Consider the following 57,671-nt stretch of genomic DNA (forward strand, 5'->3'; position numbering starts at 1 on the left):
ACCACCCATTATAGCAAACTCACTGCCAAGAAAATCTGTTCCTTTTTTCCAGAGGCTACTTAACATATAACCTATATCATACGTTTAAAAATGTTTTGTTTATCTATAAATGTGTGTTTTAAGGCGCCAAGTATATGTAAGATTATAAAGAGTACCATAAAATATGCAAGCATCGAATGTAGCTCATTAGCCGTGTTAGCTAGGTCTTTGTTTTGATTAATCAACAAAGGGATATGAAAAAAATATTTGATCTGTTTGCCAGAAGCAGAAGACATGACATAGCCAGATAGTGGCATTAGCACCATCAAAGAATATAAACCAAAGTGTACTGCTTTACTTATATTGATTACAAACCGAGAAAAATTTGCTGGAAGTGGTGGAACATAAGTAAAGACGCGAAAAAATATGCGTACTATGATTAATCCAAGAATAGTGATACCGCAAGCCTTATGAATAGCGTATATGTTGAACTTAATTTCATTGCTAAGTGGCAGGCTTTTCATATAAAGTCCAGAACAAAGCATACCGATAATAAAAACAGCCATCAACCAATGGATAACCCTTAAACCTAGGCTATATTTATCGTCTTCCATTTTGATTACCCTAAAGTAGCATTTATATAATAGAAAAACTATTTTTCAATCAAAATTATTAAAGCAATTTAGATTTACCGACAATGTAGCTATACAAATTCGACCCAGCCGAGAGTCAAGTAGCAGGCACTGGCATCTAAGTCATAGAAACGGATCAAATGCAAAACTTACTTGACACCCTTCGCCAGCCCCCTTACCATGAAACTGAAGCTATTTATTTATCTTCTCTGTACAGATTAAATGACAAAAAAACTCAACGTATCTGGCGTCTCATGTTTAATTTTTTGCACTATGTGCACTCTATGTCTTTATCAAATTTCTAGGTTTTTACCTATACAAGCTGAAATACGCTTATAAAGCATTTAAAACATCAAAAAACGCCAACTTAAAAAATGGATAGTGAATAATTAGCTACCCTAGGGTTTCTTTTGCCTTTTTTTCTGTTTAGTAAATTTCTTAAACATTTATGACTAAAGGTTAGTTGCATTAAAAAGCAGCTAAATCGCGGTTATTAAGCGTTTAGAATAAAAAAACGCCATACTTGAAAGTATAATGTAAGTAATTAGCCAACCACGGGGCTTCTTTTGCCTTTTTTTCTGTTTAGTAAATTTCTTAAATATTTATGGCTAAACGACAATCGTCATCCCTGTAAAGGTCAAGTATCCCGCTACGTGTTAGCGGCTAAGAGATACCCGGCGGTATGACGGTTCTTGATGGCATGACGATAAGGTTCCAGTGTCAAGCGTTTGGCATGCAAATTTCCTTAAACGTTCGTAAGCTTAAAACTTTACTTTAGATCAAACTGCTGTATAGTGACTTTATAGCTTCAATTTTGTAATGAATATACCTAGTATAGAAAATTGTGATCTTCACAATAAAACCGTCTTACTCAGAGTTGACTTCAATGTTCCTATAAAAGATGGAGAAATTCGTGACGTCACTCGTATTTTGAGAGCATTGCCTACTATTCAGTATTTAGTGAATGCGAGTGCAAAGATTATTATTATATCACATTTCGGACGCCCAAAGGCCAGAGACAATAATCTGTCGCTAAAAAATGTAATTGACACTTTATCGCAGTTACTAAATAAAAAAGTGAAATTTATTGACGATTGCGTTGGTGAAAAAGTACAAAGAGCAGTAAGTGTTATGGATGCAGGAGATATAATATTACTAGAGAATCTAAGATTTTATGAAGGGGAAAAGGAGAATGATGCAAACTTTGCCAGACAATTAGCATCTCTAGTGGATATATATGTAAATGATGCATTTTCTTGCTCTCACAGAGCTCACGCTTCTATTTCACGCATTACAGAATTTTTACCTTCCTATGCAGGATTTTGCTTGCAAGATGAGCTAAAGTATCTTGAAAAAGCTGTATCGTTTAAAGCTAAACCTATTACTGCGATAGTTGGGGGAGCTAAAATATCAACTAAAATAAAAGTGCTTATGAAGCTAACAGAAAAGGTTAATTACCTAGTTCTAGGTGGTGCAATAGCCAATAATTTTTTGTCATTTAGCAAAGTAAATATAGGGAAATCTTTCTTTCAAAATGGTGTTGACGACCTTCTACATAATATTGTTGAAACAGCAAATAAAAACAATTGCAAAATAGTTGTGCCAGAAGACGTTCTGGTTGCAGTAAACTCTGATTACAGCACTAGTATTTCAAGAAGAACTGAGTCCATTTTGGACGGTGATATAATTTTGGATATCGGACCACAAACTTTGAGTACAATAAGCAGTATAATAGCAAGCAGTAAGACTCTGCTGTGGAATGGACCTATTGGTGTTTTTGAACATTCAGCTTTTGCAAGCGGTACAATAGGGGTAATGAAAATCGTAAGTGACTTAACGCACAAAGGAAAGTTAACCAGCATAATAGGGGGAGGCGATAGTCTATCTGCAATAAGCGCTGCAGGCCTTACCGATAAGGATTTTACATATGTTTCCACTGGTGGAGGAGCATTTTTAGATTGGTTAAGTGGCGATGAAATGCCGGGAGTTGCTGCTCTGCAAAAACGATTAGATTAAAACTTTTTTAAATTATTTCTTATAGGCTAGCTTTTTTGTGAACGTGATTATGTCGAAGACAGTTAAACTAATTTTGTGTTTAATAATACCAATAATAGGATTTATTTTTTATATTAAGGATCATTATTTTCACACCGGCTATGTAGAAGAAAATGTTGAAGTCAATTTTGAACCATTTTTCAGTTCACAACCAGCCACCGTTTCAGAATTAACTGACTTCGATAGAGGAGTGTTGAAAGTTTGTGGAGATTGGGGAGCACATCCAGATAAAGAAGATTTCAAAATTTTACTTAGTTGTCCGCAGCATCAAGAAGTAGTGAAAGGAATATATAAGTGATTACGCCAGATGCGGATTTGGAGTTACTTAAAGATGAACTGGCTAACATTTGGTTTACAAATAGTGGAAGTGAAAAAGAAACTATAGGGTTTGGACATATTTTTTGTGGTGAGCCAAACGATAAACTAGGTGGTATGCATTTTGTAGGTAGATATGTTGAAGCTCAAGAAGATAAATGGGCAGGTGCAATTTGGAATGATAAGTCCCTATGCAATAAATCAGATATTAAGCCGCCAGTTTATACATTTGGAATGAAATATTTAGGTAAGGATGGGGAAGTGAAAGTTAAATGCCCAAATGGATACGCATATAACCTTCATGCCGATAATTTCTGCAACTAAGGCGTTTAAGGAATTAGGAAAAGATGGAATGTGTCTATGTGAAATGGAAGATGACGATTATCAATCAGTGTTTGTAAGAAAGAATGATGCTATACTCACGTTCTATCCTGACTTAACACCAAAATGTGATGATAAGAGTACTTATTGTAGTTGCGGTAAATCTTAATTTCAAAACCAATAGGGTGAACAAATGATAAAAATGCTATAGGGTGTAGCAAATCCAAATAAGTTAAAATTTTGATTAAAGGGTTTTGTGAATAATAATGAAGAAGGGCATTATTCGTCTAATAAAAGCAATTCAATACTCTTGTGAAGGAATAAAATCAGCTTTTATATCAGAAATTGCGTTCAGACAGGAGTTACTGCTTTTTATAGTATGTGTCTCAATTTTGTTTGTTTTGGATGTAAGTAATCTAGAACGTGCAGTAATGATAAGCAGTCTATTCCTGGTGTTAATTGTGGAAATTGTTATAGCATTTCTCATAATAGTCCGAACAGGTCATAGGAAGGCAGAATCAACAGCACGACGAAAGGATTCGAATAGAGGAATGTTTTTCCTGGCTCTGTTTTTTATAGCAAACCAATGATGCTCAATTTTGTTGAAATCTGGAGAATAAGGCGGCAGATACAAAATTTCTGCACCAACCCCTTTAGCAAGCTCGATAATCTTATCAGACTTATGAAAAGTAGCATTGTCAAGAATGACAGTCTGTCCAGGTTCCAAGATCGGTGTCAAAAATTGCTCAAACCATCCATTAAAAACATCCATATTACAGTGGCCTTCAAAGGTTAACGGAACAACTATCTTTCTTCCACTTAAGGCTGCAACCATACTGATTCGTTGAGTTTTCTTTCCAGATTTTAAGGCATAAAACCGCTGTCCTTTCTGGCAATATCCGTAGGGGTAGTCTTCGGTGTTATCAATGCCAGACTCATCTATATACACTAAGTTTTTAGGTTCTTTTGTCGCTATAATTTTCAAAAATTCAGCACGTTTTTCTTCGTTTCTTTCCTTGTATCCATATGTCTTTTTTTGCGCGTAAATCCAATTTTTTTAAGGGCTCGATAGATCGTTTGGATACTAACGTTGTTCCAAAGTTTAGCCATTTCCGATAGAGTCTTTCCTCCGTGTTCTCTGGCAAATTTGGCAAAGGTATCCCAGTCGGTAATTTTGTGATTGTAACCCCCATTTCCAAGTTTTTTTGATTGAAAGTCTCCTGTTTCTTTTCTTCTTTGCTGCCACTCCCATAAAGTAGTTCTTCCAATCTTAAATCTTGCTGCCACTGTTTCTCTGCTTTCTCCTTCGTCTAGCGCTTCCATTGCTTTTTTTCTTAAATCATAACTATATGCTGCTGGCATTCAACCTCCTTATCATCATCTACCCTTATCCTATCACATCCGGACTTTTATGGAAAGAGCTATAGCATTGTCAAGAATGACAGTCTGTCCAGGTTCCAAGATCGGTGTCAAAAATTGCTCAAACCATCCATTAAAAACATCCATATTACAGTGGCCTTCAAAGGTTAACGGAACAACTATCTTTCTTCCACTTAAGGCTGCAACCATACTGATTCGTTGAGTTTTCTTTCCAGATTTTAAGGCATAAAACCGCTGTCCTTTCTGGCAATATCCGTAGGGGTAGTCTTCGGTGTTATCAATGCCAGACTCATCTATATACACTAAGTTTTTAGGTTCTTTTGTCGCTATAATTTTCAAAAATTCAGCACGTTTTTCTTCGTTTCTTTCCTTGTATCCATATGTCTTTTTTTGCGCGTAAATCCAATTTTTTTAAGGGCTCGATAGATCGTTTGGATACTAACGTTGTTCCAAAGTTTAGCCATTTCCGATAGAGTCTTTCCTCCGTGTTCTCTGGCAAATTTGGCAAAGGTATCCCAGTCGGTAATTTTGTGATTGTAACCCCCATTTCCAAGTTTTTTTGATTGAAAGTCTCCTGTTTCTTTTCTTCTTTGCTGCCACTCCCATAAAGTAGTTCTTCCAATCTTAAATCTTGCTGCCACTGTTTCTCTGCTTTCTCCTTCGTCTAGCGCTTCCATTGCTTTTTTTCTTAAATCATAACTATATGCTGCTGGCATTCAACCTCCTTATCATCATCTACCCTTATCCTATCACATCCGGACTTTTATGGAAAGAGCTATAACTTCCTGATAACATGGATGATAATATTGACAGGTTAATACGAATGTTATTAAGATATGTTGTCAAACTCACCAATTAAAGTTTTTATATCTTGCGGTAAATCAGAGACAAATTCCATGTATCCCTTACTTTTGGGGTGATATAAGCCCAGTGTATAAGCATGTAGTGCTTGTCTATTGAAATTACGAATAAAACTAGAGTTTTTAGCATATTTTGTGCTTTTACTACTATTTTTCCCATAAACTTGATCACCAACTATAGAATGTCCTATGTGGCTCATGTGGACTCGAATTTGGTGCGTTCTACCTGTTTCTAAAGTGCATTTAACGAGGCTTGCTTGTCCTATAACTTTCTCTACTGAGTAATGAGTGATTGCTAATTTGCCCGTTGTTTTTGTAACACACATCATTTCTTTATTACCACGCTTTGGAGCAATGTTAGTTTCTATAGTTCCCTGCTGGGAAGATAATGTTCCCCAAACTACTGCTAAGTATTCCCGCTTTATTTTGCGATTCGATAACAATTCAGACAAAAAACTATGGGCTGCTTCATTTTTTGCAATTACCATTAGCCCACTAGTATCTTTATCGAGTCTATGAACAATTCCTGGTCTTACATTAAGGTGAGCGATAACTGCGTTCAAAAGCGTATCATTGTTTGTCCCAGCACCTGGGTGCACTGTTAATCCACTTTGTTTACTCAGAACTATAATGTCTTCATCTTCATAGACGATATTAAGTTTTATGTCATAATTAGGCTCAATTGATGTGGATATGTCAGGTTGAACGAGATGCACCACATACTCTTCATCTGGTTTTACTATGTAGTCATTATTAATTATCGGTGTGCCAAGTAATTTCACCTGCTCATTTTGTATCAATCTTTGCGCTTTGCTGCGTGATATGTTGCATTTTTCAGCTATATAGGTGTCTAACCTTAATTTCTCTTTATCATTATTAACACTTAAGGTTATTATTGAGTGATCTATAGTGATTTACCCCGCGCCATTTCCCATGCTGCTTGAACATTTGGGTCTGTAAACATTGTTGCACTAGACTCAATTTGCAGATCACCTTGTTTTTTAATATGGCAAATTGTTTGAGAGCCATCTTTCCAGTGGATTGTAACTTTATTATCAAAATCTCGTAATGTTGCCTCAACCTTTTTTTCTTTATTATCTTTTTCTTCCAGCTTAATAGATTCTAATAAATAATATAGAAAGTCACTTGGTTTGCCGTTGATTTTTTCTTTCCATTCATCTGTTTTTTCTTGTTCAGATTTTTTTTGCTCTAACTTTTCCTTCTTTTGCTGCAGCTTATTTTGTTCTGCTTCCAGCTCTAACTTTCTAACTGTGTCACGTAGTTCTTTGACTTTATTTTCTAATACTAATAATTTATTAGTATTATTTCCATTGTTAGCTTCTAAATCAGGCGTACTTGGTTGAGCTTGCTTCTTTTTTATTTCTTCTAATTCATTCCTTACTACGTTTAATTGCTCCTTCAATTCCGTTTTTTCCTCTTCTGTATCCTCTTTTAACTTTTTTAGCATGCTAAGGAACTCGTTATTATTAGACTGCGTAGTTGATTGAAGCCAGCCTACAAAGCGGCTTGGTTCAAATCGTTCAATTTTATCTTCAGCAATTTTAATAGCATTCTCTAACCTAGAAAAAGTACCTTCAATATCTAGTGAATGTGCTTTTTTTGTCAATTCTTTAGTGTTGTTTAAAACTTCTGAAATTTCTGCATGTAGCCAATCTAAATCTTTTTTGATGTCTTCTCTGATTTTTTTTAGGTGATCAAGCGTTTCTTTAATGTTAATATTTGCAGGCTTTAAAAGACTATTATCAAGTAAATCGCAAGCTTTTTTAAGGTTACTGTCAAATGAGTTGCAAAGCGGACTAAGTAGTTTTTTCATTAGAGATATTAGTTCATTTTCCCTTTTACCAAGCTTATTTTCTACTACTGATACAACCATGCCCTTTCCAGACCAGTATGGAAATAGAAGACCTAAAGAACTGTGTTTTCTAATAGTATGATTTTCATGATCCACGCTATTACTTATTAGATTGCTAAGTGTTGATATGATGCATAAAAGAATAGCGACTAATAAAGCTATTAATATTATTGGAGCATTAATGGATTGTGATATTGCTGAAACTACTATAATAGTACCAAATACATATGATCCAGTAAACAAGAGAATCCTATTTCTATTTTCTGCTTCTATATCTTCTAGTATTTCTCTCTGCGTCTTAGAATTTGGTAAAACTATTGAAAGCTTTTTCCTCTTACGATCTAAATTTGTTACAATTTCAATTTTTTTAGCTTCTTGAGCAATCTGGCTGTACTGTTCATCAACTTGATAGTTTCCTATTTTTTTATCTATTTCATTCTCTTTTATTTTTTGTGTATTTATAAAGTTTATAACAGCAGTAAATAAGAGAACTATAAGAGGAATAAAGGCAAGAGGTGCTGGCGTGAACGCAAACCCAGCAATACTTACTGTAACAGGCTGAATAGAAAAGGCAGCAAATGCTATAAGAGTAGCAATGGTACTTGCTATCGATATAGTACCAGAATACTTTCTTATAGAGCTCAAAATTCTACTGGGCTGGTCAGAAAGTTTTCTAAATCCTAAAAAATCAAAATAGTCTTTGAAAGGATCTTTAGTGTCTGTAACCATAACATTTTTCTAGTTTAAACTTATTTAGGTATACATTAACCAAACCTTAAAATCAAGTTTCTTAATTTTTCAACATGTGCCAAGGCCTATTGGAGCGCACTGTATTAATCTTTACGTAACGATTTGTTAACCAAACAGAATGTGTGCCATACGTTTCTAGATCAGCATGTTTAATAATTTTAGCGTTGCAAGCTGAATAGTCGAATTCACTTAATTGAATTATCAGATCAACACTATTACAGTTTCTCAAGATATCTTCTTTTTTATAAGCAAGCAGTACTGATTTATTATTTCCTTTATTATATATACAGCCATACTTTAGTCTTTTATCTGGATTGCTATATTTTGTATGATTCAAAATTTGGTTCTGTCCGTTTTGCTTTGCCCACGTTTTGATAACAAAATTTCTGCTTTTTCTAGTGAGAGAATATAGTAAGTTATCACTCTCCTTTGCAGCAACATTATCAGCATTTATTAGGATGTCGGGGGTTTTATATGCAGCGCTAAAGCAAATACCTAGTACAATAAAAAAAAATCCCAAAAAACGCCAATTTCTTTCCCACAAGCACAGCCACAATAACCCAAATGTTATTATAATAATTGATGAGGCAGGAAAAGTACGAATGGGAATAACCAAATACTGAAGACTAGCGATAGCGTTTGTTATATACAAAATGCTGTCAATTGGGCGCTCTATAAATGGCGCTATAATCCATTCAATACCTAAAGGAATCAATAAGACATAAATTATTCCAAGTGGAATAATAATTAATGTAACTATTGGTATAGCAACTAAATTTGTGATAATGCCACTAATTGAAAAATAATTAAAATTATATATCGTATACGGAACAGTTGCTAAACTTGCTATTACTGAGCTGATCATTATCGACACAAAATATTTCATTATTTTTATTTTGAATAATTTATTAGCATTAATTTGATAACTGGCAACCAGTGCCAAAACAGCAGAAAATGACATCTGAAAGCCTGGCTTTAAAATTGCTTCAGGTTCTATGATAAGTATCACTGCAGCAGCAAACGCAATTGCTATTAACCCTCGATATTTTCTCTCTATCATTATTGCAACGAGTACTAAAATCACCATGATGTAGGCACGCTGAGCAGAAATTTGCATACCGGTAATCAACAAATAAAACGTGGTTGGCAAGATAGTAAGGAATGCAGATATTTTCTTGGTGTTATACTTAAGAGTCAAAGTTTCAGATATTGCGAATAAATTACGAAACACTACAAAAAACAGACCAGCAACGAATGATAAATGCAAACCAGATATGGCAAACAAATGTGCTATACCTGAATCTCGTATCGCGTCCATAGTTTTTTGATCTATGCCATCTTTTTTACCGATCAGTAATGCAGAGATTATATCCGCATGTGGTTTCTTGATATTTTGCTGCAGGTTTTCATAAATGTATTGACGGAAAGATTCTATATATTCTTGAAATTTCCTTGCTTCAGCCTTTTTGTGCAGGACTATTTTGCTTGTTGCAAAGCCTGTTGCACTTATTTTCTGGTAATATGCTATTCTTGCAAAATCGTATGCATACTCCGAGGGCGCAATCTTTAGAGGGAAGAGTTTTGCTGATAATTTTACTTGATCGCCTATTTTAATGCCTTTTTCCACTTTGGTTCTAACTGATATTCTGATGTTATCTAGAGCTCTATCCGGTGTCATTCCAGCGCGTGACGCTGGAATCCATATCTTTTTTTTCTGGATCCCAGTAGGCTTTGTTGCATCGCTCTTCGGATAGTAGGTAACGCACAATAAATTTATGAAGCTATCTCAAATTTAGCCATACCAATATCAGTGAACTTATTGAGCAAATAGCATTTAACAAGTAGTTCCTTCTCTCTATTTGTCTCAGATTTATTCCTAAAACTAAACCCGAATGTTTGTTTCAGTCGCGAGAAAAAACTTTCTATATAAGATCTTTTTCCGTAGTTTGTTTGCCTTTTCCACCTCTTCATTCCATCTTCGCTGCATGATTTTATTAGTCTAATTGCAGCATTTCTCTCAGCCATATAGTCTAACTTTGGATGCTCTGCTGCGTTGTTTTTCGGAGGAATTTTCGTTTTTATACCATATTGATTACACAGCTTATAGAGCTTTTCTCTGTCATATGCCCTATCTGCATATAGTACTTTTATGACATACTGAAAATCGACTTCTTTTAGCAAATCACAAGCTCCATAGTGATCAGCCGTTACTGTATTTTACAGCTATGGCTTTTTTGCTGTTTGTATTCAACATTACATGCAATTTTCTTGTCTGCTCATAGCTGCGATACTTTCTATCTTCGCTATTTTCTTTGCTATGACCAGGAGTGTTGTTGTATATACTAATTCCTGTACTGTCTATAGCAATTTCGATATCTTCCATATTATTTTCTGCAATCATTGATCTTAATATTGAGTTTCTTAAACCTTCTTGATGATTGTGAATAGCTGATAACTTGCAAATTTTTCCCAATTTGCTCAAGGTATCCTGCTATAAACCCAACTGTTTGCCTCAGGCCTATTCTAAATAAACAAGTTATTATGTGCACCAAAATTACAACTTTATCGCTATAAATATTGTTGCCACCTGGTATTTTTGGACCATTCTCGTACCACTTTTCTATGGCTTCGTTGATATAATGAAAAATATTTCCTCTTTTTTCTAGAAATTTGTTATATTCGCTATGGTTACTGACCCTCATTTTTTGTGGCATATTTTTTCTTTCAAGGTTAAATGGCTATTTTATAATGAATTTTGTCAGTAACCACCAGATTTTTTCAGTTGCTATGCAACAAAGCCATCCCAGTATCAAGTACTGGGATGACAAAAGGGGGCGCTGGGATGACAGGAGAGGATTTTGAGATAGTAGGGGATTTTTCAACAGAAAGCAGAAATTGTTTATATGAGCCCCTGTCGTTAATATCCTTCACTGTGGCAACGATATCTTTTACATATCTCTCTTTATCAAGAATTTGAGTATCAACTAAAGCTGTTCTTAATTTACTAGCTGTAAATCCTATGAGCACTGCAATTAAAGCGATACACAATATCGCGTACCTTTTATACAATATTGCAATCAAAATTAGTGTGGGTAAAAGCAAAAGAAAAATAGATATGCAGCTTGGTTCAAAACTTAGGGAAAAATAGATTAGAATTCCTACACACTGAAAAACAGGAAACCACAGTATCAAGTTATATTGTTCATTGCGCAGATTGTTACGTATATAACTAACTATTATGTCAAGAAAAGTTAATAAGTGTGTCGATATTTGCATGTGGTGAAATTTTATTTTTCTTTTTTCATTATTTGTATATATAATAACTAAATAAGCAACGACGCGGGATGGAGCAGCTCGGTAGCTCGTCAGGCTCATAACCTGAAGGTCGTAGGTTCAAATCCTACTCCCGCAACCATTTTTAAGGATATAGTTGTTCCACTTTCCAATCGCTTCCCTCAACAAGAGTGTATCTAAATCTAATATGCTTCCTATATTCACCTTCTTGCCAAAATTCAATTACTTTTGGGATTACGCAAAATCCCACCCAAAAATCAGGACGAGAAACTTGTGTATTATGAAATTCTTTTTCCTTCAATTTTATAGCTTGCTCAAAATCTTGCCAATCTTTCAGAATGCTCGATTGTTTTGAGCACCATGCGCTAATTTGACTACCCAGCGCTCGAGAAGAGAAGTATTTGTCAGTTCTTTCATCGTTTAGAAGTTTAACCTCTCCTTCAATTCGCACTTGCCTAGCAAATTCTATCCAATGAAACACTAACGCAGCTTTGGGGTTCTCAGTCAATTCTTTCCCTTTTTTACTGTTTACGTTAGTGAAAAACACAAAACCTTCTTTGCTATATTCCTTTAGTAATACCACTCTTGCAGATGGAATACAGTCTTTGCTACAAGTTGCTAGCGTCATTGCAGTTGGTTGTTCACACGGAGAATTAAGTACTGCTTTGTACCACTTTGAAAACAAATCAAATGGATCTTTTTCAAGTGAAAATATCATATCAAAAAATAAAATCTTAATTCTGGCACGCGTTGCAAAAATAAGTGCTACGGCCATTTTGTCGTATAAGTGTTATGATATTATTGCAAATCTTGCAAGGTTTTTGAACTTTACCATATACGTAAAAGTTATTTTGAAAGTATCCAGCAGATCCAGATGGCTGTGCATAATCTTTCAGTGTTGAACCGCCTGCAGCAATTGCATCACTCAGAGTATTTTTTATTTCAGCAGCAAGTTTTTCGCACTCTCTATAGGTCAAGTTTTTTGCTGACCTGAGTGGTGATATACAGGCTCTAAACAAGCTCTCAGAAGCATATATATTGCCTACGCCAACTATTGATTTATTGTCCATTAACGCTGATTTGATATTCACTTTTTTGTTTTTCAGCAACTCCTGTAAATAGTCTCCACTGAATTCATCCGTGAGGGGCTCTATTCCAAAATCGCTAAAAAAATCCGTTTCTTGTTCTTTATTTAAAACGATAACTAATCCAAATCTTCTTGGGTCATTAAAAATTATTGAAGTATTGTCAGAAAATAAAAATACCACGTGATCATGCTTATTCCGCATTTGATCGTGGTCAGCATATATAAGCTTTCCGCTCATGCCAAGATGTATGATTACAGCCACACTACCATCTGTATTCCAGATGGTATACTTACCTCTACGCTTGATGTTGCGTATGACTTTGCCCTTTAGCATATCATCAATATTTTTTGTTATTGGGGCACGTAAATTCCAATTATTCACTATAACATTACTGATTTGCTTGTTTTTAATTTTATCAAGCAAAAAATTAGAGATTACTTCCACTTCCGGTAGTTCTGGCATGATACCTCCTTCAAAACTTAAGTTTCTGATGGTAATTTTGTCGTTCTCAAATACATTCGAGTATTCTGCGGTGCTTTCTCCTAAAAATTCCTCACCACAAACGAGTTTTGAAAGGGTTCTCTGTCTACTCTGTTGCTGCTTTTTTCTTTTCAAAATATTTTGCTTTAAAGCTTTCGCTAATCTTTTTTTCTCCTCTTCTTTTTCCTTATTCTTTTTTGTGTTATTCATTATCATAATATATAAACTTGCCGTTGTAGCTCAGGTGGTAGAGTACGTCATTGGTAATGACGAGGTCCCAAGTTCGAGTCTTGGTAACGGCACACTGATTATACTTATAATATTGCATAACTTGTAAGCAAGGCTTAGAAGAAAGTTACAGAGGTAAGTTGTCATGCTTTTTCCATATCCTTTCTACCTTCTTGTTTTTGAGTAGCTCTAATGCTTTACAAAAGTGATACCTTGTTTTACTTGGCACTATAATGTCATCAATGTATCCATATGATGCAGCAAAAAATGGGTTAGCAAATTTTTCTTTATATTCTTTAATTAACGTTTGCTGATCTTTTTCGTGTCGAAATATAATCTCAACTGCACTTTCAGGGCCCATCACAGCTATTTCAGCAGTTGGCCAGGCATAATTTATATCACCTTTTAGATGTTTCGAATTCATAACAATGTATGCACCACCATACGCTTTTCTAGTGATAAGGCTAATTTTCGGCACGGTCGCTTCAGCGTAAGCGTAAAGCAGTTTCGCTCCGTGTTGTATTATATTATTGTATTCTTGATTTGTACCCGGCAAAAATCCTGGAACATCAATAAGTGTGATGATCGGAATGTTAAATGCGTCACAAAACCTTACAAACCTCGCAGCTTTTCTTGAAGAATCAATATCCAAACATCCTGCAAGGTGCATAGGTTGATTTGCAACAATACCGACAGTATTTCCTCCAATTCTACCAAAACCAGTTATGATATTACGAGCAAAATCGGGTTTCAGTTCAAAGAAATTCCTTTCATCACAAACTTTTTCAATGAGTTCATACATATCATAAGGAGTATTAGGATTGGTAGGAATTAGAGTGTTTAAGGATTCATCAATGTCGTCAACATCATTACAGATTGGTGCAGATTTTGGTGATTCTTGATTATTTGCTGGTAAGAAAGTAAAGAATTTACGCATTTTTAGCAGCATTTCAACATCATTATTGAATGCAAAATCCGCTACTCCTGTTTTGCTTGTATGAATTTTTGCTCCACCGAGGTCTTCGAAACTTACATCTTCGTAGGTAACCTTTTTTACTACATCTGGCCCGGTTATAAACATATATGAACTGTTTTTCACCATGAAAGTAAAGTCAGTTAATGCTGGGGAATAAACTGCACCTCCTGCACATGGGCCCATAATTAAAGAAATTTGTGGTATAACACCTGATGCATTTACGTTTCTTTGAAAAATTTCTCCATAACCAGCAAGGGAATTTACTCCTTCCTGAATTCTGGCTCCACCAGAGTCATTTAGTCCGATAATTGGAACCCTGGCATTAATTGCCATATCCATAATTTTGCATATTTTTTTTGCATGTGACGCACCAAGTGATCCACCAAAGACAGTAAAATCCTGAGAATAAACAAAAACTTTTCTGCCATAAATAGTACCATGACCAATCACTACCCCATCACCTAAAAAATTAGCATTTTGCATGCCAAAATCATTTGCATGATGTTTTACGAATTTATCGTATTCTGCAAAAGAACTTTCATCGAGCAATATACTGAGCCTTTCTCTAGCAGTTAATTTCCCTTTTTCATGTTGTTTGGTAATCCTGTCAGAACCGCCTCCTTTTTCAGCTTCTAGTGCTTTGGTTTTTAGATTTTCTAGTATTTTAAAGTCTTGCATACAATAAAGTAGTTTTCAAATTAGTTGTAGACTTTATTAAGTTTACAAACCCTACTAACTATACACATACACTATTGCTATATGCAACAATGTATGTATGATAATTGTTAATGCTCTGGTGATTCATGGTCACTACTTTGAAAATGTTGCGATGTGTCAACACTTTTCATATTAGAAAGAGGTGGACTAACTGCACTGCTTTTCGTTTGTGCAAAACTTTTAGCAGCTTCAACAACCTTGCTTATACGAGGTTCTTTTTCTAGCTCTTTTAGGTACTTTGAGAAGATTTCACAACTTTTGTCATCCATATGTACCATTATTTTACCAAAACTTTCAGCTTTTTCAGAAGATAAAATCATTTCGATCTTTTCATCGCCTACCCTAAAGGTCATTTTTACTTTGCCTTGCATATCATGATATTGCCAGCTTTTTATTCAGATTAGATTATCTCCTTCTCCTATTCGCAATGCACCATATTCTAAGTCCTTAAATTCCGGGGAGTTCATAAATTTTGCAGGAGTGATCACACTTTTTTCTGGACACTGTACATAATAAAATTTATTATCTCTTTCTACTACAATTTCTTTTTTTTGTCATTTTCAATACTATCACTTACAATTTGTTTTAGACGTGACAAATATTCGCCGCGTTCTTTCAGTATATCTTCTGGCAATAATCTCCGAACTTCTTGGCTCACATCAGTGCCTGTTGAAACTAGATTAAACATTTCTAACATAAGAGGCCGTAGTTTTTCTTTTCCAGTCTCAGTAACATTTTTATCTTGCTCCATGAGGTGGTATAAGATCAGTATCGAATAATCTATTATTGATGACTTTTTTCTCCTTGGAATACATCAACACTAAACATGACCTTGTGCTTTTTTGCATCGTCTATAGATTTTTGAAGTCTCTTTGCTATGTTTTCGATAGCTTCATCATTAGGTAAGTGTTCAGGCAATGGCGTCAACTTAAGGAAAAATATCAGCGATAGTGTATAAAATTTCTCTCTAAATTTTTTATCATTAAATTATCCAAAGAGTGCAAGGGACAGCACTTTTGTTTCTGTTTTATTTCAACAAAGAAGTCTAAAATGTGTCCTTTTTAGGTGAAATATGCAAAAAGGAAAAAACCTTATTCTACAAATTAAAAATATAATATACTCGAAAACTTTTCAGAAAATCCATTGTGTTGAGTTTTACACGAACAAGCTTTTTCGACAGTATTTTCTATGATTTTAAAGTTAGTTAAAAAAAGTTTGGGAATAGAATGTGAACTTATGGAGCCATTGACATGTACCCTCAAAGCAAGCTTTTTCTAAAGCAAGGTATAAGATTTGCCATACAGGCTCAAGAATTTAAGCATCCAAACAGCCTATCAGGATGAACCTGAGTTGGAGAGGCTATAGACTTATTGCAGCAGATGGTTCTGGTATGAGATTACCCAGCTCTGGGGAAATTGTATCCGAGTTTGAACCAAATGGAACAACAGGCACCATTGGCAATTTGTTTGTTGATTTGTGTACTTCATTGATTTGCAGTGCTCGTCTTGCAGCTTGGAATATAGGTGAACAAACGTTGGCGGCAGAGCAATTACCCGAAGTTATCACTCAAATGCGTTTATTAAATCAAGAGAAATTATTATTTATCTATGATCGTCTTCAGTAAAATTCATTCAGCAGCATTATGATTTGGAAGTAGATTTTATTTTTTGCTTGCAAAAAAGAAATTATAGTAAGCTATGGGAACGCTGGCGAATTAGATTTTGATTTTATATTAGAAAATGAAAAGCTAAAAAATAAAATGAAAGGACAGAAAGTAAGAGTTATAGTGCTGACATTAGCCAACTGAGAAACAGAGTTTTTGACCGAGACTTTGGAGCAAAGCTTATGTGTTAAGGTGGCACATAGAGGAGTGCTATAAACGACTCAAAGTAGGAGCAGAGTTAGAGAATTTTTCTGGAGAGGCTGTATTACAAGAATTTTGGGCAAACTTGGTCATGTGCAATATATTATCGCTTCATATATGTGATGCACAAGGGCCTTGGAACCCAGATCAAATTACTGAGTATCGTTTAAATTTTTCAGTTTTATTTAGTGTAATGAGACAGAAACTCTATCAGGTACTTATTGCGCCAAAAAACTTTCAAGCCCTTTTTAAGTATACGCGCTAAAGTTAAAATCCGACCGGGACAGCCGCAATAAAGTAGATAAGCCTAAACGCCATCATGTCTTTAGGAGAGTTTGCTAATGAAAGTTCTTAAGTTGACGCCATTGGCTAAACGGATACGGAATGACACCATCCTTTTTTCTGGATTCCAGACTGGAATGACACCTCTGGACACTTCCGTTGTAAAGGAACCAGTGTCAGCTACTCGGATGACACCTTTTTTCTACTTAGTTTGGGTTATGCAAGAAGTCTAATGAAGTGAAAATAAATTTATTTACCAAAATAGAGTTGCCTTGGTCTACAGATCTTAGTTTCTTTATCATTTATCATTTCATACCACTGAGTAACCCAACCAGTGGTTCTTGCAAGTGCAAAAATAGGCGTGAACATATTTGAGGGGATATCAATAGCATTCATTATTATACCTGAGTAAAAATCAACATTTGGATATAACTTACGCACGATAAAATATTCATCCTTTAAAGCTATTTCTTCAAGTTTTTTTGCAATTTTAAGCAGTTCATTATTTTGTTCTAGTTTACTTAGAACCTCATGGCAAGCGCCTTTCAATATACGCGCGCGCGGATCATAATTTTTATAAACACGATGTCCAAATCCCATCAATTTAAATGGATCTTTATCATCTTTAGCTTTTTCGATGAATTTATCTATATCTCCACTTTGCTCTATCTCTTTTAGCATATTTATAACTGCCTCATTAGCTCCACCATGTGCTGGTCCCCAAAGTGTAGCAACTCCTGCAGAGAGGCTTGCAAACAGATTAGAACCAGCCGATCCCACCAATCTGACAGCCGCCGTAGAAGCATTCTGTTCATGATCAGCATGGAGAGTAAATATTTTATCCAGAGCTTTTGCAAAAAGGGCGCTTTTATCATTATCAACAGCATCGCCAAATATCATCTTTAAGAAATTTTCACTGTAACTTAATTCATTGTTAGCATTTATGAATTCCTGATTGTTGATATGCCTATAAATCATTGCAATAATTGTGGAAACTTGCGCTATTGCAGAAATTCCAAAATCTAGGTCTTCACCATTGACATTGTTGCCATGCTTTTCATGATAAGATGCTGACAAACTTGCAAAACATGCAACTAAGATTGACATAGGGTGAGCAGTTTTTGGAAATGCTTTAATTACATTTGTAACTTGCTCTGATACTTTGGATGATTCTTGTATTTTGAGAAGAAATTTTTTGTGTTGCTCTGAACTGGGTAATTCACCATAGAGCAATAAATAAATCACAGCAGTAAAATTATTATTCTCTGCCAAATCAGCTATATTATGTCCCCTATATTTAAGAACTCCTTCATCTCCATCAATGAATGTAATTGTAGAAGAGCATGAAGCTGTAGAAACAAACCCTGGATCGTAAGTGAATAATCCTGTCATCTTATATAAATCCTTGATATTTAACACATCAGGACCTGTTGTTCCGCTTAATACAGGTAGCTCGATTTTTAATCCATTACTTAGTTCTAATAGCACTTTTTTATCCATCACTTAAGCTACTTAAATTTTATACAGAATATACAAACTGAGGAGTATATATTAATACAGTTAACTTTACATTAACCGTATTAAGCGGTCATCAATGCTTTTACTTTTGCATTTAAGCGACTTATTTTACGCGCAGCAGTATTCCTATGAATAACACCTTTATTCACACACTTGTGTAAATTAGATTCAGCATTCCGAAATGCCAGAACAACATTTTCTTTGTCGCCAGACTTGATTATATCAACCAATTTTCTAATAGAGGTGCGAGTTTTACTTTTCCGCATCTTATTTATTAAAGTGCGCTTTGCTATTACCTTTATCATTTTTTTAGCACTCTTATGATTTGCCATATATTAATACCTAAAATACTGTACTTTTCTTTTAATTATAAAGTTTTTTTGTTAATTTGCAATATCAGTTTTTCCTATGGTTAATCTACTGCTTCTCTCTTCAATAATTTTTTCTAAACTTTGCAAGAATTCATTTTTGTTTAACCCAGGATATATTGGGGGCAATATTTCTATTACTGCCTTTCCGGGATTCTTTCTCAGAGAAAGTATGCTTTTTGGCCAAAACAAACCAGTGTTTAAAGCAACCGGTAACACAGGAACAGATAATACGCTATATAAAGCAGCAATACCTGGTTGATATTTTATATTTTGGTTTATAGTTGTTCTTGTACCTTCAGGAAATATTATTATGCTTCTATTTTCTTTTATACGCATTTTTGCTAGTTTGATTATATGGCGTATAGAACTGATACCATCTGAACGGTTAATAAAAATCATTTTCAGCGCTATAAGATGCAAACCAATGAATGGAATCCATTTCAATTCACGTTTTAAAATAAAAACCGCTTTTCTAAATAGTAGTATAAAAATAAATGTTTCAAATGGAGATTGGTGTTTAGATGCAATGATAAAAGGTTGCTTAGGGATGTTTTCCATTCCCCTCACTTCATATTTAATGCCACATAATAAACGCAGCATGAATAATACAACTCTCACCGAACAGACGAGGAAAATGGTTATTACACACTCAGAAAAGAAAATTACAGGGAGAGTAATGAAAGTATAGAATACCTCCCATAATATAAGAAAGAAATTAAACAATAAACTTGAAATCACAAACTCACATAAATTTATTTAAATTTAACTTTATTACAAATTAAAAACAATAAATTTAATTATTGATCATCTGAGTAATAGGATGCGAATCAGCTAATTTGTCCTTTAACTTTTCGTTAGCAATATGAGTATATATTTGTGTTGTAGAAAGGTTAGTATGGCCAAGAACTTTCTGTATCAACACAATATTTGCTCCGCTATTTAGTAGATGGGTAGCAAAAGAATGCCTAATCACGTGTGGAGAGATCTTATTTTCATCAATATTGCATTTTCTTGCCAACTCCTTCATTAATTGACCGACCCTCTGCCTTGTAATTGGTTTATTAGGTTTATCACCTGGGAATAGCCAATCGGATTCCTTTTCTTTAGAGATCAGATTATCACGAACTGATAAATAATTTCTAAGGCTCTGCAATACTTGTTCATTAAAAAGAATTTGCCTCTCTCTACCACTTTTTCCTTTTATTATTATATAGCATTCTTTGTTATTACTGTTTATTAAATGTGACACTTCACATAATTTCATACTAATTAGTTCAGAAACACGCATTCCAGAAGAGTAAAGGATATCTAAAATCGCACATAGCCTTTTACTGCTTATCTCTTTATTCGATTCGCTTGCTGATTTTCTCACTGTGTCCATTAGCAAAAATATTTCTTCGACACTTAAATACTTAGGCAAAGGACGAGAAACTTTTGGATTCTTTAATTCAGCATCATTAGCCGGCGCTGGATTAAAATCTATTATTCCGTCATTAAATAGACACTTGTAAAAATTTTTCATAGCGGATATTTTTCTTGATATAGAGCTACTTTTATATTTTTTTTGTGTACATAAAGATTTCACATAATCTTTAATATTGGTTTTGTTTACACCAACCAAGGTAGTGCCGCTTTCCAATAAAAATTCTTCAAACTGGTGTAAATCCGAACGATAACTTTCCAGAGTATTTTGTGCAGCGGACCTCTCTGAAGCTAAAGCATCTATGTAATATGTTATGTAAAGATTTTCTTTTTTATTTTGCGACTGTTTATTTTTCATTATCAGTTCCTATATTTATTTCTTTGGCTATAATTTGATTAGAAGTGTTCCCTGTGTTTCTTATGAGAAAATATGAGACAAATAAAGCATTTATCAATAGAGTGAACATCACAAACTTTTGCTTTAACCTTTTTCTTAAATTTAATCTTACTCTTATCATAGTTAAATTATAACGTTAAATCTATAAAAAACACCTTATAAAGTGAGCTCTACTATAAATATAGAATACTTCTTAGCTGTATCTATCTATATTTATTATAACATAACATTGATTATAATTCTAACATGGACAGATAGAGATTCCAATTACGTTAGTGTTATGGGTGTTAATAAATTTTTAATATACACCTTTACAAAAGAAGAAATCAAATGGCATCTTTTTTTAATAAAGTGCTAATAAAAGGAACGGTCACATTTGACCCTATAGATTCATTATCTATCTTTTCTATAATTTTATCAATGCTATAGAAAGAACGTTCTATTCTTGCTAAAATATAATTAATCACTTTTAAATCAATTTTTAACTGTTTATCTGAAAATCGTTTTATTAGCATAATTCTTAATAATTCCTCGCTTGCAGGCAAAATTTTTACGCTGATAGTTGATAATATTCGAGAACTTAAATCTCTTAGTTTGAAGTTAAGCTTTTTTGGTGAAATTGAAGAAGTGATTAGCAGCCTCTTGTCGTTTTCTTTCATGTAATTGTAACAATGTAATAACATTGCTTCATCTTTAATGTTTTGTACGTCTTCTAAAATAAAAGCATCGCTATACCTAATCTCGCTTACGAAGTTATTCACATTGATAAAGATTGCATCGTTTATTGATTGCCAAATATGAGCAAGATGAGTTTTACCGGAGCTTTTAGGTCCAAAAAGAATCAGACATTTCCAAGATAAATCATTAACTACCGAATTATATACGTGCTTATTTTCATCTAAGATGATGTAATTTTGCCGGCTATAATCAGCTTGATTGTTGTTAAATAAATTTAATTGCACGTTGAACCTCTTACGTAACCTCTTTCTGGTAGTAATTTTTGCGCAGAAATTTACTTACGCTCCTCAAATGTGTCAGGTATTCTGGGCTCATTTCTCCTCTTACCATAAATTGATTATGCAAAAGGTCTGTTAGCCGTTTTTATAAAGCTCACTTTTAAAATATTTATTGATTGCATATTCTACTGATACATTGAACATTGCTATTATTGGAATAAAAAGTAATATACCTGTAAATCCAAAATATGAAGCGCATATAGTAATTCCCAGAATAATTACAGTTGGATGTATATGAACTTTTTTTCCTATTAATAAAGGAACTAATATATTTGAATCTATTAATTGTCCAACACCAAATAATAGCAAAACAGCAGCACTTTCAAACCATCCACTAAATTGAGTGATAGCGCTCAAAAACCCAATAATGGTATATAATAATGGCCCTACGTAAGGTATGAACGTTAACATTCCTGATAAAATTCCAATAACAATAGAGTGTTCCAATCCGATTATGCTCAGGCTCACAGAGTAAAAGACCATCATGACAATACATACATTTACCTGCCCCTTTAGATAATTAGATATAATGAAATCCACTTTGGAAAAATAATCTGCAATTTTTCCTCTGTAAGGAATAGGGATTAATTTACTAGCTTTTTCTATAATTAAAGGCCAATCACGTAATATATAGAAAAACACTACAGGAGTAATCACCATTAATGATACCGTGTTAAAGCTTGAACTTAACACTTGGATTATAAAGTTACTAGCAATATCAAGAGCATTCATGAAATAAGATACATAGTTGCTGTAATTTTCTGCTAGATTTTTAGATAAATGATCAAATAAGCTATCCTCGATTTTCATATTAAGAAATTCTAATACAGAGGGGATTACTTTAAGCTTTAATGAAGGCACTTTACTCACTAAGAAATTTAATATTGAAGTAATTTGAACATATATAATAGGTAAAACAAATGTTATGACTAGTATAAAAGCTATTAATAAAATAAGTATTATAAAAATTACAGAACATGAACGTGGTATTCTATACTTTTCAAACTTGACTACTAGCGGATTAAACAAATATGCAATAATAATAGATATTAAACATGGAAAAATCATAGGACGCATCAGGAATAACATCCCTATTATAAAAAGCAGTATGAAACAAATAGTTATATGACGTTTTTGCATGTGTTTAGCATAGCTAATTTACTGAAAAATATGCAATTTATTTTTCCTATGTTGAAAGTATTTTACGATTTGTAATACTATCGTTTTTTACTAAAATTTAGTTGTTTAATCCGCAGGCAAAGATAGATTTTGAGCTCTCTAAATATCTCTTTTGCTATTATAATTATGCTAGTTAATAGGGGAAGTAACTTTTATATGATGTCAGAAATTTTATTTTTCGGAAAGAATCTTGGATAGAGAGGAAAGCTTCTACAAAAAGAAATATGTGCGCTAAGAAATACAAAATAGCAGCATTAATAGTTGCAGCGGGAGTAGGCAGTAGATGCAATTCTACGATTCCTAAGCAATATATAAAACTGGCAGGTAAATCTGTTTTATTTCATACAATTAAAAGATTTCTGGCTAACCAATATATAGATTACATAAGAATAGCAATTAATAGAGACCATGAAAGTTTCTATGAGAAAGCTATATCACTAATTACAGACACTAAATTACTAAGCCCTGTATACGGAGGAGAAAACAGGCAAAGTTCAGTTAAACTAGGGCTTGAAAGCTTACAAAAAATTAACCCAGATTTTGTAGTTATACACGATGCTTGTAGGCCTTTTGTGTCAGATGTTCTGATAGATAACTTGGTTGAATCTATGATTAATGATCAATATACAGGAGTAGTTCCAGCAATAGAAGTTGAAGACACTATGTCATTGGTGAGTAATAGTTTTATTGAATCTACGATTTCAAGAGGAAAGCTCAGAGCCATACAAACCCCTCAAATTTTTAATTTCAAAGAATTATTATCATGCCATCAATCAGTCAAAGAATTTACTGACGATTCATCACTAATGGTAGAGCACAAAAAACATGTTGCGATTATTAAAGGTGAGAAAAGCAATTTTAAGTTAACCACAAAAGAGGATATCAATATGGCAAAGCTTCTTTTTGAAGAGCCAAAATTTCGTGTCGGAGCCGGTTATGATATACATAAGTTCATTAAAGTTCAAAATGGTGCTGAAAGCTTTATAAAAATTTGCGGTGTGAAAATTGAACACAACATGGCAATAGAAGCGCACTCTGATGGTGATGTTGCAATACATGCAATCGTTGATGCAATACTCGGAGCACTGGGATGTGGCGACATAGGAGAGCACTTTCCTCCTAGTTCCTCTGAATGGAAAGATTGCAATTCATCTCACTTTCTTGACTTTGCTGCTAAAAAAGCAAAAGAAAAAGGGTACAGCGTGTCTAATTTAGATATTACTATAGTTTGTGAAAAGCCTAAAATATCGCCTTACAAAGTAGAAATGAAGAAATTCATATCAAAAGCATTAGAAATTGATGATGAATTTGTAAATATCAAAGCAACCACTGCAGAGAAATTAGGTTATATTGGAAGAAATGAAGGAATAGCAGTGCATGCTTCTGTGTTATTGCATACAAACTTTTATTGGAAATAGAAACGAAAAAACTTACTTGACACCCTTCGCCAGCCCCCTTATCATGAAACTGAAGCTATTTATTTATCTTCTCTGTACAGATTAAATGACAAAAAAACTCAACGTATTTGGCGTCTCATGTTTAATTTTTTGCACTATGTGCACCTTATGTCTTTATCAAATTTCTAGCTATACAAGCTAAAATGCGCTTATAAAGCATTTAAAACATCAAAAAACGCCAACTTAAAAAATGGATAGTGAGTAATTAGCTACCCTAGGTTTTCTTTGCCTTTTTTTCTGTTTAGTAAATTTCTTAATGTTTATAATTTAGATTAGTTGCGGCTTAAAAGCAGATGAATCGCGGTTATTAAACGTTTAGAATAAAAAAACGCCATACTTGAAAGTATAATGTAAGTAACTAGCCAACCACGGGGCTTCTTTTGCCTTTTTTTTCGTTTGGTAAATTTCTTAAACATTTATGGCTAAACGACAACCGTCATCCCGCTACGTGTTAGCGGGATCTAGAGATACCGCGGCGGCATGACGTAGGACTGCTGTCATTCAAGTAGCTGACGCTGGAATCCAGCCTTGCTGTAATCTCATCAAGAACGTTGTGTTTTAACATAAGATCAGCCACTTTTATGCTTACCAACTTAATAAAATTCCTGGATCCAAGTAGTCAGGCTACTCGGATGACACCTTCATAAAGTGAAATGAGATCCCGCTAACAAGCAGCGGGATGACGAGAAAGGGGCTACTCGGATGACACCCTCATAAAGTAAAATGAGATCCCGCTAACAAGCAGCGGAATGACGGGAAAAGAGGTGCTGGGATGACACCTTCACAAAGTGAAATGAGATCCCGCTAACAAGCAGCGGGATGACGGGAAAAGAGGTGCTAGAATGACACCGTTTACTATGTAACATCTCATCATATCACAATGTTCGTACAGTTGTGGCGGTATGACGTAGAAAAACTGTTAACTTAAATCTATATTGACATGTCCCATTTTACGCTTATCCCTAACCTCTTTTTTCCCATATATGGTTAAACTAGCTTTTTCGTTGCTCAAATACTTATGAGAATCATATATATCATTACCTATTATATTTTTCGTCATACAAGGAAAGCGTAATACTACTTCCTGCATAGGTAACCCGCATATTATCCTAACTAGCTGTTCAAATTGACTAACGTTACATGCATCCAAGCTCCAGTGGCAAGAATTGTGAGGTCTGGGAGCTAGTTCATTAACTAACAATTCGTTATCCTTAGTAACAAAAAATTCAATAGCCAGAATTCCTATTACATCAAGCGCATTTGCTATTTTCTTTGCAGCTCGTTGTACCTCTTGAGTTAATTTACTATCTATTTTAGCTGGCACTGTTGAAGTATCAAGTATTCCATCAACGTGGTAATTTTCTGCTATAGGAAAAAAAGCTACTTTACCGTTTTTATCTCTTGCAACGACTATTGAAACCTCTTTCAGTAGATCAACACTTGCTTCAAGAATGTACTCTGTATTCCAATCAAAGGAAGCAAATTGCTTCACTTCAGAATCATTCTCAAGCACATATTGCCCTTTTCCATCATAACCCATTTCTGTTGTTTTCAGCCTTGTTGGATAGCCAAAAGCTCTACTGCTTTTCAGTAGCTCATTATAATTTTGTATACTCTTATAGTTAGCAGTTTTTATACCCAAGTTTTTAATAAAATCCTTTTCTCTCAGTCTGTTCTGCGAAATGTGTAACGCTTTTTTACCCGGATAAAAATTTACATCGATATCAATTGCACTACATGGAATATTTTCAGACTCAATAGTAACTAAATCCACACTCTGTGCAAAAGATTCAAGAGCTTTCTTATTAGAGAAATCTGCTATTGTGAAATCATCAGCAACAGAGCAAGCCGGATCGTCTTTAGCACTGGCAAAAACATGTGTTTTTTGTCCAAGTTTTGTTGCAGCGATAGCAGTCATTTTACCTAATTGTCCACCACCTATTATTCCTATTACTTTTTTGCTGAGCGCATCTGGTTCATTCATACTATAAATTGATACTTCCTAATTAAAGTATACTTGAAAAATCTATGAAAAAAGTATATAATTAAGATACTATTTTCTTATCATGAATATTTTATAATGATAGAATACACACTAACTACCAACTTTGTTGAAGTTACAGTTTTACCAATTTATATTGAAGAGAAATCCATTCCTTATGAAAATTGCTATGTATGGATGTATAACGTTAAGATAAAAAACAAAAGCCAATCAACTATTCAATTGTTAAGTCGTCATTGGCAAATAATAGATTATAAGGGAAAAGTAAATGAAATTGCCGGAGTTGGTGTTATCGGAGAACAACCTGTGATAAAATCTGGAGAGGTATTTAAATACACAAGTGGAACATACTTAAATGTACCGTCAGGAATAATGCAGGGTAAGTATGAATTTCTGAATGAAGAAAGCATAAAAGTTTTTGAAGTTATGATACCACCCTTTTCTTTGGATAGTCCATACATCAAAACTAGACCCCATTAACTGTCAAAATAGTTTATTTGTAACCAGACTGCATTCTGTGATTTTTAGCAAAGCACGATCTTTCATTTGAGCTTTCTTCAATTTAAAATAAATACAGAAACTAGCTATCTTCAAAAATATGGTTGAATAATTGTTAATAATAGTGTATAATTATTAATATTTTCAAGCATTTTTGCCATGGCTCTTTCAAAATTTCTCGATCCTCGCAATGATTTGTGTTTCAAAAAAATCTTTGGAACGGAAAAAAATAAGAATATCCTGATCCACTTTTTGAACGATATTTTAGGGTTTACTGAGATAAATGCAATACAAGAAGTTGAGTTTCTTAGCACTATTATGGATCCCGAAGTTGCCTCTGATAAACAAAGTATTGTTGATGTTCTCTGCAAGGATTCTCACGGAAATAGATATATAGCAGAAATGCAGCTCGCTAGAGACAAGGGCTTCGAAAAACGCGCTCAATTATATGCCGCTAAAGCCTACTCAAGACAATTAGATAAATCTGGCAACTACATTGATTTAAAGAAAGTCTTCTTTATTGCTATATCAAATTGTAACTTACTTCCTGAAGAAGTTGATTATATTTCTACTCACAATATACGTGATATAAAAACTAACGGCCATTACTTAAAAGATTTTCAATTTATCTTTATAGAATTGCCCAAATTTTCAAAAAGTAAAGTAGAGCAGCTAGAAAGTACAATAGAAAGGTGGTGTTTCTTTTTTAAATATGCAGAAGAAACAACAGAAGAGGACTTAAAAGAGATAGCAGAAAAAGCACCAATAATAAAGCTGGCGTATGATGAGTTAGACAAGTTTCGTTGGAACGAAAAAGATTTAGTAGCCTATGAAGAAAGGATAATGGATCTACGCAAAGAAGAAGCCATTCTTGAATACAGACTTGATCTTGCTACTGAAAAAGGCAAAAAAATTGGTAAAGAGGAAGGGAAAATTGAAGTCGCAAAAGCAATGCTGGCTAATAATGTTGATGTCAACACTATTGTCAAGTTTACTGGCCTTTCTATTAGTGAGATTGAAGAATTAAGTGGAAATCTGTGAACGGTTACGTTTATTTTTTATCCTTATCATCAAGTGTAAATAAGGTTATTGTAGAGATTAAGCCTATTATAACTATTATTAACGAAAATGGGGCAGCTTCTCTATAGCGCTCATCGCTTACAAGTTCATATATTCTAGTTGATATAGTTTCAAAATTAAATGGTCTTATAATAAGTGTTGCTGTGAGCTCTTTGATAGTATCCATAAATACGAGCAAAAATCCCGATAATATACTCTTCTTGATGAGAGGGATATGAACATTCAAACATGTGGAAATAGGTCCATGACCCATAGTATATGCAGTCCACTCAATTTCATTTGGTGTTTTTTTGAGCCCTGACTCTACCGCCTTGAAAGATATAGCAAAAAAACGAAATAAATATGAGTAAACTAATGCGCCAATAGTTCCTACCAAGCTAATTTCCACAATATATTGAGTAATGGAAGAGGATATTCTGCTTAAAAATATTATTATGCTAATTGCGATAATTGCATTTGGAATTGCGTAGCCTAAAGAAATGAGACGTGCTACATTATTGATTACCTTATTTTTACGCGCCGTATATCCAATAATTATTGCAATGCTAATTGAGATTAGTGCAGTGATGAATGATAAACTAACGCTATTTGCTATTATGTTATAGAATCTTGCTTCATATATGAAAAACCCCTTCTCTATGCTCCAATATATGAGCGGAATCATTGGCAAAATAAAACCTATTAATATCGGCAATACACACATAAGATAAGCAAAGATCAATGGTATAGTGCCACTTATACTCCGTTTGTTGTGATAATCTGAATTGGTATTGATTGAAGAGTAGGATATTCCTTTTTTTTGTAGTTTTTTTTCGATAGCTATTAGTGTTGCAACGAAAATCAACTCTGCAACTGCTAAAACAGTAGTTGAATATTTGTCATGCAGTAAAAACCAGGTGCGATATATTCCTGTCGTAAAAGTATCGATAGCAAGAAACTGTGGTGTGCCGAAATCTGTAATTACTTCCATTAGTACCAAAGACAACCCAGCTATAATCGATGGGCGTATGGAGGGTATGATGACAGAAAACAGGCTCTTCAATGAGGAGAACCCAAGTGTTGACGCAATAGTGACTGAGTTACTAACATTCTTTAGACTTGAGCGGACTAACATATAAACGTATGGATATAGGCTGAATCCCATTACTAATATTCCACCACCTAGGGATTTTATTTCAGGAAACCAATAGTCACCTTTGCTCCACTCTAAAATGTCTCTTAATGAGCTCTGCACCGGACCTGAAAACTCTAGCGTATTTACATAGACGAACGCTACTATATATCCAGGAATCGATATCGGAAAGAACAAAGCAATCTCAAAAATTTTACTTCCAGGAAATGAAAAAAATGTGGTGAGCCAAGCTGGAATTACTCCAAATATGAAAGATATTCCCCCCACTCCTATCATCAAAATTAACGTACTCAGTATATATTCAGGGAAAAGTGTGCTGATTACCCATCCGGAATTTGCTGTATCTGTAAATAGAATTGATATTAATGATAATATTGGACAGACGAATAATATACTTACTAGAAATAAGAATATATTTTTAAATACTCTTAAAAACATTAATTTGAATCTATATTTTATATTAAAATGTTATATGTAAAAACTGAAGATATCCAGTAATTAACAGCCGTACTATTGAATATCTTTATAATTTTGTATATCATGTTTTTAGTTGATAAGTGAATAATCATGAGCTTCGTCATTGCAACTTTCTATCACTTTGTAGAACTCTCTAATTATTATGACATGAAAGACGAAATAAAAGCTGCATGCAACAACGTTGAGTTAAAGGGCACTATACTCCTTGCAGAAGAGGGTGTTAATGCAACAATATCTGGTGAAAGAAACGCAATTGATAAAATATTCGATTTTCTACGTTCTGATTATAGGCTAAGGGACCTTACATGGAAAGAGAGTGCAGCAGAATATCAACCATTTAGCAAGATGAAGGTAAAATTAAAAAGAGAGATTGTGAATCTTGGTGTAAGCAATCTTGATATTTCCCTTAAGGGTAAATATGTTGATCCAGAGCATTGGGATGATTTTACTTCTCAACCTGACGTTTTAGTAATAGATACACGAAACGAGTATGAAGTGAAATTAGGCAAGTTTAAGAATGCAATTAATCCACACACACAATGTTTCCGTGAGTTTCCTCAGTGGACAGAGTCATTTTCTGAGAGTAAAAACCTGAAAGTGGCTATGTACTGCACTGGTGGGATTAGATGCGAAAAATCTACAGCATATATGAAAAGCCTTGGATTTAGTGATGTTTACCATCTTAAAGGCGGCATTCTTTCTTACCTTGAAAAAACTTATAATAAAAATGGTAATTGGAAAGGAGAATGTTTTGTTTTTGATGATAGAATTGCTGTTGATAACTCATTTACTCCAAGCAACACAATAAAATGCATATTCTGCTCAAATCAAGTTTCAACTGATAAACTGAAATCAGTTCCACGTGGCCAAGTGGTTTGTTCTGATTGTAAACTTCAGTGTTATAGCTATAATAAATAAAACATCATACTGCTGCAGTTGTATGCACGTTGTGATTTGAGAGCAACCTCTACCAGAAAGGGTGTCATGCCAGTGCCCAGACACTGGCATCCAGGTTCTTTTTTTCTAGATTCCAGCGTCACACGCTGGAATGACAAAAAAGCTGATTTTTAACGTAGATAATGGTTATGCAAGAAGTCTATTTCTTGCCCTTAATCAACTCTAAAGCCTTCTCCAAATCTATACTTTCAATATCTGCACTCTTGCCCAAAGCAACGTTTGTTTTACCGCATTTTATATAGAATCCGTACCTACCGTTGCAGATAAAAACTTCTTTTCCCTTTTCATTAACCCCGAGAGATTTTAACTCTTTGCGTGGACTGTTTGCAATAATTTGTACAACTTCGCTCAATTCTGTATTCAGCACCTCTTTGGAGCTTTTCTTAAGAGAAAAGTATTTACCATCATAGAAAATATAGTACCCAAATCGCCCAAGGCCTATTTTTACTTCCTTTCCGGTTTCAGGGTGTTCTCCGATTACTTTTGGCAAGGAAAGTAACTGAGTAGCGGTGCTCAGATCAATCTCATTAACATTTATATCTTTTGGTATGGAAACCGTTTTTTTCTTTTTTAACTCGTTATTAAACTCCAGATAAAGTCCAAAAGGACCCTTTTTGATCATCACTTCTTGGTTTGTTATATCATCTACACCTAAACTTTTTGGATATTCTGAATTGTCGTTACTGCCCGTAATTTCTTTTGTATGGTTGCATTCAGGATAGTTAGAACATCCAAGGAACACCCCGGCTTTTCCAAAGTTCAATTTCAATATGCCACCTAAGCAGTCAGGGCATTTCGTATTCACCTCTTTTCTTCCTTCTTCTGAACAAAACCAATCGATTACCAAATCGTGAATGCCGCTGAAAACTTCATCATGCGTCATTTGCTTGACAGAGTTTACATGACCAAAAAATGGCACCCAAAAGTGGCCTAATTCTTTTTTCCAATCTGCATGTCCATTTGAAATTAAATCAAGCTTTTCTTCCATTTGTGCTGTGAAATCATACTCTACACAACGCTGAAAAAAAGTTTCTAAAAATATAGTAACGATTTTACCACGACTGCTTGGAATAAACCTTTTGCTATCCAATGAAACGTACTCACGATCTTGTAATACCGAAATAATTGTTGCATAAGTTGATGGTCGACCTATACCGATTTCTTCCATTTTTTTTACGATACTTGCTTCACTATAACGAGGTGGCGGTTGAGTGAAATGTTGTTTTGGCTCAACTGAAATCAGCTTGCATGCTTCCCCTTCCTTCATGGCAGGTAGCAGGCCTTCATTTTCGGCTTCCATGTTATCTTGATAGACTCTATAAAAACCATCAAAGAATATACTTGATCCACTTGCTCGCAGAATTACTTTCTGGTCAGTAGAACTAATTTCGACTACCACTTGATCAAGGATCGCCGATTCCATTTGACTTGCAATGGTTCTTTTCCAGATTAAATCATACAATTTAAATTGCTCTGGCGTTAGATAATCCTTAATACTACCCGGCGTTCTACTTATATCAGTTGGACGAATTGCTTCATGTGCTTCTTGAGCATTTTTGACCTTTTTTACATATTTACGAGGAGACTGCGGTAAATATTTATCACCATATAATGACTTAATTGACCCTCTAATTGAGTTTATAGCCTCATCTGCAATATGAAACCCATCTGTACGCATGTAAGTTATCAACCCTACAGTTTCACCACCAATATCGATACCTTCATATAAATTTTGCGCTATGCGCATAACACTTTTCACATTAAAATACAGTTTATTCACTGCATCTTGCTGAAGACTTGAAGTAATAAACGGAGGAAGTGGGTTTCTCTTAACTTGCTTGCGTTCTACTGTGCTTACAGCATATTGCCTTGACTCAATCTCCCTGACTAAGTTCTTTGCTTCTTCTTCATTCTTAATATCAAATTTTTCTAGCTTTTTATTGTCATAGTGGCTTAGCATAGCAAAAAAAGCCTCATCTTTGCTATTTTGCATTTCTGCCTTTATGCTCCAATACTCCTGTGTTATAAATTTACTAATTTCATCTTCTCGTTCGCATATAATCTTTAATGCAACAGACTGCACGCGTCCTGCAGACTTGCTCCCCGACAATTTTGTCCACAGCAGTGGTGACAAACTAAACCCAACTAGATAATCCAAAGCTCTACGTGCTTGTTGTGCACGCACTAAATCCATATTTATTTCACGTGGATTTTTTATAGCCTCTTGAACTGCTCTTTTTGTTATCTCATTAAAGACTACTCTATGAATGTTGCTTTTATCATTGATTGCTTTCTTTTCTTTTAATGTCTCTATCACATGCCAAGCCATTGCTTCCCCTTCTCTGTCTGGGTCTGTTGCAAGATATATATCTGATGTTTTGCTTGCTGCTTTTACTAGCTCTTTTATATATTTTTCTGCTTTTTCAATGGTTTCATACTTTATAGCAAAATCATTATCCGGATCGACAGAGCCGTTTTTTGCTGGAAGATCCCTCACATGTCCAAAGGATGCAGCTACTTTGAACTCTTTACTCAAATATTTACCTATTGTCTTTGCTTTCGCAGGTGATTCAACTATTAATAATGCCATATTGTTAATTATTTTAGTACTTAAAGATAATATGTTGAGAAATATACAATGAAAAGTAAAAAAATATTTTAATGGTTCTTGTGAATTTTACGAACCGGGTTGTGGGACCTTTTCAGAAAACCCTTGGACGTTGCTATTTTTAAGTGACTTTGAAGGCTCATTACAATAGTATATGATCGCAGCAGCAACGAGAAGCTAGATTCCAGTGTCAGCTACTTGCATGACAAAAAAAGGAGCGCTGGGATGACATCCTCCCTTGTGGAAATTGCTCTCAAATCACAATGCCCGTAAAGCTGCGACCCTAGAGGTACTGTTTCTCACCCACTGCAAATATTGCACGGTACTATCCACTTGGTCGTCGTGGCGCGTTTCTGGGAACATTAAAATCTCATACTCAAAATCGTTCAGCCATACTGCTTGGTGCGGCAGAAAAACCTTGCCAGACTCTATAGTCGGAACAATTTGATAAAATCGAGTGAGTTTGTCATCATGTGGCACTATTTCAATAATCGGTAAATCACTGTTTGTCTTTAGCTCTTGTACTAATTGCTGACCACTTGTTTTGGCTTCGATCAAAATCGCGTGTGGTGACCATCTTGCAGCTAGTGATAAAACTTGTTCTTTAAGCTTTGGATACTCAAGCTTTGCGCGATATACATCAAGTAAATAGAATTTATTATCTATTTTTGCCCAGGTGATGCAGACACTAAAGTTGCTCATGTTACTTGTTGAAACCGCAGTATCCCAACTTTGTGTTATATGCGAGAGATTATCAGGAAATTTTTTATAGCGTTTCAACCACTCTGGTTTAATTATACCACTTGAAAGCGGCAGAGGGTTTTGTTGATATTGAGCAGCAAAAGCGTAACTCCCAAGTTCAGCTTTTATTATCTCAACTTCTTCTTTTCCTCCATCGAGGGGATATAACAACTGACCTTCTTCTCTTGAATATAATATCCTTACAGGTGACGCTGGTTTATTATATAATCGCCTGGTCGCACAGTGCTGAGCTACTCGGATGATAGGAACGGGAGGTATTGGCTTTTTGATTGAATAAATAACCTGCTTATTTTCAGAAATCATTGGCAAACAAATATGATGCCATATGTTTTTTGGCTTGGAGAGAAGGTGTCCAGTTAAGTCCTCCTGGTGTAGCCTGTGCATTACAAGAACGATGACTCCTTTTTTTCTATCGTTCAGCCTGGTTACTAAAGTCTGATCAAACCAGTTTGTGGCACGCTTTCTAAGCGTTTCACTCAAAGCTTGAGCAGAACTGAGCGGATCGTCCACAATGATAAAATCACCACCTTCACCAGTTAGTGTTCCACCAACTGATGTTGCGATTCTGTATCCTCTCTGCACTGTTTGAAATTTATATTTTGTATTCTGGTCTTTGGATAGTTCTATCTCTGGAAATAGCGCTCTATACCAACTAGACTGCATCACGCACCTGGTGTCGAGCGAGTGCTTTTCGCTGAGCCGCTGAGAATAACTTGCAACTATTATTCTCGCAGTTGGTTGGTTTCCCAGTATCCATGCGGGCCACGCAACGCTTATGCACATGGACTTCATCGAGCGCGGAGGCATATTGAATATTATTCGTTTCACTTCACCAGCGCTCGCCGCTTCCAGCCTATCTGCTATGACTTTTATATACTGATAATCGTTATACTCACACCCCGGCACTACCGTTTGAAAGCACAGTTCAATGAATTTTAGAAAGTTCATGATATAATGTTGAAACCAACGCGTGACGCTGGGATGACAAAAAAAGGAGCACTGAAGGCTATAGGTGAGACGTCGCGGTATCTCTAGATCCCGCTAACAAGCAGCGGGATGACGAATTACTTAACCATCATTACACCGTCATACCGCGATTCATTCGCGGTATCTCTTAACATAGATCCCCTACTATACCTTAACATAGATCCCGCTAACAAGCAGCGGGATGACGAATTACTTAACCATCATCTACACCGTCATACCGCGATTCATTCGCGGTATCTCTTAACATAGATCCCCTACTATACCTTAACATAGATCCCGCTAACAAGCAGCGGGATGACGAATTACTTAACCATCATCTACACCGTCATACCGCGATTCATTCGCGGTATCTCTTAACATAGATCCCCTACTATACCTTAACATAGATCCCGCTAACAAGCAGCGGGATGACGAGCTTATCTTCATGCCGCCACGAACCGTCATGCCGCCGCTAACCGTCATACCGCTGCGGTATCTCAGCCGCTAACAAGTAGCGGAATGACAACAATCCTACGTCATACCACCGCGGCGCTAACAAGAGATCCCGCTAACAAGCAGCGGGATACTTAGGGATGACGGTTGTTGTTTAGCTATAAATATTAAGAAATTTACCAAATGAAAAAAAAGGCAAAAGAAACCCTGGGGTTATTATCCGCTTTAAAATATTGGCGTTTTTTATGTTTTAAACGCTTGACAAGCAAGATTAAGCTGCTTTTAATTGCAACTAACTTACGCTGCAAATGTTTAAGAAATTTACTAAGCAGAAAAAAAGACAAAGAATCCCCGAGTTAGCTAGTCTTTTACTATCTCTGTCGAGTATTGGCATTTTTTGATGTCTTGTAACGCTTTATAAGCGCGTTCAGCTTATTTAGATAAAAATCTAGATGTAGATGAAGTTTTGTAAAGACATACAGTATCTATATACTGCAAAAAATTGAACATAAGACGCCGATACATTAAGTAATCCTTACCTTTTAATCTGCAGATTGGCGAAAGCAAATACAATAGCTTCAGTTTCATGATAAGGGGGCTGGCGGAGTTTGTCAAGCAACTTTCTATATAATATTTTCTAAAATAAATAGACTTCTCGCATCCAATTTCGGTAGCGCGCGACACACAACTGCAATGACAAGGTTTTGTAAGATAAACATCATATTCACACGAAGTACTTGACTTCACTTGTACTAAGAAGCATTTTATATATGTTGTGTGCCCGTAGCTCAGCTGGATAGAGCAACAGCCTTCTAAGCTGTGGGTCGTAGGTTCGAATCCCACCGGGCACACTCTTTTATCAATACTTTCTATAAATCTTCAAGTACTCTGGCACCACATTTTCAATTGCTAATGGTCGAACCTTCATTGTTTCAAGGTCAACTGACTTTTCGATTGAACTATTCATCATAACTTTCACCTGATCTTGAGTAAGCATAGGGTTCGTATCTCCGGTTATTGGTTTTAGCAGCATAGAAATAATTTTATTTTCTAAAAAGAAAGCTATTAACTTTGCCATTGGAAAAGATACATTGATCAACAAACACTTTCTGTTAGTAACATTCAGAATAAACTTCAATAAGCTTTTGAAAGAGTAAACCTTTGGTCCACCCATGTTATAAATTTTCTTGTCTTGCTTATTAAAACTGATAATACGATATACCACTTCAGCTAAGTCTGTTACACATATTGGCTGAAATTTAGTTGTTCCATTGCCAATTAGTGGTAAGAAAGGAAGAATAGTTGCTAATCTTGCAAATTTATTAAAGAAGTTGTCTTCTTTACCAAATACAAGGCTTGGCCTAATTATTATTGCTTTTTGAAATGCTGAAGTTACAGCTTTTTCACCTTCCAATTTACTTTTGGCATATTTTGACAACTTGCTATTTTCTATTCCCATAGCAGAAAAATGTATCATCATAGGTACATTTTTCATTTTTGCAGCTTTTGCTATCCTTTCAGCTATTTTAACGTGAACAGCGTAAAAATCGTGCTTTTTTGCTTCATATAATATTCCCACTAAGTTTATAGCTACATCACATTCTTCCATACCATCCAGAACTGATTTTTCATCAAAAAAATCGCCTTTAAATATTGATATTTGTCCTAAATTGCCACACAATTTTAAACAAGCAGCTTTTTCCTGATTACGAGTGAATATCTTTATTAAATATCCTTCTGCTGCCAAGCGTCTTACGATGTGTTTCCCTATAAACCCCGTTCCACCAAAAATAATTACACGTTTTATCACAATTAAAGTTCCTAATAATTTGTTACTGTAAATTAATACAATGATTTCGCTTAATATTTTATTACGAATTCCCGTACAATAAGATCCATTTTCATTCCTCGTGAGCCTTTAACTAGAATTGCGTCATTATTCTGAATAATGTTAGCTAAATCACTTTTCAATTGATTAGAATCATTAAAATGCGTGCCTCTTATATTATCTGGCAAAAACTCATGCAATTCTAACATAAATTTACCAACTGTATAAACTTTATCTACATTATTTTCTGTGATAACCTTAACCAGATCTGTATGAAATTTTATGCTTTCATCACCAAGTTCCAACATATCACCAAGCAAAGCTACTTTTCTCTGATTAGAATATGTACTCAAAGTTTTTATCGCAGTTTTCATCGAAGCAGGGCTGGCGTTATAGGAGTCATCAATTAAATGTATATATTTTCTATTGTATTTGACCTTATGAATATTGCCTCTACCTTTCGTTACACTAAAATTCTTAAGTGCAAGTGGTAATTTTGATAAATCAAGTCCGAGGCTCTGCACAACTGCTGCTGCAACAAGTAGCGAATAAGCAAAATGCTCGCCTTGCACACGTAAATTACAGTTTATAGTTTGATTATCACTCAGCCTGATTTTTAAATTTAGCCCGTCATCATTTCTTATTAGGTCCAACAAACAAACTTCAGCATTTTTATCTTTACCGAAGCTTATTACATTTCTATTGGCATGTGATGAGAGATAATCATAATATTTATTATCTCTGTTCAAAATCAAAGTACCGTTATTTTTCATACCATACAGAATCTCTAACTTCGCTTGTGCAACGTCAAATAGTGATGAAAAATTTTCAGTATGTGCAGGTTCGATGTTGGTAATAACTGCAATATTCGGATTACTAATCTTTGATAATTCTTTTATTTCACCAGCTTTATTCATTCCCATTTCAAGGATTAAGTACTGGCAGTTTTTTGGAGCTTTTAGAATTGTCAAAGGCAATCCTATATTATTATTTAAGTTACCTTCGTTTGCATGGGACACTCCATATTGCGATAAAACAGTGTGCAGCATATCCTTTGTAGTAGTTTTCCCGACACTGCCTGTAATTGCAATAACTTTAGCGTCAACAAGAACATTTCTAATATAGTATGATGCCATATCGTGCAAAGCTTTCAGGGTATCTTGTACAATAACGAGAGGAAAATTTTTATATTTACCCTCACTTACTATTGCAGCTACTGCCCCTTTTAAAAACGCTTCATGCAAAAAATTATGGCCATCAAAATTCTTTCCCTTGAGTGCAATAAATAAATCACCTTTTTTTATGCTTCTTGTATCCGTTGAAATATTTGAGCTATGTATCCAATTACAACCATTTACGTCTCTTCCGCCAGTTGCATCAATGATATTATTTGTGCTCCATTTAAACATAATTTAGAGAGTATTCTTTATAATAAATTGAACAATAAAAGTAGCGAAAATACTACATGTTTTAGACAATGTACAAATAATGGTTGCAATCCCTATAATTCTATCTTATAATGGATATAGAAGTTTAAATTTTTTCGTCTATAATTAAAATGTATTTAGTTGTAGAAAGTACCTTGGAGGTATGTATGTTCACAGGAAAAAATGAAAAATCTACTTCTATACTAGCTAAAGTTGGTAATGCAGCTTCGGGAGTAGGAAGTTTTCTGGATAGAGGTGTAAAAGTTCTAGTCAAGGGTGCAGTGTACCCTATATGGCCAAAGAATTGGTTTAAGTCCTGGGATGAAATGCGGCACGACATAAAAAATGGCGGACGTTCTATTATTGGCAACCCACTTGAAGAATATGATCCACCTATAGAAACCACACAAGCTAGTGAGGATCTTGGTGTCCAAATAATGGAGCAAAAGAAAGGAACAGGAAAGGTAACTTTTTTAGCATCAAGGACTCTGACAGGGGATATACCCTATTTGACGCCAGAACGATTAGGTGAAATAAAGCAAAACCTGCCAAATGTAACTATCTTTAAAGAAGAAAACAAAGTTGTAATTGAAGTTGATGTTAAAAAAATAATTGAAGACATCAAAAAGAACAATCCAGGAATTGATGAGAAAAGAATAAAAGAGCTTGCTCTTGAAAAAATTGCTGAAGGAGCTGAAGGAGTTGGTGGCAACCTTAAAAAGCTAGCAAAAATTACTGGCGGAGAATTTAAAGTTCACACAGACTTAAAATTGCTGTATGGTATTGCAGAAAAATTGTATAAGGAATATGATGATCAAAAGCAGTCATCAGACAAAGTTGTGAAGTCTGATGTTGGTCAGCCTTCAGAAACTATAGCTTCAGGTGAGAAAAAATGGGCGCAAGAAGCTATAAAAGCAGGTAAGTCGCAAAGTTGTGGAATGCAAAAATAAGTTATAGGGGAGTATTATGAGTGAAGCTAAAAAAATAGAGGAAAGACATCATAGTCTAACTGTTCCTGGGGATATGTATCACTTACAACCAGGAGTTATTACTGGAAAAAGGGTAAGTGGAATAGAACCCTTTTTGAAAGAACAGCAGGACATGGTAAAAGTAAGGGAACTTGTAAGCTCTTTAAATCTTGAAGATCCTTCTGGTGAAGCGATAAAACCACTATCTACACCTAATGTAGAGAAAAACGAAGAAAGAGGGAAAGGTCGCTCTTAAAATATGAGCAATGAAGTTTATGATAGCGATAACATCTTTGCTCAAATATTAAGAGGTGAGTTACCTTGTGAGAAGGTACATGAAAATGAAAATGTACTAGCTTTTCATGATAAGTACCCTGACGCACCAGTTCATATTTTAGTTATATCAAAAAATCAATATATTTCATATGATGATTTCATTCTAAAAGCTCCTGAAGAGGAAATAGCGGATTTCTTCAAAACTGTAAGAGAGATAGCACACAAATATAATCTAGAAAAAACAGGATATAGATTAGTCACTAACTACGGTGAAAATGGAGAGCAGGTTGTACCACACTTTCACGTGCATATTTTAGGTGGTAAAAAGTTAGGAAAGCATGTAAACTCATAGTGTTATATGTTTTGTTAAATGAGCGAATATTTAACCATAGTAATCTTTATCTGCGTATCAATTGTAGTATCTTTTGCTTTAGGTATATTGCCTATGTTTCTTGCAGTGAGTAAGCCAGATGGTGAAAAGCTTTCCACATATGAGTGTGGCTTCAATCCACTATCCAGTGCAAGAAAAAATTTTGACATTAAATTTTATCTAGTTTCAATATTATTTATAATATTTGACTTAGAAATTGCTTTTCTTTTTCCTTGGGCTGTTTCTTTATCTAAGATAAGCTATGGTGGATTTTGGTCTATGATGGTATTTCTTGCAATACTCACTATAGGTTTTATCTATGAATGGTGTAAAGGTGCATTAGAGTGGGAGTAGTTTATGACAAATCAAATTCTATCTAATGATGACTGGGGTCGTTATAAAAAAGAAGGGTTTCTTGTCACTAAATTTGGTGATTTAACAGATTATGTAATGAATTGGGCAAGGTCTGGTTCATTGTGGCCAATGACATTTGGTCTTGCATGTTGCGCAGTTGAGATGATGCATACTGCATCCAGCCGTTATGATCTTGATAGATATGGTATAATGTTTCGTGCAAGCCCACGTCAATCAGATGTGATGATTGTTGCTGGCACACTAACTAATAAAATGGCAGCAGCATTGCGCAAGGTTTATGATCAAATGGCAGACCCGAAGTATGTTATTTCCATGGGAAGTTGTGCAAATGGTGGTGGTTATTACCATTACTCTTATTCAGTAGTCCGAGGCTGTGATAGAATTGTGCCAGTTGACGTGTATGTCCCTGGATGCCCACCAACCGCTGAGGCGTTGCTATATGGAATGCTATGCCTACAAAACAAAATAAAACGGACTCGGAATGGATAAAACTGCAAAGTATATACAAAAAAAGACCAAATGCGAGTGCATTCAAAAAGATGATGGCATTATTGTAATATATTCAACTTTAGATGAAATTGAAAAGTACCTATTCTTTCTACGTGATGATGAAAAGTGTAGGTTTGAACTATTAGTTGATATTTTTGGGGTTGACTATCCAAATAGAGAGAAGCGTTTCGAGCTAATATACAATCTGCTCAGCATTGTGCATAATATTAGAGTACACATAAAGCTTCAGTTATGTGAAAGCGACATGCCTCCAAGTGTAGCGAAGATATTTAGTACGGCTTTGTGGTTTGAGCGTGAAGTGTTTGATATGTATGGAATAGAGTTTTCTGATCACCCTGATTTGCGTAGGATTCTAACAGACTATGGATTCAAAGGTCATCCAATGTTAAAAGATTTCCCTCTCACTGGTTATGAGGAAGTAAGATATGATATAGAGACAAAAAAGGTTGTGTATAATCCTATAGATTTACCGCAAGATTTTCGTATGTTTGATAGCTTATCGCCTTGGGAAGGTAAAACCATAAAAGTAAATACAAAGGAGTAGAAAATGACAGTACAAAGAAAAAAAATATCTTTAATCGGTGCAGGAAATATCGGTGGAACTCTCACCCATATGATTGCACTAAGGGAACTCGGTGATGTTGTTTTACTTGATATTAGTGATGGAATACCACAAGGTAAAGCACTCGACATAGCAGAATCATCCCCTATTGATGGATTTAATGTCAATATTACTGGCACAAATAGGTATGAAGATATAAAAAACTCCGATGCAATTATAATAACCGCTGGCATCGCTAGAAAACCTGGAATGAGCAGGGATGACCTCCTGCAAACCAATGCTAAAGTAATGAAGGAGGTTGGCGAAAATATTAAAAAATATTCTCCAAACGCGTTTGTAATAGTGGTTACCAACCCTTTGGATGCCATGGTTTCAGTGGTGCATAAATTTTCAAACCTTCCAACTAATATGATTGTTGGCATGGCAGGAGTGCTTGATTCTTCCCGTTTTCGTTACTTTCTTGCAAGTGAGTTAAATATCTCAGTTGAAGATATATCTGCTTTTGTGCTTGGAGGACATGGCGACACTATGGTATCACTAATCAATTGTGCTTCAGTTGCTGGAGTTCCACTTACTCAAATTATCGATATGGGTCTTATCACACAGAAAAAAGTCGATGAAATAGTTGAACGCACTCGCAATGGCGGTAAAGAAATAGTTGATCTGCTTAAGTCTGGATCTGCATACTACGCTCCTGCATCTTCAGCTATATGCATGTTAGAATCATATTTAAAAGATAAGAGGCGCATATTACCATGTGCTGCTTACCTTAATGGTGAATATGGTGTAGAAGAGTTGTTTATTGGTGTTCCTGTAATTATTGGAAAAAACGGAATTGAAAAGATCCTAGAAGTTAAAATGAATGATAGTGAACAAGAAATGTTTAATAAGTCTGTAAACTCGGTGAGAGAGCTGGTGAAATCTTTAGGTTCATAAGCAAATTAATGGTTTTATAGAGCTTCTTTATAGCTCAAACAGCCTAAAAAAGTTGCTTGTGGTTACCTTCGCTACTTGCTCTGGTGACTCATTCCACAACTCTGCCAAACAATCAACAACGTATTTCACCATTGCTGGTTCATTCTTTTTTCCCCTATAAGGCTCAGGTGATAGATATGGTGCATCAGTTTCGACTAAAACACGCTCGCGTGGTACATTTTGTGCAATTTCTCTGAGTAAGCTCGCATTTTTAAAAGTAATAATTCCAGAAAATGAAATATATAACCCCAAATCCATAGATTGATCAGCAAGTTCTTTAGAGGAAGCAAAGCAGTGCATTACTCCACTAAAAGCACCGGCTTTCATTTCTGACCTTAACATATCGATCATCTCATTATCAGCGCTTCTTGTGTGAATAACTAAAGGTAGTCCAGTTATTCTTGACGCTTCTATATGTAATGCAAAACTTTTTTTCTGATTGTCTTTGTTGTCAGATTTATAAAAATCTAACCCGGTTTCACCGATACTAATTACCTTTTGATTTTTGGTAAATTCAACTAATTCATCAACATGTATACACTCACCGTTTTCTATAGCAGCATCAAGCGGATGTATACCAACAGAGGAGTAGACCTGATCATAGGATGAAGAAATTTTTAATAACTTAGGAACATCGTCAATGCTTACGCATATGTTATGCAAAACCTTTACACCATTTTGCTCTGCCCTTGAAATTACTTTTGGTATTTCATCGTCAGAAAAATAAATCAAGTGGCAATGAGAATCTACTATCATGAGCTTATTGTTGAGGCTTTTATTATAGAAGAAAACTCTTCTATCACTGTTTTATAAACTTCTTTTTTAAATGATATAGCACTGGCTACTAAACTATCTATACCTTGCCAACGCCACTCTTTGAACTCTGGATGACCAGTATAATTAATATCAATGTCCTCATCCTCTCCGCAAAACTTCATTAAGAACCACCTTTGCTTTTGACCAGAATATTTTCCATTCCAGCATATTGGTATAACTTCTTCAGGCAAGTTGTAGTATATCCAATCCTTGCTTTTAGTTATAACCTTTACTTTATTAGTACCAACCTCCTCTAGCAACTCACGTAACGCTGCTTGTTCCAGTTCCTCACCATCATCAACACCTCCTTGTGGCATCTGCCAGTAAGAATCGCTATCAAAGCGTTTTCCAATAAAGGCATGTCCTTGTCTGTTAAATAGCATTATGCCAACACAAGGACGGTACTTATCTTTCTGCTCAACCACGAGTACGCTCTGTTTTTAAATGATTTGTTACAGAAGTTTTAATTAATTTTCCATTTTTTTCTTTCTTCATCTCTTCAACAATTTTCTTTGCAACTTCCTTTGCATTCAAGTTCGAGTTATCAATTTCAAGCGAACCCTCAGGTATAAATAGCCTTTTCCCTTCAATTTTCTTTATAGCAAAATCCGGATCAGTAATTTTATTTTCCTGATATCTCTCTTCTGATTGGACACGTCTTACTAGTTTTTCATTATTACAATGTAATACTACAGAAAAAATTTCCATGTCCATTTTTTTACTTAAATTTACCACTGAGTTATATAATCTTTGGTCATAGGGATCACCCTCTATCAATTCATTTGTAAATATATAATGTTTTGATTTTACGTAGTGTTTTTCCAGTATTGCTAATACATTTTCCCTAACTGCAAAAATTTTTTCCCATAGGTCATCTGGAACTTCAGCGTTTTGTAATTTAACAATATCAAATATAATATTATTGAATAGATTATTGCTTACTATTACTGCACCAATGATTTTACACAGTTCCTTTGCAGTAGTAAACTTACCACTGCCTGGAAAGCCGATTAAGTAGATGAGAGTCTTGCCCATAATGAATACTAGTAAAAAGCTATTTTCAATTATATAAAAAGTATATACATTGTACATGCTAAAAACATGATGATAAAATAGATGCAGGTAATACCTTTAACAAGTAGTTGCGTTGAAAATAGTTCATATTTAGAAATTTTGAGTATATAATTATAAATGAATCATATAACCTGTAAACAATGCTTAGCGATATGGAATCGATAAGAAGTACAATTGAAGAGATAATAGATCAAAATAAAGGTCATGATATAGTAACTTTTGATGTGCAGAATAAAACCGTTATTGCAAAATATATGATTATTGCATCTGGTGATTCAAGCCGTCACGTTAAAGCTTTAGCTGAGCACGTAATAAAAAGCCTCAAGCCACATGATAAAATAGATGTAGAAGGTATGGATGAAGGCAATTGGGTAGTTTTGAATTTTCAAGGCATAATGGTTCACATATTCAGGCCGGAAGTAAGGGAGTATTATAAAATAGAAGAGTTATGGAACTGATTGCCTGGATAGCTGGTGCACAACTGCACAAACGTTGTAATTTTGAAGGCAACTCCTGCACAGGTAGTGGTGTCATGAAAGTAGCTGACACTGGAATCCAGTTTTTCATGCAATTTCATCGAAAACGTTGTATAGTGTGCTTGTTTATAATTAAGTTCCAGTGTCTGGGCACTGGCTTCTCTATTAGGGTTACCTTCAGCATTAATGACAGGATAGACTGGGGTTTATAAAATGAAACACGCATCTGAATTTTTAAATTTCATCCAAGAAAGAGGGTACCTATACCAATGCACAAACATTGAAGGACTAGATCAATTATTATTGCAGAGCAATTATATAGTTGCATACATTGGGTTTGATTGCACAGCACCAAGTCTTCATGCTGGTCACCTAATTCAGATTATGATGCTCTGTCACCTACAAAAATTTGGTTATAAGCCGATAGTCTTACTTGGAGGTGGCACAACAAAAATTGGTGACCCATCCTTCAAAGATAAAGCAAGAAGCATCTTGCCTGTAGAGAACATCAATCAAAATACATCCAGTATAAGGAGAATATTAGAGAAAATGGTGTCTTTTAATGACAGCAAGACTGGTGCAATGATAGTAAATAACGCAGATTGGTTGGATAACATAAAATACATAGATTTTTTGCGTGATATAGGAGCTTATTTTTCTGTAAATCGTATGCTAAGTTTTGATAGTGTGAAAACCAGGCTGGATAGAGAGCAAACCTTAAGCTTTCTGGAATTTAATTACATGCTATTGCAAGCTTACGACTTTATTGAATTAAACAAAAAATATGATTGTCGTCTGCAGATTGGAGGGTCAGACCAGTGGGGAAATATAGTAAACGGAATTGAACTTGGAAAAAAGTTGAATTTACCTGAGCTATTTGGCCTTACCATGCCTCTTTTATTAAATGCACAAGGAAAAAAAATGGGCAAAACTGAAAGTGGAGCAGTGTGGCTTGATGATAATATGCTAAAGCCTTACGACTACTGGCAATATTTTCGCAACGTTGATGATCAAGATGTTGGACGTTTTTTAAGATTGCTCACTGATGTGCCAATTGATGAGATTAGAAAATTAGAGTCTTTAAAGGATCAAGAAATAAATGAAGCAAAAAAGGTCTTGGCAACAGAAGTGACAAAAATATGTCATGGTGACAAAGAAGCGGAACTTGCACAATTTGCTGCAATTTCTGCTTTTGAGAATGAAGATAGCTCACTACTTCCTGATTACATCATAAAAAAAGAACAAGTTGCAAGCGGCATATCCTTAGTAGACCTACTACATGACACCGGTTTTGAACCTTCAAAAGGCGCTGCAAAGCGTTTAATACAGGGCAACGGATGCAAGATTAATGATAATGTTGTAAACAATATTGATCATGTAATAAATTTCGAAAGCTTTAAAGATCAGCCATTTATAAAATTATCTGCAGGAAAGAAACGCCATATAAAAGTTGTGGTAGATTAGGTCTCGAAGTAAGAAAACAAATTTTATACAAGTGAGAAATTAGATATGGAGCAAATTTTCAAAATTCGAGAATTATGTATAAAACAACTGGAAAGATAGTAGAAAGCGAAATTCTATTATATATAGCTAAAGTGGCTTAGGTTTACCTACAATTTGAAAAACAACAAATTCGTCATTCCGCTACTCATTAGCGGAATCTATACCGCGAATGAATCCATAACTGTACGGACATTGCAATTTGGGCCTACCAGGAGGGCAATGCCTCTTATCCAAGTACCCTCTTCTTGTCATCCCAGTGCTTGACACTGGGATGGCTTTGTTGCATAGCAACTGAAAAAATCTGGTGGCTACTGACAAAATTCATTATAAAATAGCCATTTAACCTTGAAAGAAAAAATATGCCACAAAAAATGAGGGTCAGTAACCATAGCGAATATAACAAATTTCTAGAAAAAAGAGGAAATATTTTTCATTATATCAACGAAGCCATAGAAAAGTGGTACGAGAATGGTCCAAAAATACCAGGTGGCAACAATATTTATAGCGATAAAGTTGTAATTTTGGTGCACATAATAACTTGTTTATTTAGAATAGGCCTGAGGCAAACAGTTGGGTTTATAGCAGGATACCTTGAGCAAATTGGGAAAAATTTGCAAGTTATCAGCTATTCACAATCATCAAGAAGGTTTAAGAAACTCAATATTAAGATCAATGATTGCAGAAAATAATATGGAAGATATCGAAATTGCTATAGACAGTACAGGAATTAGTATATACAACAACACTCCTGGTCATAGCAAAGAAAATAGCGAAGATAGAAAGTATCGCAGCTATGAGCAGACAAGAAAATTGCATGTAATGTTGAATACAAACAGCAAAAAAGCCATAGCTGTAAAATACAGTAACGGCTGATCACTATGGAGCTTGTGATTTGCTAAAAGAAGTCGATTTTCAGTATGTCATAAAAGTACTATATGCAGATAGGGCATATGACAGAGAAAAGCTCTATAAGCTGTGTAATCAATATGGTATAAAAACGAAAATTCCTCCGAAAAACAACGCAGCAGAGCATCCAAAGTTAGACTATATGGCTGAGAGAAATTCTGCAGTCAAGCTCATAAAGTCATATGATGAAGATGGTATAAAGAAGTGGAAAAAAGAGATGAGTTATGGAAAAAGATCTTATATAGAAAGTTTTTTCTCGCGACTGAAACAAACATTCGGGTTTAGTTTTAGGAATAAATCTGAGACAAATAGAGAGAAGGAACTACTTGTTAAATGCTATTTGCTCAATAAGTTCACTGATATTGGTATGGCTAAATTTGAGATAGCTTCATAAATTTATTGTGCGTTACCTACTATCCGAAGAGCGATGCAACAAAGCCCACTGGGATCCAGGAATTTTATTAAGTTGGTAAGTATAAAAGTAGCCGTTTTATGTTAAAACACAACGTTCTTGATGAGATTACGGCAAGGCTGGATTCCAGTGTCAGCTACTTTCATGACACCATTTGCTGTGCAATTTACCTTCAAAAATGAATGTTCATACAGTTATGGAATGAATCGCGGTATGACGTAGGGAAACCTTTCTTGAGTTAGCTATAGCACTATAAAATTGTCCGCAGGGCCATATAAAAGTCGTGGTGAGTTAATAAATTTTTATGGAAGAAAGGATATATTAGAAAATTGAGGGTTTTAAAGGAGGTAAAAATGAGACTGTATTATAAAGATATCACAGGTCTTATCAAAGAACCCTACCGCTCCAGAGGAAGGGATTATTTTGACAAAAGAAAGGTACAGATTATATCTGTTAATGAATCTCAAGCTAAATCAAAGGTAGTTGGATCAAATGTATATCGAGTAACACTAAAGCACGATGGTCCTCTTTTGAGTGGAACATGTTCCTGTCCTGCATTTGTGTATTATGGTCCATGTAAGCATATGGCTGCAACAGGTTTTGCTTTGGTTGCACTTGATAGAAAGGAGTATCGATCGTCTGCGCGCCCAGATGAACAGACTCTCTTTGAAAGGTTTTACTAAGAAAAACAAAGCAAGAGCTAATTTCAATAATTACTCGTTCCAGTAAACATTATCCTGAGATTTTTGAAGAACTAGAGGATAAAGAATATGAGCAATTTATTCAAAGTGAACTTTCAAAATCCGAGAATTATGTATAAAACAACCGGAAAGATGGTGAGATCAGGTAATCTATGGCTGAGACGTCATACCGCCGCGGTATCTCTTAGCCGCTAACACGTAGCGGGATGACGAGATGCCACCACGAACCGTCATACCGCGCGATTCATCCGCGGTATCTCTTAGCATAGATCCCGCTAACAAGCAGCGGGATGACGGTTGTCGTTTAGCTATAAACATTAAGAAATTTACCAAATGAAAAAAAAGGCAAAAAAAGCCCCATGATTGGCTAATTACTTACATTATACTTTCAAGTATGGCGTTTTTTTATTCTAAACACTTAATAACCGCGATTCAGCTACTTTTAAACCGCAACTAATCTAAATTATAAACGTTAAGAAATTTACTAAACAGAAAAAAGGCAAAAGAAACCCTAGGGTAGCTAGTTATTCACTATCCATTTTTTAAGTTGGCGTTTTTTTATGTTTTAAACGCTTTATAAGCGCGTTTCAGCTTATGTAGGTAGAAATTTTATAAGACATAAGGTGCACATAGTGCAAAAAATTAAACATGATACGCCAGACACGTGAGTTTTTTTGTCATTTAATCTGTACAGAGAAGATAAATAAATAGCTTCAGTGTTTATGATAAGGGGGCTGGCGGAGTTTGTCAAGTGGTTTTTTAGCCACGTTTCCCTGTTATAATGTTCGTTTGCTTGACCTAAGATCCAGGAGTATTTAAACTGAACCCTATACAGTGCTAAAAATGATAGGAAATCTAAGCGGAATAGTTGATGAAGTGCGCAGTGATCACATAATCCTGAATGTGAATGATGTTGGCTATATGGTGTATCTTTCAGCCAAAACTTTAAATGCATGTTCCATCGGAAGTAGAGTTAAATTACTTATCGAAACCTATGCAAATAACAGAGAAAATGTCGCTCAGCTATATGGTTTTATAAGCAAAGAAGAACAGCAGTGCTTGAGGTTGCTTGTCAAAGTAAGCGGCGTTAGCTATAAAACTGCAATGTCAATTTTGAGTAAATTAACTCCAGAACAGCTATTTTTGGCAATTATGAATGAAGATAAAGTAGCACTCAAGATGAGTGGACTTGGCTTGAAACTCATAAATCGAATCATCACTGAATTGAGTGGCAAAGTAAGTAAACTAGAAATAAATAACAATAACTTTAATCCAATTAATGAAGATGCCCTTTCAGCATTGATCAATCTTGGATATGAAAAAATGAAAGCTTATGATACGATAAAGAAAATACAAGACGAATCGTCAAATCTGGACACTAAGGATATTATTCGCATAGCGCTTAAGGAGCTCTTAACATTATGAAATCAATATCGTGCGGTAAAGAATATACTGAAGATGTGCGCAATATCAACATCAGGCCTGAGCAACTTGATGATTTTGTCGGGCAAAAAGACTTAATACAAAATTTAAAAGTGTTTATAAACGCTGCACAGACGAGAACTGAAGCTTTAGATCACGTCTTATTGTACGGTCCTCCAGGGCTTGGCAAAACAACTTTAGCACAAATTGTTTCTAAAGAATTAAGAGTTAGCTTTCGCGCAACTTCTGGTCCTTTACTTAGTAAAGCTGGAGATTTGGCCGCAGTGCTTACCACTTTAAATGCAAAAGATGTTCTATTTATCGACGAAATCCATAGATTAAATCGCAGCATCGAAGAAGTTTTATATACTGCTATGGAAGATTTTTGCTTGGACATATTAGTAGGTGAAGGTCCATCTACTCGCACTTTAAGGATAGATCTACCACCATTTACGCTAATTGGAGCAACAACACGGCTTGGATTACTTTCTGCGCCACTCAGAGATCGTTTTGGCATTCCTTTGCATCTTGAGTTTTATTCCTTTGAGGAGCTGGTTAATATTATAAAAAGAGGCGCAAGAGTTCTTTCTGCTGAAATTGAAGAGGGTGCTGCGCGGGAAATTGCCTGCCGTGCGCGCGGCACTCCAAGAATTGCTTTGAGGTTACTCAGAAGAATAAGGGATTTTGTTGAAGTGAAAGATGATAAAAAAATTACTTATGAAGTCGCTGATTCTGTATTACTAAAATTGGGTGTAGATAAAATGGGACTCAATAAACTTGATATGAATTATCTAAGATTTTTATTCAACACTTCAGGCCCTGTTGGAATTGACACCATATCTATTGCGCTATCCGAAGATGTTGGCAATATTGAAGAAACAGTAGAACCTTATTTAATCAAAATTAGTTTTGTAAAGCGCACACCAAGAGGGCGCGTTCTAACCGATCAAGCAAAGGAGTATTTGAGCTTTCAACATTAAACATCATAATTTATATTGACTAATTGGCGTGGTATCTATATGCTAACATTTATATATTAAAAATAATGGAGGCATATATGTTAACTAGTAGCACTGAAACTGTATCTTTAATTGAAACTTCTTCTAATCTAAATATCAGTCCTTCTGATAATAATTCGATTTCGGATACTAAAAATGTACCTAAATCAACAATAGATGAGAATGTACCTAAATACGTCACTCTTAATAATGCAGAACAACACTTCTACTAATACCACTAATAAAAAGAAACCAAAACCTTATATTCATAAGGATAGTAATGGTATATGTACATATACTGCTCGGGATGAGAATAAATATGGTGGTAAGAACATTATAGGCAAAATTGCTGAACAAATTAAAGAAGAGATATCTAAAAATATAGAAAATAATGATATAGAATTTATAAAACTTAAAGAAAGCAAAAATGAAGATAATATTATTGAGCCTGCCGTAAGAATTGCGATAGGTAGTAATACAAAAGAAATAAGCATGAGTGACATTCTAAATAACGATTTGTGTAAACAATATGGCGTGAAAGCAATTACATTATTGCTACCTCAAAGTAAAGCAAGGGGGCTACGTTGCCGGGTTGATGAACATGGAACAAGAATTTATGAAGTAGCTAATGGGTCATATCAAATGACTTTAAAGTGGAATGCTCAAGGAAAAGAATGTAATATTAAAATTAATATTCATGATAATGGCTCCGTAGAACTTATTGAGGGTAATGGTGTTACTATGGAGCAATTAGCTGCACATAAAGAAGTAAAAGTAGGAAGGCAATATGAAGCAAAGCCTTTACATGAAGTGTTAGCATCACAATTGCCACAAACACAATTACAACAAAGCTCTGAAGAAGTAAAATTTTTGGAGCAGCATTCAACAAATGTAGAAGACTTGAGCGGCGCATCACAAAAGCATCAAGCTCCTGCTGCTTCAAAATAGGTAAAGTAGTGAAAATTCAGTATAAGTTGCTTGCATCTGCAAGTAACTTATACTTTTATGATGAGCAACACAATACTACCAAGAAATTTCTACGAGCGGCCAACTTTGGTTGTAGCCGGGGAGTTATAGCCTTTCTTATAATAGTCCGAATGCGATAAGATATGTGTTTATGGCTATAGCAGGCCAGTAGCATATTACCATACGCGTCAAGTTAAGAGATTGTGAGCAAATTTAGAGAGGTTAAAGTGGATACTCTAGCCCTTCTACGTTTGTCTTTTAATGAAAATCGCGACCAAGTTATAGTGAGTTTTTTAAGAAATGCTTTTAAACTATTAATTTTGGTTAATACTAAAAATAACTCTCTAACCCGCCTTTTTAGCTCAATAAATGCCTTTGTTAAGCTAAGTTCTGTATTCTTTTTCACTTCTGTGCAACCAACTATGCCGTGAAATATAAGAATTGCGCACAATTTAGCATATAGTTCACATAATACTCTGCATGGCTTTCCTTTTAGCTTATCAAGCCTGATATGGCTTTTATACAATTTAAATAATAACTCAATTTGCCACCTTACTCTGTAAATCGTTAATACTTGCTCAGCACTAATTTTATTTTCTGGAACATTAGTTATAAATATTGACCAGTTCAACAATTTTTGATTTCTTTTAGAGGATGTATATCCCTGCGATCTTGCTAATCTATTAGCTTTCCTTCTTCTGGCCATAGACTGTTCTTCAGTTAGTTTCTGACATATAATTCTTACTCTAATTTTTGCTTCTTTTCCTAACAATACCTCGTTTTCTAAAAATAACTTATCCTCTAAACATTCTAATAACTCCATTTTTTGATTTGTTTCTACATCATATATGTTGGTATCGGATTTATAACGACTTATGAAATAAGCTCCTATTTCATTGATTTGTTTAAAAGAACTTGGCACAAAATAACCGAGATCAGATATTAGCAAATCATTGCTTAATATATTACTTAAATGTTTCCTATATCCCTGGTCTGATCTTACCCCCTCCGTTAAATTAAGTTGGTCTATTATCTGATTCATGTAGTCGAAAACTAATTGTAACTTTATTCCAGACTTAGTATTGCTTTCATAGCCACTGTAGCTAGTACCATAACCTTTATACATCTCTTCCATACTGTTAGGTAGAGTAATATAGCTACTGTCCAATAATTTAACACTATTAAATTGCTGTAAGATTTTGCAATCAACTTGCAAGATATTTTTAAAGAGAATCACAGATTCATTATACATCCTTTTCATAAATTCCACTGCTTCTTCAGTAAATCTAAAATCCAAACCTTGTTTTGTTATATCTATCGAGTCCTCGTTTAGTAATTGACACATTGTTTCTACGCTACAATTATCAACTCCTATATTACCCAAGACCATGGCTTTTACGAATGATGAACCTTTTAGCTTTCTCTTTCTTTTTATAAACCTTGTTGTAATTGAGATTTTCTCTGCTTTTTCATTAAAAAATTCTTTGAGCTTTTTTGATAAGCAAGTTATTTTATTCATTGGTTCTCTCACTAAAAGTATATCTGGGAGAACTTATACCTTATTATTCTATCTCTTTCATACCTTTATTTCCTTAACTTGACGCGTATGGTAGCATATTACGGTCTGTTCGGATTATTGTAAAAAGAGCTATACTAGGAAAGATGCTGAAATTTTCTAACTTTAGTGGAATAATAACCGAAGTTGAAGCCTATATAGGAATGAGTGACCCAGCTTGTCATGCAGCTAAGGGTTATACTAACCGAACCTCAGTAATGTTTGGTATGCCGGGGTTTTCATATGTGTACTTTATATATGGAATGTATTACTGTTTAAATATTGTAACAGAAGCAGAAGGGTTCCCAGCAGCAGTGTTAATACGGGGATTAAAGCTCATTGAACCGCTTGAGGCAAATTTAGGTGGGCCAGGAATATTGTGTAAAAGATTAAATATTACAAAAGAACATAACAAACAGGACCTTACTATAAGCCACGAATTTTGTGTTTATGAATCTTACCTCAAACCAGATTATATTTGCACCCCGAGAATCGGAATTAGTAAAGGCCAAGAGAAATTTTGGCGGTTTAAGATTTTCTAAACTTAAGACCTTGCGTAGACTATTTGCCAATCGGATAATCACCAGTGAAACAAGCATCACAATATTGTGGTGTAGCATTGTTACGCTTTTCTGCTTTAACAGCCTGATATAGTCCATCAATACTCAAGAAGGCTAGGCTATCTACTCCTATAACTTCCTTAATTTCCTCTACAGATTTATTTGCAGCAATTAAATCTTTGCACTCTGGCGTATCTATTCCATAAAAACAAGAATGCTTAATTGGTGGGCTTGAAATTTTGAGGTGAATCTCTTTTACTCCTGCATCCTTTAACATAACTATTATATTTGTTAACGTACTACCACGCACTATACTATCATCTATTAAAATTATGTTTTTACCTTTCAAAATGTGCTTATTAGCATTGAATTTTAATTTTATTCTAACTTTACGTACTTCAGCGGTTGGTTGTATAAAAGTTCTTCCTATGTAATGATTACGAATTATTCCCAGTTCCATAGGTAACCCTGAATGCTTTGCATATCCAATAGCTGCAGGTATTCCAGAATCAGGTATTGGTACAACCATATCCATATTGTTTTTTGGTGGGCTCTCTTCTGCAAGTATTCTTCCTATTTCTTTTCTTATATCATATATGGACCTATTCTCCATTATGCTGTCTGGTCTTGAAAAATAAACGTATTCAAAAATACAAAAACTTGATTTTTGCTGTGGGAAAGGAAATGCTGAAGCTAGATTACCATTTCGATCAATGGTGACTAACTCACCTGGTTCTATTTCTCTAACAAACTCTGCATTTACTATATCAAGAGCACAAGTTTCAGATGCAAGAACATAAGAACCGTTTAACTTCCCTAAAACAAGAGGCCTGATTCCAGACGGATCACGTACTCCAATAACTACTTCTTGATTGATTGCCACAAAAGAATAAGCACCTTGTATTTGCTTTAATGCATATATAAAACTCTCTAAGAAGCTATCTTTTTCACCGCTTGCTGTCAGATGCACTACTACTTCTGTATCAATATCTGACTGAAAAACGCACTCTTGTTTAATTAATTGTTCGCGTATTGGAGAAATATTAATTAAATTACCATTATGTGCTATGGCAAAATCCCCAAATTTGCCACTTTTGCCAAGCATGGGCTGCACTCCAAACTTATTACCACTTGTTGAGTATCGAACGTGACCTATTGCACAATCTCCAGGTAAGGATTTCTTTATTTCATCTATATCATCAAATACGCTGCTCACTTGACCTTGAAAGTGATAAGAGTGCAGCTTATCGTTGTTACTGGTTACTACGCCAAAAGACTCTTGACCTCTATGCTGCAAAGCGTGGAGAGCAAGTATAGAGTTAAAAGCAGCACTTTGGTTGCAACTTATGCCAAATACCCCACATTCCTCACGCATTTCATCTAGCATAAAAACTATTAAGTAAAGTTTAATTTTACTTTAGCATAGGTAAAATACAAGCATTTTGTTGTTCATCTGCTTTTATTGCCAGCAATAATCCTATGCATATCAAGCTTGCAGCAGTTGTACTTCCTCCATAGGAAAGAAATGGCAGTGGATCGCCTATCACAGGCAAGAGGCCTATTGACATTCCAATGTTTACAAAAAAATGAGCGCTAAAAAAGGCGAAAATGCCGATAGATACCGACTTAGAAAAATAATTTTTCGACCTATAAGCGATAGAGAAAATTACTCCAAGTAATGAGGTATAAAGCAAAATTAAAGCCATGCTACCTAAAAAGCCCCATTCCTCACTCAGCACTGCAAAAGCAAAATCTGTACGTTTCTCCGGCAAAAATCCAAGTTGAGTTTGACTTCCGTTAACAAAGCCCTTACCAAGCAAACCTCCTGAACCAATAGCTATTTGAGATTGCTGCGCATTATAACCTATTCCAAGTGGATCCACTGATGAATCCAAAAATGACAATATCCTTTGCTTGTGATAAGGACGTAAAAAAGGCCAAATAGCCGGTACTGCAAAAATGCCAAGAGTTCCACATATTACTGAATGAGATCTTTTTATTATTGTTGTGAATATAATTGATATCCCTATAAATAACATTATCATAGCTGTGCCTAAATTAGGTTGCTTTAACACCAAGAACACGGGTAAGAAAATAATTATAAGTGCCTTAAGCAATCTTTTAAATTCCATCATTTTATACATACTCTGCTTATCAAAATAGCGAGCAAGCGCAAGTATTAAGCCTACTTTTGCAAATTCTGATGGTTGCAAACTAATTGATCCAATTCTTATCCACCTTGTTGCACCCATTATGTGTGAGCCAAAAAAATTTACTGCTAATAGTGAAATCGCTGCTGCTATATAAAAAAAGTAGGCGTACTTCAAATAAAAATCTAGCTCTATGAATGACATAGCTATAGCGAGTAGGAAAAAGAAGGAAAATATGACCAGTTGGTGAATCGCAAATGGCACCCACTTTCCTCCAGCAGAAGAGTATTGAACAACAATGCCAACGCAAAACAGCGCTATCACGTTAATGACTAATAACCAATGAATCTTCTTCAGCCTACCCACAATAAAGACCTTATAACCTTAAAGTATAGTAAAATATGAAACAAAGATAAAAATCAAAAAACCAACTTCTCAACTACTAACCGAATTGGAGTGCTATATATTCCAGTTACTACTGTTAAAGCTGCCATAAACAATAGACAGAAAAGCATAGGAAATGGCACATCATTAATTTTGCCTAGTGTCATTCTAGTGCGTGACGTTGCATCATTTTCAAAATACATTTTCTCTACCATCTTCCACATGTATATTAGTGCAAGAAAAGAACCGGCAGCAAAAGCTATCAGGGAAATCCACGCGCGAGATTCGATAATTGCTTTCATTATATACCACTTGCTTACAAAGCCATTTGTTAAAGGCACACCGATTAATGCTAAACTGAGTAGAGTGAACGCAAGTGCTGTATAAGGCATTGATTTCTTGAGTCCCGATAAATTCTCTATTTTTGTTGTATCAAATTTGTAAGAAATACATCCTGCAGCCATAAATAAAGATGTTTTTATTATGCTGTGGTTTACTATGTGAAGAATTGCTGCAAATACACCTGTTTTTGAGTTAAAACTCAGTGCTAAAATTATATAACCAATTTGGCTAATACTAGAGTGAGCAAGCAGTCTTTTTATGTCTTTTGCGGTTATTGCAAATATCGACCCAAATACAATAGCGCAAAGTGCGAGGATAATTATCACATTGTCCAGTAGCGGCTTAAACAAGAAAAAATTTTGATGAAAAACAGTATAAAAGATTCTGATGAAAACATATATCATCACTTTTGTCACTGTGCCTGAAAAGAATATGCTAATGAAACTTGGCGCCTCACTATATGCATTAACCAGCCACCTGCTTAATGGAAACAGTGCCATTTTGATTGAGAGACCAACAAAAATGAACAACGTGCCAAGTTTTATGATGTTGTTATCGTATAATGGAACTATTCTTTCAGCCATGTCAGACATATTGAGCGTTCCAGTCATTGAATACAAGAGCCCGATGCCAAATAAATAAAATGTTGCACCTATTGTTCCACTAATTAGATATTCAAATGCTGCAACCAAGGCTTTTTTATCCCTTCCCATTGAAACTAATACA

General features: G+C 34.9%; 52 protein-coding genes, 3 tRNA genes and 7 pseudogenes (2 of these 62 cut by a window edge). 28 read left to right on the top strand and 34 right to left on the bottom strand.

Features of this window, described 5'->3' with window-relative positions:
* Together ACQH2Q_RS05895 and ACQH2Q_RS05900 are read right to left on the bottom strand one after the other, a co-directional pair.
* Positions 1 to 66, bottom strand: partial view of an NAD(P)H-dependent flavin oxidoreductase gene (locus tag ACQH2Q_RS05895; protein ID WP_264339563.1) — the 5' end (the start) only. Its footprint begins 963 nt before the window's first position; only the first 66 of its 1,029 coding nucleotides appear in the window; the start codon lies at positions 64 to 66; its stop codon lies beyond the left edge, outside the window.
* 5 nt (positions 67 to 71) lie between these two features.
* Entirely contained in the window at positions 72 to 593 is a 522-nt protein-coding gene (locus ACQH2Q_RS05900; RefSeq protein WP_010082022.1) for a cytochrome b, read from the bottom strand.
* An 837-nt stretch (positions 594 to 1,430) separates the two neighbouring features.
* On the opposite strand from ACQH2Q_RS05900, the gene ACQH2Q_RS05905 reads away from it, so the two are divergent.
* From ACQH2Q_RS05905 to ACQH2Q_RS05915, 3 genes and pseudogenes are all read left to right on the top strand, one after another.
* Positions 1,431 to 2,627, top strand: a complete 1,197-nt coding sequence (locus ACQH2Q_RS05905) for a phosphoglycerate kinase (RefSeq protein ID WP_174515946.1) — start codon at positions 1,431 to 1,433, stop codon at positions 2,625 to 2,627.
* Positions 2,628 to 2,676: 49 nt separating this feature from the next.
* A pseudogene (locus ACQH2Q_RS05910) lies at positions 2,677 to 3,471 on the top strand (EndoU domain-containing protein).
* 97 nt (positions 3,472 to 3,568) lie between these two features.
* A complete protein-coding gene (locus tag ACQH2Q_RS05915) occupies positions 3,569 to 3,892 on the top strand; it encodes a diacylglycerol kinase (protein WP_425383455.1) in 324 nt (107 codons plus the stop codon).
* Here ACQH2Q_RS05915 and ACQH2Q_RS05920 read toward each other — a convergent pair.
* From ACQH2Q_RS05920 to ACQH2Q_RS05950, 7 genes and pseudogenes are all read right to left on the bottom strand, one after another.
* Positions 3,805 to 4,664, bottom strand: a protein-coding gene (locus ACQH2Q_RS05920; protein WP_264705388.1) for an IS630 family transposase whose coding sequence is annotated in 2 segments (ribosomal slippage) — positions 3,805 to 4,340 and positions 4,340 to 4,664 — 861 coding nt in all. Because the reading frame shifts where the segments join, the coding sequence is not laid out codon by codon here. The two genes, ACQH2Q_RS05915 and ACQH2Q_RS05920, sit on opposite strands and share 88 nt — an antisense overlap.
* Positions 4,665 to 4,727: 63 nt before the next feature.
* Positions 4,728 to 5,398 (bottom strand): annotated as a pseudogene (locus ACQH2Q_RS05925) (IS630 family transposase); the annotation flags it as partial.
* A gap of 113 nt (positions 5,399 to 5,511) precedes the next feature.
* The gene (locus ACQH2Q_RS05930) at positions 5,512 to 6,456 is read right to left on the bottom strand and encodes an RluA family pseudouridine synthase (protein WP_182309806.1); all 945 of its coding nucleotides are present in this window, start codon (positions 6,454 to 6,456) and stop codon (positions 5,512 to 5,514) included.
* Complete coding sequence (locus tag ACQH2Q_RS05935; RefSeq protein WP_265024123.1) at positions 6,447 to 8,144, bottom strand: hypothetical protein; 1,698 nt, start codon at positions 8,142 to 8,144, stop codon at positions 6,447 to 6,449. Before ACQH2Q_RS05935 ends, ACQH2Q_RS05930 begins: the two co-directional genes overlap by 10 nt.
* Before the next feature lie 61 nt (positions 8,145 to 8,205).
* Positions 8,206 to 9,885 carry a ComEC/Rec2 family competence protein gene (locus tag ACQH2Q_RS05940; protein ID WP_338482150.1) on the bottom strand — a complete coding sequence of 560 codons (1,680 nt, stop codon included), beginning with the start codon at positions 9,883 to 9,885 and terminating at the stop codon, positions 8,206 to 8,208.
* A gap of 53 nt (positions 9,886 to 9,938) precedes the next feature.
* Positions 9,939 to 10,879: pseudogene (locus tag ACQH2Q_RS05945) on the bottom strand (IS5 family transposase).
* A gap of 85 nt (positions 10,880 to 10,964) precedes the next feature.
* Positions 10,965 to 11,441: pseudogene (locus ACQH2Q_RS05950) on the bottom strand (ComEC/Rec2 family competence protein); the annotation flags it as partial.
* Positions 11,442 to 11,503: 62 nt separating this feature from the next.
* On the opposite strand from ACQH2Q_RS05950, the gene ACQH2Q_RS05955 reads away from it, so the two are divergent.
* Positions 11,504 to 11,580, top strand: a tRNA-Met gene (locus ACQH2Q_RS05955).
* A 3-nt stretch (positions 11,581 to 11,583) separates the two neighbouring features.
* On the opposite strand, the gene pdxH is transcribed toward ACQH2Q_RS05955, so the two are convergent.
* Positions 11,584 to 12,177, bottom strand: coding sequence for a pyridoxamine 5'-phosphate oxidase (gene pdxH / locus ACQH2Q_RS05960; protein ID WP_022626142.1), 594 nt, complete (start codon positions 12,175 to 12,177; stop codon positions 11,584 to 11,586).
* A 16-nt stretch (positions 12,178 to 12,193) separates the two neighbouring features.
* Entirely contained in the window at positions 12,194 to 13,009 is an 816-nt protein-coding gene (gene mutM / locus ACQH2Q_RS05965; protein ID WP_015589411.1) for a bifunctional DNA-formamidopyrimidine glycosylase/DNA-(apurinic or apyrimidinic site) lyase, read from the bottom strand.
* Positions 13,010 to 13,256: 247 nt separating this feature from the next.
* Here mutM and ACQH2Q_RS05970 point away from each other — a divergent pair.
* Positions 13,257 to 13,329 (top strand) — tRNA-Thr (locus ACQH2Q_RS05970).
* Positions 13,330 to 13,382: 53 nt separating this feature from the next.
* Here the strand turns inward: ACQH2Q_RS05970 and ACQH2Q_RS05975 are convergent.
* The 3 genes from ACQH2Q_RS05975 to ACQH2Q_RS05985 form a co-directional block, all read right to left on the bottom strand.
* Positions 13,383 to 14,909 carry an acyl-CoA carboxylase subunit beta gene (locus tag ACQH2Q_RS05975; protein ID WP_264339556.1) on the bottom strand — a complete coding sequence of 509 codons (1,527 nt, stop codon included), beginning with the start codon at positions 14,907 to 14,909 and terminating at the stop codon, positions 13,383 to 13,385.
* 107 nt (positions 14,910 to 15,016) lie between these two features.
* Complete coding sequence (locus ACQH2Q_RS05980; protein ID WP_231115838.1) at positions 15,017 to 15,319, bottom strand: hypothetical protein; 303 nt, start codon at positions 15,317 to 15,319, stop codon at positions 15,017 to 15,019.
* 164 nt (positions 15,320 to 15,483) lie between these two features.
* Positions 15,484 to 15,699 carry a hypothetical protein gene (locus ACQH2Q_RS05985; protein ID WP_255407368.1) on the bottom strand — a complete coding sequence of 72 codons (216 nt, stop codon included), beginning with the start codon at positions 15,697 to 15,699 and terminating at the stop codon, positions 15,484 to 15,486.
* A gap of 321 nt (positions 15,700 to 16,020) precedes the next feature.
* Between ACQH2Q_RS05985 and ACQH2Q_RS05990 the strand changes: the two are divergent.
* Positions 16,021 to 17,154 (top strand): annotated as a pseudogene (locus ACQH2Q_RS05990) (transposase).
* 189 nt (positions 17,155 to 17,343) lie between these two features.
* Here ACQH2Q_RS05990 and ACQH2Q_RS05995 read toward each other — a convergent pair.
* The 6 genes from ACQH2Q_RS05995 to ACQH2Q_RS06020 form a co-directional block, all read right to left on the bottom strand.
* Positions 17,344 to 18,594: a citrate synthase gene (locus ACQH2Q_RS05995; RefSeq protein WP_015589409.1), complete on the bottom strand. Its 1,251-nt coding sequence runs from the start codon at positions 18,592 to 18,594 to the stop codon at positions 17,344 to 17,346.
* An 80-nt stretch (positions 18,595 to 18,674) separates the two neighbouring features.
* Positions 18,675 to 18,944, bottom strand: a complete 270-nt coding sequence (rpsT, locus tag ACQH2Q_RS06000; RefSeq protein WP_012673338.1) for a 30S ribosomal protein S20 — start codon at positions 18,942 to 18,944, stop codon at positions 18,675 to 18,677.
* A 51-nt stretch (positions 18,945 to 18,995) separates the two neighbouring features.
* Positions 18,996 to 19,583, bottom strand: a complete 588-nt coding sequence (locus tag ACQH2Q_RS06005; RefSeq protein ID WP_010081980.1) for a lysophospholipid acyltransferase family protein — start codon at positions 19,581 to 19,583, stop codon at positions 18,996 to 18,998.
* Between the two features lie 193 nt (positions 19,584 to 19,776).
* On the bottom strand, positions 19,777 to 20,763 hold the full coding sequence (locus ACQH2Q_RS06010) for a tyrosine recombinase (protein ID WP_425383456.1): 987 nt from the start codon (positions 20,761 to 20,763) through the stop codon (positions 19,777 to 19,779).
* A 365-nt stretch (positions 20,764 to 21,128) separates the two neighbouring features.
* Positions 21,129 to 21,764 (bottom strand): DnaA ATPase domain-containing protein, encoded by a 636-nt coding sequence (locus ACQH2Q_RS06015; protein WP_006280257.1) that lies wholly within the window; start codon positions 21,762 to 21,764, stop codon positions 21,129 to 21,131.
* A 129-nt stretch (positions 21,765 to 21,893) separates the two neighbouring features.
* The gene (locus tag ACQH2Q_RS06020) at positions 21,894 to 22,958 is read right to left on the bottom strand and encodes an AI-2E family transporter (protein WP_151808091.1); all 1,065 of its coding nucleotides are present in this window, start codon (positions 22,956 to 22,958) and stop codon (positions 21,894 to 21,896) included.
* A gap of 263 nt (positions 22,959 to 23,221) precedes the next feature.
* Here ACQH2Q_RS06020 and ACQH2Q_RS06025 point away from each other — a divergent pair, with 263 nt between their 5' ends.
* Complete coding sequence (locus tag ACQH2Q_RS06025; protein WP_425383457.1) at positions 23,222 to 24,415, top strand: bifunctional 2-C-methyl-D-erythritol 4-phosphate cytidylyltransferase/2-C-methyl-D-erythritol 2,4-cyclodiphosphate synthase; 1,194 nt, start codon at positions 23,222 to 23,224, stop codon at positions 24,413 to 24,415.
* Positions 24,416 to 25,373: 958 nt separating this feature from the next.
* On the opposite strand, the gene ACQH2Q_RS06030 is transcribed toward ACQH2Q_RS06025, so the two are convergent.
* Positions 25,374 to 26,438: a 5-(carboxyamino)imidazole ribonucleotide synthase gene (locus ACQH2Q_RS06030; RefSeq protein WP_264339552.1), complete on the bottom strand. Its 1,065-nt coding sequence runs from the start codon at positions 26,436 to 26,438 to the stop codon at positions 25,374 to 25,376.
* A 96-nt stretch (positions 26,439 to 26,534) separates the two neighbouring features.
* Between ACQH2Q_RS06030 and apaG the strand changes: the two genes are divergently transcribed.
* Complete coding sequence (gene apaG / locus ACQH2Q_RS06035; RefSeq protein ID WP_425383458.1) at positions 26,535 to 26,936, top strand: Co2+/Mg2+ efflux protein ApaG; 402 nt, start codon at positions 26,535 to 26,537, stop codon at positions 26,934 to 26,936.
* Between the two features lie 177 nt (positions 26,937 to 27,113).
* Positions 27,114 to 27,995, top strand: coding sequence for an Rpn family recombination-promoting nuclease/putative transposase (locus tag ACQH2Q_RS06040; protein WP_264339551.1), 882 nt, complete (start codon positions 27,114 to 27,116; stop codon positions 27,993 to 27,995).
* A gap of 10 nt (positions 27,996 to 28,005) precedes the next feature.
* On the opposite strand, the gene ACQH2Q_RS06045 is transcribed toward ACQH2Q_RS06040, so the two are convergent.
* Entirely contained in the window at positions 28,006 to 29,604 is a 1,599-nt protein-coding gene (locus ACQH2Q_RS06045) for an ABC transporter permease (RefSeq protein WP_425383459.1), read from the bottom strand.
* 129 nt (positions 29,605 to 29,733) lie between these two features.
* On the opposite strand from ACQH2Q_RS06045, the gene ACQH2Q_RS06050 reads away from it, so the two are divergent.
* The gene (locus ACQH2Q_RS06050) at positions 29,734 to 30,561 is read left to right on the top strand and encodes a rhodanese-related sulfurtransferase (protein ID WP_425383460.1); all 828 of its coding nucleotides are present in this window, start codon (positions 29,734 to 29,736) and stop codon (positions 30,559 to 30,561) included.
* Positions 30,562 to 30,739: 178 nt separating this feature from the next.
* Here ACQH2Q_RS06050 and topA read toward each other — a convergent pair whose 3' ends face one another.
* The 3 genes from topA to terL all read right to left on the bottom strand — a co-directional run bounded on the left by topA (position 30,740) and on the right by terL (position 34,918).
* Positions 30,740 to 33,190, bottom strand: coding sequence for a type I DNA topoisomerase (gene topA, locus ACQH2Q_RS06055; protein WP_338481894.1), 2,451 nt, complete (start codon positions 33,188 to 33,190; stop codon positions 30,740 to 30,742).
* Between the two features lie 87 nt (positions 33,191 to 33,277).
* Entirely contained in the window at positions 33,278 to 33,367 is a 90-nt protein-coding gene (locus tag ACQH2Q_RS06060) for a hypothetical protein (protein WP_419198969.1), read from the bottom strand.
* A 99-nt stretch (positions 33,368 to 33,466) separates the two neighbouring features.
* Complete coding sequence (terL, locus tag ACQH2Q_RS06065; RefSeq protein ID WP_425383461.1) at positions 33,467 to 34,918, bottom strand: phage terminase large subunit; 1,452 nt, start codon at positions 34,916 to 34,918, stop codon at positions 33,467 to 33,469.
* A gap of 654 nt (positions 34,919 to 35,572) precedes the next feature.
* Here terL and ACQH2Q_RS06070 point away from each other — a divergent pair.
* A complete protein-coding gene (locus ACQH2Q_RS06070; protein WP_425383462.1) occupies positions 35,573 to 35,749 on the top strand; it encodes a hypothetical protein in 177 nt (58 codons plus the stop codon).
* A 417-nt stretch (positions 35,750 to 36,166) separates the two neighbouring features.
* Positions 36,167 to 36,240, top strand: a tRNA-Arg gene (locus ACQH2Q_RS06075).
* An 8-nt stretch (positions 36,241 to 36,248) separates the two neighbouring features.
* Here the strand turns inward: ACQH2Q_RS06075 and ACQH2Q_RS06080 are convergent.
* Both ACQH2Q_RS06080 and ACQH2Q_RS06085 read right to left on the bottom strand, forming a co-directional pair.
* On the bottom strand, positions 36,249 to 37,199 hold the full coding sequence (locus ACQH2Q_RS06080; RefSeq protein WP_264339548.1) for a complex I NDUFA9 subunit family protein: 951 nt from the start codon (positions 37,197 to 37,199) through the stop codon (positions 36,249 to 36,251).
* A gap of 50 nt (positions 37,200 to 37,249) precedes the next feature.
* A complete protein-coding gene (locus ACQH2Q_RS06085; RefSeq protein ID WP_264723856.1) occupies positions 37,250 to 38,626 on the bottom strand; it encodes a UDP-N-acetylmuramoyl-tripeptide--D-alanyl-D-alanine ligase in 1,377 nt (458 codons plus the stop codon).
* 185 nt (positions 38,627 to 38,811) lie between these two features.
* On the opposite strand from ACQH2Q_RS06085, the gene ACQH2Q_RS06090 reads away from it, so the two are divergent.
* The 7 genes from ACQH2Q_RS06090 to mdh are packed head-to-tail and all read left to right on the top strand — an operon-like array spanning position 38,812 to position 42,641.
* Positions 38,812 to 39,594, top strand: a complete 783-nt coding sequence (locus ACQH2Q_RS06090; RefSeq protein WP_425383463.1) for a hypothetical protein — start codon at positions 38,812 to 38,814, stop codon at positions 39,592 to 39,594.
* Positions 39,595 to 39,610: 16 nt separating this feature from the next.
* Complete coding sequence (locus tag ACQH2Q_RS06095) at positions 39,611 to 39,868, top strand: hypothetical protein (RefSeq protein WP_264339546.1); 258 nt, start codon at positions 39,611 to 39,613, stop codon at positions 39,866 to 39,868.
* A gap of 3 nt (positions 39,869 to 39,871) precedes the next feature.
* Positions 39,872 to 40,240, top strand: a complete 369-nt coding sequence (locus ACQH2Q_RS06100) for an HIT domain-containing protein (protein ID WP_010082356.1) — start codon at positions 39,872 to 39,874, stop codon at positions 40,238 to 40,240.
* Positions 40,241 to 40,258: 18 nt separating this feature from the next.
* Complete coding sequence (locus ACQH2Q_RS06105; RefSeq protein ID WP_006279576.1) at positions 40,259 to 40,612, top strand: NADH-quinone oxidoreductase subunit A; 354 nt, start codon at positions 40,259 to 40,261, stop codon at positions 40,610 to 40,612.
* Positions 40,613 to 40,615: 3 nt separating this feature from the next.
* Positions 40,616 to 41,122 carry a NuoB/complex I 20 kDa subunit family protein gene (locus ACQH2Q_RS06110; protein WP_006279574.1) on the top strand — a complete coding sequence of 169 codons (507 nt, stop codon included), beginning with the start codon at positions 40,616 to 40,618 and terminating at the stop codon, positions 41,120 to 41,122.
* Positions 41,115 to 41,687, top strand: a complete 573-nt coding sequence (locus tag ACQH2Q_RS06115; protein ID WP_006279573.1) for an NADH-quinone oxidoreductase subunit C — start codon at positions 41,115 to 41,117, stop codon at positions 41,685 to 41,687. The genes ACQH2Q_RS06110 and ACQH2Q_RS06115 overlap by 8 nt, the downstream gene beginning before the upstream one ends.
* A 3-nt stretch (positions 41,688 to 41,690) precedes the next feature.
* Positions 41,691 to 42,641: a malate dehydrogenase gene (gene mdh, locus ACQH2Q_RS06120; RefSeq protein ID WP_264339545.1), complete on the top strand. Its 951-nt coding sequence runs from the start codon at positions 41,691 to 41,693 to the stop codon at positions 42,639 to 42,641.
* 27 nt (positions 42,642 to 42,668) lie between these two features.
* On the opposite strand, the gene ACQH2Q_RS06125 is transcribed toward mdh, so the two are convergent.
* From ACQH2Q_RS06125 to ACQH2Q_RS06135, 3 genes are read right to left on the bottom strand one after another with little or no spacing between them, the layout of a single operon-like run.
* On the bottom strand, positions 42,669 to 43,436 hold the full coding sequence (locus ACQH2Q_RS06125) for a TatD family hydrolase (protein WP_425383464.1): 768 nt from the start codon (positions 43,434 to 43,436) through the stop codon (positions 42,669 to 42,671).
* On the bottom strand, positions 43,433 to 43,879 hold the full coding sequence (locus ACQH2Q_RS06130; protein WP_007548581.1) for an RNA pyrophosphohydrolase: 447 nt from the start codon (positions 43,877 to 43,879) through the stop codon (positions 43,433 to 43,435). Before ACQH2Q_RS06130 ends, ACQH2Q_RS06125 begins: the two co-directional genes overlap by 4 nt.
* Before the next feature lie 34 nt (positions 43,880 to 43,913).
* On the bottom strand, positions 43,914 to 44,531 hold the full coding sequence (locus tag ACQH2Q_RS06135; RefSeq protein WP_264339543.1) for an AAA family ATPase: 618 nt from the start codon (positions 44,529 to 44,531) through the stop codon (positions 43,914 to 43,916).
* 179 nt (positions 44,532 to 44,710) lie between these two features.
* Between ACQH2Q_RS06135 and rsfS the strand changes: the two genes are divergently transcribed.
* From rsfS to ACQH2Q_RS06175, 8 genes and pseudogenes are all read left to right on the top strand, one after another.
* Positions 44,711 to 45,028 carry a ribosome silencing factor gene (gene rsfS / locus ACQH2Q_RS06140; RefSeq protein ID WP_006279567.1) on the top strand — a complete coding sequence of 106 codons (318 nt, stop codon included), beginning with the start codon at positions 44,711 to 44,713 and terminating at the stop codon, positions 45,026 to 45,028.
* A gap of 231 nt (positions 45,029 to 45,259) precedes the next feature.
* On the top strand, positions 45,260 to 46,510 hold the full coding sequence (gene tyrS, locus ACQH2Q_RS06145) for a tyrosine--tRNA ligase (RefSeq protein ID WP_007548582.1): 1,251 nt from the start codon (positions 45,260 to 45,262) through the stop codon (positions 46,508 to 46,510).
* 398 nt (positions 46,511 to 46,908) lie between these two features.
* Positions 46,909 to 47,849 (top strand): annotated as a pseudogene (locus ACQH2Q_RS06150) (IS5 family transposase).
* 371 nt (positions 47,850 to 48,220) lie between these two features.
* On the top strand, positions 48,221 to 48,550 hold the full coding sequence (locus ACQH2Q_RS06155; RefSeq protein WP_007548583.1) for an SWIM zinc finger family protein: 330 nt from the start codon (positions 48,221 to 48,223) through the stop codon (positions 48,548 to 48,550).
* Positions 48,551 to 49,411: 861 nt separating this feature from the next.
* Positions 49,412 to 49,993 (top strand): Holliday junction branch migration protein RuvA, encoded by a 582-nt coding sequence (gene ruvA, locus ACQH2Q_RS06160; RefSeq protein ID WP_264339603.1) that lies wholly within the window; start codon positions 49,412 to 49,414, stop codon positions 49,991 to 49,993.
* Positions 49,990 to 50,970: a Holliday junction branch migration DNA helicase RuvB gene (ruvB, locus tag ACQH2Q_RS06165; protein ID WP_182309817.1), complete on the top strand. Its 981-nt coding sequence runs from the start codon at positions 49,990 to 49,992 to the stop codon at positions 50,968 to 50,970. The genes ruvA and ruvB overlap by 4 nt, the downstream gene beginning before the upstream one ends.
* A gap of 228 nt (positions 50,971 to 51,198) precedes the next feature.
* A complete protein-coding gene (locus tag ACQH2Q_RS06170; RefSeq protein WP_182282721.1) occupies positions 51,199 to 51,936 on the top strand; it encodes a hypothetical protein in 738 nt (245 codons plus the stop codon).
* A 60-nt stretch (positions 51,937 to 51,996) separates the two neighbouring features.
* Positions 51,997 to 52,062: pseudogene (locus tag ACQH2Q_RS06175) on the top strand (DNA-3-methyladenine glycosylase); the annotation flags it as partial.
* An 85-nt stretch (positions 52,063 to 52,147) separates the two neighbouring features.
* On the opposite strand, the gene ACQH2Q_RS06180 reads toward ACQH2Q_RS06175, so the two are convergent.
* Positions 52,148 to 53,473, bottom strand: coding sequence for an IS4 family transposase (locus tag ACQH2Q_RS06180; protein WP_264339118.1), 1,326 nt, complete (start codon positions 53,471 to 53,473; stop codon positions 52,148 to 52,150).
* A 95-nt stretch (positions 53,474 to 53,568) separates the two neighbouring features.
* Here ACQH2Q_RS06180 and ACQH2Q_RS06185 point away from each other — a divergent pair, with 95 nt between their 5' ends.
* Complete coding sequence (locus ACQH2Q_RS06185; protein WP_425383626.1) at positions 53,569 to 54,051, top strand: DNA-3-methyladenine glycosylase; 483 nt, start codon at positions 53,569 to 53,571, stop codon at positions 54,049 to 54,051.
* 19 nt (positions 54,052 to 54,070) lie between these two features.
* On the opposite strand, the gene purF is transcribed toward ACQH2Q_RS06185, so the two are convergent.
* The 3 genes in view from purF to ACQH2Q_RS06200 are tightly spaced (at most 53 nt apart) and all read right to left on the bottom strand, a layout consistent with a single transcriptional unit that may run on beyond the window.
* Entirely contained in the window at positions 54,071 to 55,456 is a 1,386-nt protein-coding gene (gene purF, locus ACQH2Q_RS06190; RefSeq protein WP_065094852.1) for an amidophosphoribosyltransferase, read from the bottom strand.
* 25 nt (positions 55,457 to 55,481) lie between these two features.
* The gene (gene rodA, locus ACQH2Q_RS06195) at positions 55,482 to 56,585 is read right to left on the bottom strand and encodes a rod shape-determining protein RodA (protein ID WP_151807632.1); all 1,104 of its coding nucleotides are present in this window, start codon (positions 56,583 to 56,585) and stop codon (positions 55,482 to 55,484) included.
* A 53-nt stretch (positions 56,586 to 56,638) separates the two neighbouring features.
* Positions 56,639 to 57,671 carry the 3' portion of a proton-conducting transporter membrane subunit gene (locus ACQH2Q_RS06200; protein ID WP_155969254.1) on the bottom strand. Its footprint extends 434 nt past the window's final position, so the window shows 1,033 of its 1,467 coding nt (coding positions 435-1,467); its start codon lies beyond the right edge, outside the window — the gene reads right to left on this strand; the stop codon is at positions 56,639 to 56,641.

Origin of the sequence: Wolbachia endosymbiont (group A) of Melieria omissa (assembly GCF_964031125.1) — a bacterium.
Classification (GTDB): Bacteria; Pseudomonadota; Alphaproteobacteria; order Rickettsiales; family Anaplasmataceae; genus Wolbachia; species Wolbachia pipientis.

Excerpts from the sequence above, each read along its gene's own strand:
- ACQH2Q_RS05900 (WP_010082022.1), bottom strand. The coding sequence starts at position 593 with ATGGAAGACGATAAATATAGCCTAGGTTTAAGGGTTATCCATTGGTTG.
- ACQH2Q_RS05905 (WP_174515946.1), top strand. The coding sequence starts at position 1,431 with ATGAATATACCTAGTATAGAAAATTGTGATCTTCACAATAAAACCGTC.
- ACQH2Q_RS05915 (WP_425383455.1), top strand. The coding sequence starts at position 3,569 with ATGAAGAAGGGCATTATTCGTCTAATAAAAGCAATTCAATACTCTTGT.
- ACQH2Q_RS05935 (WP_265024123.1), bottom strand. The coding sequence starts at position 8,144 with ATGGTTACAGACACTAAAGATCCTTTCAAAGACTATTTTGATTTTTTA.
- pdxH (WP_022626142.1), bottom strand. The coding sequence starts at position 12,177 with ATGATATTTTCACTTGAAAAAGATCCATTTGATTTGTTTTCAAAGTGG.
- mutM (WP_015589411.1), bottom strand. The coding sequence starts at position 13,009 with ATGCCAGAACTACCGGAAGTGGAAGTAATCTCTAATTTTTTGCTTGAT.
- ACQH2Q_RS05975 (WP_264339556.1), bottom strand. The coding sequence starts at position 14,909 with ATGCAAGACTTTAAAATACTAGAAAATCTAAAAACCAAAGCACTAGAA.
- ACQH2Q_RS05980 (WP_231115838.1), bottom strand. The coding sequence starts at position 15,319 with ATGCAAGGCAAAGTAAAAATGACCTTTAGGGTAGGCGATGAAAAGATC.
- ACQH2Q_RS05985 (WP_255407368.1), bottom strand. The coding sequence starts at position 15,699 with ATGGAGCAAGATAAAAATGTTACTGAGACTGGAAAAGAAAAACTACGG.
- ACQH2Q_RS05995 (WP_015589409.1), bottom strand. The coding sequence starts at position 18,594 with ATGGATAAAAAAGTGCTATTAGAACTAAGTAATGGATTAAAAATCGAG.
- rpsT (WP_012673338.1), bottom strand. The coding sequence starts at position 18,944 with ATGGCAAATCATAAGAGTGCTAAAAAAATGATAAAGGTAATAGCAAAG.
- ACQH2Q_RS06005 (WP_010081980.1), bottom strand. The coding sequence starts at position 19,583 with ATGCTGCGTTTATTATGTGGCATTAAATATGAAGTGAGGGGAATGGAA.
- ACQH2Q_RS06010 (WP_425383456.1), bottom strand. The coding sequence starts at position 20,763 with ATGAAAAATAAACAGTCGCAAAATAAAAAAGAAAATCTTTACATAACA.
- ACQH2Q_RS06020 (WP_151808091.1), bottom strand. The coding sequence starts at position 22,958 with ATGCAAAAACGTCATATAACTATTTGTTTCATACTGCTTTTTATAATA.
- ACQH2Q_RS06025 (WP_425383457.1), top strand. The coding sequence starts at position 23,222 with ATGTGCGCTAAGAAATACAAAATAGCAGCATTAATAGTTGCAGCGGGA.
- ACQH2Q_RS06030 (WP_264339552.1), bottom strand. The coding sequence starts at position 26,438 with ATGAATGAACCAGATGCGCTCAGCAAAAAAGTAATAGGAATAATAGGT.
- apaG (WP_425383458.1), top strand. The coding sequence starts at position 26,535 with ATGATAGAATACACACTAACTACCAACTTTGTTGAAGTTACAGTTTTA.
- ACQH2Q_RS06040 (WP_264339551.1), top strand. The coding sequence starts at position 27,114 with ATGGCTCTTTCAAAATTTCTCGATCCTCGCAATGATTTGTGTTTCAAA.
- ACQH2Q_RS06045 (WP_425383459.1), bottom strand. The coding sequence starts at position 29,604 with ATGTTTTTAAGAGTATTTAAAAATATATTCTTATTTCTAGTAAGTATA.
- ACQH2Q_RS06050 (WP_425383460.1), top strand. The coding sequence starts at position 29,734 with ATGAGCTTCGTCATTGCAACTTTCTATCACTTTGTAGAACTCTCTAAT.
- topA (WP_338481894.1), bottom strand. The coding sequence starts at position 33,190 with ATGGCATTATTAATAGTTGAATCACCTGCGAAAGCAAAGACAATAGGT.
- terL (WP_425383461.1), bottom strand. The coding sequence starts at position 34,918 with ATGAACTTTCTAAAATTCATTGAACTGTGCTTTCAAACGGTAGTGCCG.
- ACQH2Q_RS06070 (WP_425383462.1), top strand. The coding sequence starts at position 35,573 with ATGAAAAAAAAGGCAAAAGAAACCCTGGGGTTATTATCCGCTTTAAAA.
- ACQH2Q_RS06085 (WP_264723856.1), bottom strand. The coding sequence starts at position 38,626 with ATGTTTAAATGGAGCACAAATAATATCATTGATGCAACTGGCGGAAGA.
- ACQH2Q_RS06090 (WP_425383463.1), top strand. The coding sequence starts at position 38,812 with ATGTTCACAGGAAAAAATGAAAAATCTACTTCTATACTAGCTAAAGTT.
- ACQH2Q_RS06095 (WP_264339546.1), top strand. The coding sequence starts at position 39,611 with ATGAGTGAAGCTAAAAAAATAGAGGAAAGACATCATAGTCTAACTGTT.
- ACQH2Q_RS06100 (WP_010082356.1), top strand. The coding sequence starts at position 39,872 with ATGAGCAATGAAGTTTATGATAGCGATAACATCTTTGCTCAAATATTA.
- ACQH2Q_RS06105 (WP_006279576.1), top strand. The coding sequence starts at position 40,259 with ATGAGCGAATATTTAACCATAGTAATCTTTATCTGCGTATCAATTGTA.
- ACQH2Q_RS06110 (WP_006279574.1), top strand. The coding sequence starts at position 40,616 with ATGACAAATCAAATTCTATCTAATGATGACTGGGGTCGTTATAAAAAA.
- ACQH2Q_RS06115 (WP_006279573.1), top strand. The coding sequence starts at position 41,115 with ATGGATAAAACTGCAAAGTATATACAAAAAAAGACCAAATGCGAGTGC.
- mdh (WP_264339545.1), top strand. The coding sequence starts at position 41,691 with ATGACAGTACAAAGAAAAAAAATATCTTTAATCGGTGCAGGAAATATC.
- ACQH2Q_RS06125 (WP_425383464.1), bottom strand. The coding sequence starts at position 43,436 with ATGATAGTAGATTCTCATTGCCACTTGATTTATTTTTCTGACGATGAA.
- ACQH2Q_RS06130 (WP_007548581.1), bottom strand. The coding sequence starts at position 43,879 with ATGCTATTTAACAGACAAGGACATGCCTTTATTGGAAAACGCTTTGAT.
- ACQH2Q_RS06135 (WP_264339543.1), bottom strand. The coding sequence starts at position 44,531 with ATGGGCAAGACTCTCATCTACTTAATCGGCTTTCCAGGCAGTGGTAAG.
- rsfS (WP_006279567.1), top strand. The coding sequence starts at position 44,711 with ATGCTTAGCGATATGGAATCGATAAGAAGTACAATTGAAGAGATAATA.
- tyrS (WP_007548582.1), top strand. The coding sequence starts at position 45,260 with ATGAAACACGCATCTGAATTTTTAAATTTCATCCAAGAAAGAGGGTAC.
- ACQH2Q_RS06155 (WP_007548583.1), top strand. The coding sequence starts at position 48,221 with ATGAGACTGTATTATAAAGATATCACAGGTCTTATCAAAGAACCCTAC.
- ruvA (WP_264339603.1), top strand. The coding sequence starts at position 49,412 with ATGATAGGAAATCTAAGCGGAATAGTTGATGAAGTGCGCAGTGATCAC.
- ruvB (WP_182309817.1), top strand. The coding sequence starts at position 49,990 with ATGAAATCAATATCGTGCGGTAAAGAATATACTGAAGATGTGCGCAAT.
- ACQH2Q_RS06170 (WP_182282721.1), top strand. The coding sequence starts at position 51,199 with ATGCAGAACAACACTTCTACTAATACCACTAATAAAAAGAAACCAAAA.
- ACQH2Q_RS06180 (WP_264339118.1), bottom strand. The coding sequence starts at position 53,473 with ATGAATAAAATAACTTGCTTATCAAAAAAGCTCAAAGAATTTTTTAAT.
- purF (WP_065094852.1), bottom strand. The coding sequence starts at position 55,456 with ATGCTAGATGAAATGCGTGAGGAATGTGGGGTATTTGGCATAAGTTGC.